We start from the raw sequence: 57,028 nt of genomic DNA, 5'->3' as shown, positions 1-57,028 counted from the left end.
CATGATGTTTCTGGGTGGTGTCCGCGCCGGACAGTTCTTCGTCACCGTGGCGGTGGCCATCATTTCCGCTGGTTTAATGGCAATAACACAGACATACCGGGTGCAACGTTTGATGTCCTTTACCAACCCATGGTCGGAAGAAAATGTGTTTGGTTCAGGTTATCAATTGACGCAAGCGCTGATCGCTTTTGGTCGCGGTGAATGGTTTGGCGTTGGTTTAGGCAACAGCCTGCAAAAATTATTTTATTTGCCGGAAGCGCACACCGATTTCATCGTTGCCATCATTGCCGAAGAATTAGGCTTGTTCGGCATTTTAGCCATGTTAGGGGCGTTGACGTGGCTGGTTGTATTGATCGTGCGTATTGGTTGGCAAGCGGACCAGCGCGGGCAGTCCTTCGGTGCGTTCATTTGTTTTGGCATTGCCATGGTGTTCGCCTTACAGATTTTCATCAACGTTGGCGTAAACAGTGGTTTATTGCCCACCAAAGGGTTGACCTTGCCGTTAGTCAGTTACGGTGGCACCAGCTTGTTGGTCAGTTTTGCCATGATCGGCCTGGTCGCACGCGTGGCGACTGAACTCGGCGACGACGCCAGCATATCCCAGGGAGGGCAGCGGCATGACTGAACCTAGGGTATTGATCATGGCCGGTGGAACCGGCGGGCATGTGTTTCCGGCCTTGGCGGTCGCCGAACGTTTGCAACAACGTCACGTTGCTGTGGCCTGGTTAGGCACGGCAAAAGGCATTGAAAATACCGTTGTACCTGCGGCCGGTCTGACCCTGCATCGTTTGACGGTAACCGGTGTGCGCGGCAAGAGCGGGATGACACGAATATTGGCACCTTGGTTCATTGTGCAGTCTATCTGGCAAGCATGGCGTCTCATTCAGCAGCTAAAACCCCAAGCCGTTTTAGGCATGGGTGGCTATGCCTCGGGGCCGGGCGGTATTGCCGCTTGGTTGTCGCGTGTCCCCTTAATTATTCATGAACAAAATGCGGTAGCGGGCACCACCAATCGTTTACTGTCGCGTTTCGCGCGCACCGTGTTGAGTGCTTTTCCACGGGCTTTTGGGCCGGATGTGGCGGCGCAGGTGGTCGGCAACCCAGTACGTGCGGAATTGTGTGATGTTGCCTCCCCTGTGCAGCGCGGTTTAGGTATGAAAAAGCCTTATCGCTTGCTGGTGTTGGGTGGTAGTCAAGGCGCGCTGGCGATCAATCAATGCGTTCCTAAGGCGCTGGCTCTGTTGGCGGAAGATGAGCGCCCGCAAGTCCTGCATCAATGCGGTGCGGTGCATTTGGCCGCTACCGAGCAAGCCTACGCAGAGGCCAATGTCGTCGCGCAGGTTACACCTTTTATCGACGATATGGGCGCAGCGCTCTTGAACGCCGATGCCGTGGTCGCGCGAGCGGGTGCATTGACCGTGGCCGAAATTGCGGCGGTCGGTTTGGGCAGTATCCTGATTCCGTTTCCACACGCCATTGATGACCACCAAACCGCCAATGCGCAAACGTTGGCGGATATTGGCGCAGCCACCTTGCTGCAGCAGGATAAGATGACCCCCGACACCTTGGCTCGTGCACTAGAAGAATTGCTGCAGCATGAAACGTTATTGAATCGTGCCGCAGCTGCGCGTGCTGCGGGCATGCCTGAAGCCACCGAGCGGGTAGTCCGCGAATTGGAAAAATATATGGGAGAGAAGGCATGACCTTCAAGAAATCCAACATCACCGTATTCGATGTGCCTGAAATGCGCCGTATTCGCCGCATTCACTTTGTTGGTATTGGCGGCGTGGGCATGTGCGGTATTGCCGAGGTATTGCTTAATCAAGGCTACGAGATTTCCGGTTCGGATATTCGCGCCAGTGCAGTGACTGCTCGCTTGGAACAGCTCGGTATGATCATCAGTATCGGCCACAAAGCAGAAAATATTTCTGCCGCTCACGTTGTGGTGACCTCTACCGCCGTAAAGAAAGATAATCCGGAAGTGTTGGCCGCCGAAGCGCAGCGCTTGCCGATTGTTCCACGCGCTGAAATGTTGGCTGAATTAATGCGTTATCGGCATGGTATCGCCATAGCGGGCACGCACGGCAAAACCACTACGACCAGTTTAGCGGCCTCAGTGTTGGCGGAAGGTGGTTTGGATCCGACGTTTGTGATCGGTGGGCGTCTAAACAGTGCTGGCACCAATGCGCGGCTCGGTACGTCCCGTTACCTGGTGGCGGAGGCCGACGAAAGCGATGCGTCGTTCTTGCACCTGCAGCCTATGGTGGCTGTGGTGACGAACATTGATGCCGATCACATGGACACCTATGGCGGTGATTTTGAACGGGTCAAGGATACCTTTGTCAGCTTTCTGCATAACCTGCCGTTTTATGGTTTGGCTATTTTGTGTGTCGATGACGAACATGTCCAAAGCATTATCCCGCGGATTGGTCGGCCCATCGTCACCTATGGCATAGCGGAAGACGCGGATTATCGAGTGTCGGATATTCGCCCCGAAGCCTACAGCACCAGCTTTCGAGTCCAACGGCCCGGTGGTCTACCGGCCTTGGATGTGCGGGTCAACATGCCTGGTCAACACAATGTTTTAAATGCTGCCGCAACCGTCGCTATGGCGACCGAAGAAGGGGTTGATGATGAGTCAATCGTGCGCGCTTTAGCGCGATTCGAAGGGGTTGGTCGCCGATTTCAAGTGCGGGGCGAGTTCGATACGCCAAAAGGCAGCATGATGCTGGTGGATGACTACGGACATCATCCGCGTGAACTGGAAGTAACCATTCAAGCGGCCCGTCAAGGTTGGCCGGATCGTCGTCTGGTGTTGGTTTTTCAACCGCACCGTTTTACTCGTACGCGTGATCTCTACGAAGATTTCGTGCGCGTGCTGTCGGAAGTAGATGTATTGGTGCTATTGGATGTCTATGCCGCGGGTGAAGAACCGATCAATGGTGCCGATGGCCGTTCACTGGCGCGCAGCATTCGCCAGCGCGGACAGGTAGAACCCATGTTTGTGGAAGACAAGGCGGAAGTTTTAGCCCTGCTGCCCAACGTGCTTCAGGGCGGTGATTTAGTGATCGCGCAGGGTGCAGGCGATATTGGCGGTTTAGCGATTCAACTGGCTGAACAGGAATTGGGTTTTAAGGTATGAGTAAGGCGATGCATTCACCATCCCCACTAACTTACGCAGCCGGGCGCATTGCTGTGCTCTACGGTGGTACATCGGCAGAACGGGTGGTGTCGCTGAACAGTGGGCGTGCCGTGATCAAGGCGTTGCAGGAAAAGGGCTATGACGTACTGCCCTTGGACACCGCCGAGCCCTTTATTGAAGCGTTAAACAGCGGCGATGTTGCGCAGGTGTTTATCGCCTTGCACGGTCGCGGCGGCGAAGACGGCAGCATTCAAGGTTTTCTCGAAACGCTCGGTTTGCCTTATACCGGCAGCGGCGTGGCGGCTTCTGCACTGGCGATGAATAAAGTCGTTACGAAACAGATTTGGGCCGCACACGGGCTACCGACAGCACCTTTTGAATTGCTGAGCGAAGACACTGATTGGACGGAAACGCTCGCGCGCCTGGGTGGTAAGGTGGTGGTTAAACCGGTTCTGGAAGGTTCGAGCATTGGCATCACCATCGCCAGCACCGCTGACACCTTGCAGGCCGGTTTTCACTTGGCACGCCAATACGATGCCGTGGTCATGGCGGAACGCTTTATTGCCGGGCCTGAGTACACCATGAGTATTTTGGGTCAGCGTGCCTTGCCTGTGATTCGTATGCAATCGGCCGGGGAGTTCTATGACTACGATGCGAAATATGAGCGTGATGACACCGCCTATCATTTGCCCAGTGGGCTGTCGGATGCCGACGAAACTGAGTTACAAAGTCTCGCCCGTCAAGCCTTTGTTGCCTTAGGTTGCACCGGTTGGGGCCGTATCGATGCCATGCGTGATGCCGATGGTCGATGGTACTTGTTAGAGGCCAATACCGTTCCCGGATTGACCAGCCATAGCCTGGTTCCGATGGCAGCTAAGGCCGCCGGGTTGGATTTTACGGCCTTGATTGAAGCGATTTTGAGCGGGGAAGGAGCGTGAAGGAATGACACGTCGGGGAGCAACCGTTCGGCGCCAGTGGCCCACGCTAAGCGTGCGTTTGCCGTCGTTCGACTGGTTACGTTTGCGTCCTTTCGTGTTGGGCGCCTGCGCCGTCTGTGCGATTGCTTTGGTGGTGTTTGCCGTGCGCGGGTTGTCGCCGGAACGGGTGCAGTGGTCTTTGGAGTCCGATCTGTTGTTTCAGGATGAAAGTGAGTTGATGGCTATGCTGCAACCGTTTCAAGACATCAGTTTTTGGCGGGTAGAGTTGCATGCGGTTGAGGCGCATCTCGCTACATTGCCATGGGTGGCGCAAGCGACGGTGACAAGACGTTGGCCGGATCAGATCGCCATCGCGGTGCGTGAGCAAACACCGCTGGCGTATTGGAATGATGAGGCGTTTATCAACAGTCGCGGTGATGTGTTTGGGCCAAGCGACTTGGTGTTTGATTTGCCTCGTCTGGCGGGGCCTGATGGGCAGTCGGTCACCGTAATGACCAACTATCTGCAATTCAGCCAAATGTTCAGTTTGATGGGGCAGCGCATAACGGCACTGGAACTGGCCGAACGCGGTGCTTGGACCGTGTATTTAGACAATGGCGTCGTGGTCTATCTAGGACGCCAGGATATTTTACAGCGCGCGCGCCGAGTGGCGCGGGTTTTAGGTGATTTAGATAACCGAGCCGAACCGGGGGCCATTGCCGTCATGGATGCGCGGTACCAATTTGGGGTAGCAGTGCAATGGAAAACGGAAGCAGGAGTGGGAGAAACAGTATGAGTTCAGCGCACAAAGGCGAGTTGATTGTCAGCCTGGACATTGGTACGTCTAAGGTGGTTGCCATTGTCGGACTGGTGACGGCGGACGGCGGTTTAGAGGTCGTCGGCTTGGGTTCACATCCGGCATATGGCATGAAGAAAGGCGTGGTGGTGAACATTGAATCCACCGTGCAATCGATTCAGCGGGCCATTGAAGAAGCGGAATTGATGTCGGGTTGTGACATTCACTCCGTGCATGTGGGAATCGCGGGCAGTCATATTCGCAGCCACAACAGCAATGGCATTGTGGCAATCCGCGACAAAGAAGTGCAGGAGGCAGACGTCGAGCGGGTGATCGATGCCGCGCAAGCCATCGCCATACCCGCAGATCAGAAAATTTTGCACATCTTGCCGCAAGAATACGTCATCGATAACCAAGAAGGCATTAAAGAGCCCTTCGGCATGTCGGGCGTGCGTTTGGAAGCCAAGGTGCACTTGGTGACCGCCGCCGAAAACGCCGTGCAGAACATCGAAAAGTGTGTGCGCCGTTGTGGTCTGGAGGTGGATCAGATCATCTTGGAACAACTGGCATCCAGCTATGCCGTGCTCACGGCCGATGAAAAAGAGTTGGGTGTGTGTATGGTCGATATCGGCGGCGGAACAACCGATATTGCCATCTTTACCGAAGGCGCTATCCGGCACACCGCCGTCATCCCGATTGCTGGTGATCAAGTGACAAATGACATCGCCATGGCGTTTGCGACGCCAACGCAGCACGCTGAAGAAATCAAAGTCAAGTATGCCTGTGCCCTGGCGCAACTGGCGGGTGCTCATGAGTCCATCAAGGTGCCCAGCGTGGGTGACCGACCACCGCGGGAACTGTCCCGCCAAGCGCTGGCCGAGGTGGTGGAGCCACGTTATGAAGAACTCTTTTCGTTGATTCAAGCAGAGCTGCGGCGCAGTGGCTACGAAGAGATGATTCCGGCGGGTATTGTGCTGACGGGCGGTACGTCTCGCATGGAAGGAGCGGTGGAGCTGGCCGAAGAGGTGTTTCATATGCCGGTTCGGTTGGCCTACCCCACCGGTGTTACAGGGTTAATTGATGTCGTACAGAGCCCCGTGTTCTCAACGGGGGTTGGATTGCTGTTGCATGGATTACAGCAATTGGAATTGCAGGGCAGTAAAAAGAAGAAACGGGCGCAAAAGCAACAAGCTGGTTGGTTTACGCGCTTTAAAGATATGGTCAAACACAATTTCTAATGGATAGAAGAGGAGCGGGGAAAATGGCTGAATATGAAAAGTCAATGACATCGGGCGATATGTTCACCTTAGTGGAATCATCACCCAATCAAGCTGTCATCAAAGTGATTGGCGTTGGCGGCGGCGGTTGCAATGCCGTGCAGCACATGCTGACCACCAATCAGGTGCCGGGCGTGCAATTCATCTGCACGAACACCGATGCGCAAGCCTTGGACGTACTTGATGGTGCCACGGTGTTGCAATTGGGCGGCGCCTTAACCAAAGGTTTGGGTGCAGGCGCTAACCCTGAAGTGGGACGGCAGTCGGCGCTGGAAGACCGCGACAAAATTGTAGAAGCCTTGCAAGGTTCTGACATGGTGTTCGTTACCGCTGGCATGGGTGGTGGTACAGGTACCGGGGCAGCACCCATAGTGGCTGAAGTCGCAAAAGAATTGGGCATTTTGACCGTTGGTGTGGTGACCAAGCCGTTCAAATTCGAAGGCCGTCGGCGCATGAAATTGGCCGACGCAGGCATTGACGCTTTGCGCCAGCACGTGGATTCATTGATTTGCATCCCGAACCAAAAATTGCTGACCGCGATGTCTGAGGATGTGAGTCTGCTTGATGCGTTTGCTGAAGCTGATAACGTCTTGTTGAATGCGGTTCAGGGTATTTCTGACCTGATCATTCGCCAAGGTAAGATCAACGTTGACTTCGCAGACGTTCGTACTGTCATGGCAGAAATGGGTATGGCGATGATGGGTGCCGGTATTGCACGCGGCGAAGGCCGTGCTTTGAAGGCCGCCGAAGCCGCGATTAAATCGCCGCTGTTGGAAGATGTTGATTTGCGCGGCGCGCGTGGTGTTCTGGTGAATATTACCGCAGGCGTTAGCTTGGGCTTACGGGAATATGAAACGGTCGGTGAAATCATTGAAGAATTTGCCGCTGAAGACGCGACGATTGTTATCGGTACGGCGATCGATCCAGAGTTGACGGATGAGATTCGGGTAACCGTGGTGGCGACGGGTATTGGTGAGCGTGATGAGAAACCGGTCATCGCGGTCGACAATACGCGTAAAAAAGTCGAAACGAATTACCAGAAACTGGACCGTCCAACGGTCATGCGTCGCCGTGATGAGACCGTAAAAAGTCAAAATACCGGCGCAAAGTCGCATGGAATGGATGATTTGCTTGACGTTCCGGCGTTCTTACGCCGTCAGGCTGATTAACACTTTGTATTTTTGGAATCCTTGACTATCTGCTATGATCTACGCACATTAGCATTTGTCACAATTTAAACTAGGATTCCAACAACATGGTGAAGCAACGTACCCTAAGAAACGCCATCAAAGCGACGGGCGTAGGGTTACATTCTGGAGAGAAGGTCTTTTTGACGCTTCGTCCCGCTCCCGTGGACACAGGGATTGTCTTTCGTCGGACAGACCTTGATCCAGAAGTAGAGATTCAAGCATTCGCACAGAATGTTGGCGACACCACATTGTCCACCACCTTGATGAAGGGCGATGTGCGTGTCGATACGGTAGAACACTTGCTGTCCGCTTTGGCTGGCCTTGGCATTGATAATGTATATGTCGATGTCAGTGCGGCTGAAGTGCCGATCATGGATGGCAGTGCAGGACCCTTTGTCTTTTTGTTGCAATCAGCCGGTATAGCCGAACAAGATGCGGCGAAGAAATACATTCGCATCATCCGGCCAATCGAAGTGCGAGACGGTGACCGCGTCGCGCGCTTCGAACCTTATGACGGATTCAAAATCAGCTTTAAGATCCAGTTTGATCATCCTGCTTTTACCACAGCCAGCCAATTTGCCAGCTTGGAATTTTCGTCGTCTACCTTTGTCAAAGAAATCAGTCGGGCCCGAACATTCGGTTTCATGCGTGATTTCGAGTACTTGCGTGCGAACAATCTGGCCTTAGGTGCTAACTTCAACAACGCTATTGCCATGGACGAGTATCGGGTATTGAATGAAGATGGATTGCGTTATGAAGACGAATTCGTTAAACATAAGATTCTGGACGCTGTGGGTGACCTCTATCTGTTGGGTCACAGCTTGATTGGGCATTTTATCGCTGAGAAATCAGGCCACGGGTTGAATAATTTACTGTTGCGGGAGTTGATCTGTCATCCCGAAACATGGGAATACATGACGTTCGATTCTCCTGAAGCAGCGCCGATTTCATACCGACCTGTTTTGGCTTAGAAGCATAAGAAAGTAACGATTATGGATATTATTCTTGTCAGCCGCCGCCATGGCAGCTCTACACACATTCCGCGTTGGTTAGGTAAGTTGGTCTTGCCTGCCTTTGTTGTGCTGTTGGGTAGTGCTTTTTACGGTGGGTATCGTGTTGGCGCGCCGATCCATGAGATGGCGTTAAGCCGCGATGCCATGAGTCAGTGGGAGAGTGAAATCCAGAGCCAGAAGGCTGAAGTAGAAAAAGTGTCCCGTCTGACGTATGAACAGCTCGATGCCCTCACCGTTCGGGTGGCAGAGTTGCAAGCTCGGTTGACCCGGGTCGATGCACTCGGTGAGCGCTTGGTTGAAGTGGCGGGGCTGCAAGATGGCGAATTCGACTTTACCATGGTTCCGGGGGTCGGCGGGCCAGAGTTGAGTTCTGAAGGCATGGCCTATCGGCCACCCTCCTTCACGGAAGCGCTTGACCAGTTAGACGATCACATCGTAAGCCGCAGTTACCAGTTGTCCATCCTTGAATCCGTTCTGCAAAATCGCAATATTGATGCGCAAACCTTTGTCGCAGGCCGACCGGTCGGTTCAGGCTCGTGGATGAGCTCTCGTTTCGGTTATCGTACGGATCCGTTTACCGGCCGCATCACATGGCATAACGGGCTCGATTTTGCGGGTCGCCAAGGTATCGATGTCATGTCGGTTGCCTCAGGTGTCGTGGTCTACAGTGGTGATCGCGGTGGTTATGGCAATACGGTCGATATCAATCATGGCGGTGGCTATGTGACCCGTTATGCGCACAATAAGGAGTTGTTGGTGAACGTAGGTGATATTGTTGAGAAAGGTCAGCCTATTGCTACGCTGGGGTCAACGGGCCGTTCGACGGCGCCGCACGTACATTTTGAAGTCTTCCTGAACGGTCGGGCTGTAGACCCGGCGCCTTACATTACCCGCCGGATGAACTAACACGCCGCTTTCGTTAAAGCGGCCTTTGTTCGAATGTGGTCGCTATTAACGGTCTTTTTTACGCTATTTCTGCACCAATTTCCCGCAACAGAACATGCCTAAATCCTTGATAACTCTGGTATAGTAACGCCAATTAATTTTTTATCAGAAAGAGTGTCATGTTTACTCAGTTAGCCAGAAAACTTGTCGGCAGTAAAAACGAGCGCGAGATCAAGCGCCTTAATAAAATCGTTCACCAGATCAATCAATTAGAAGCGGATATTGCCGCCTTGGATGATGCTGGATTGCAAGCCAAAACGGCAGACTTGAAAGCTCGCTATTCGGGTGGTGCAACCTTAGATGCCCTGTTACCGGAAGCCTTTGCGGTATGCCGTGAAGCCAGTAAGCGAGTTATGGGCATGCGCCATTTCGATGTTCAGCTCATCGGCGGAATGGTGTTGCACAGCGGCAAAGTGGCCGAGATGAAAACCGGTGAAGGTAAGACCCTGGTGGCGACCTTGGCTGCCTATTTGAATGCGCTGGCAGGCGAAGGCGTTCACATCGTGACGGTCAACGATTATCTGGCCGCGCGCGATGCCAACTGGATGCGCCCGCTGTACGAATTCCTCGGCCTGACTGTCGGTATTGTGCGCGGTCAACAACCGCCAGAGGAAAAGCGTGCTGCGTATCAGTGCGACATCACCTATGGCACCAACAACGAAATGGGCTTTGACTACTTGCGGGATAACATGGCCTTCCGCAAAGAAGACAAGTATCAGCGCGGGCATGTTTTCGCGGTGGTAGACGAAGTCGATTCGATTTTGATTGACGAAGCACGTACGCCGTTAATCATTTCTGGTCCGGCAGAAGACAGTTCCGATAAGTACATTCAACTGAATAAATTGATCCCAAAGCTCAAACGCCATATTCCCGCAGAGGAAGGTGTTGAAGAGCAGGCAGGCGATTTTAAAATAGACGAAAAAGACCGTTTGGTGGAGCTGACTGAACAGGGCCACGAGCGTCTGGAGTCCATGCTGATCGACGCAGGCCTGTTGCAAGAAGGCGAGTCGTTGTATTCACCACAAAACCTGACATTACTGCATCACGCGCATGCCGCGTTGCGGGCGCACAATCTTTTTCAACGCAACGTAGATTACATCGTCCAAGACAAAGACGTTGTCATTGTCGATGAACATACCGGCCGTACCATGCCGGGGCGGCGTTGGAGTGAAGGCCTGCACCAAGCCATTGAGGCCAAAGAAGGGTTGCCCATTCAGCGCGAGAATCAAACGCTCGCCTCCACCACCTTCCAGAACTACTTCCGTTTGTACAGTAAGCTCTCCGGTATGACGGGCACGGCAGATACCGAAGCGTTTGAGTTGAACCAAATTTACGGTTTGGATGTCGTGGTAATCCCGACGAACCGTCAGGTTACGCGTATTGACCATAACGATTTGGTCTACATGTCGGAAGCCGAAAAATACCAAGCGGTGATTAAAGACATTCAAGCCTGTGTGAAAAGCGGTCGTCCAGTGCTGGTCGGAACGGCGTCTGTTGAAGCCTCAGAGCGTATTTCTGATGCTCTGACCAAAGAAGGCATAAAACATAATGTGTTGAACGCCAAAAACCACGCCAACGAAGCACAAATCATTGCTGATGCCGGACGTGCAGGCGCGGTAACCATTGCCACCAACATGGCCGGCCGGGGAACCGACATCGTATTGGGTGGTAATTGGGAATCTGAAGTAAAGGCACTCGAAAACCCGAGCGCCGAGCAAGTAGCAGCGATCAAAGCAGCCTGGCAAGAGCGCCATGATGCGGTTTTAGCCGCTGGTGGTTTGCATATTATTGGCACCGAACGGCACGAGTCACGTCGTATTGACAATCAGTTGCGTGGTCGGTCCGGACGTCAGGGCGACCCTGGTTCTTCGCGCTTCTACTTGTCGCTGGAAGACAATTTCATGCGCATCTTTATGTCTGACCGCATGAAATCCATCATGCAAGGTTTAGGCATGGATAAGGGTGAAGCCTTAGAAGCCAAAATGGTCAGCAATGCCATTGAAAAAGCGCAACGCAAAGTTGAAAACCGCAACTTCGATATTCGTAAGCAATTACTGGAATATGATGATGTGGCTAATGATCAACGTACCGTGGTCTACCAGCAGCGCGACGAACTGATGGACGAAGAGGATCTTACCGAGATCATCGACAACATCCGCAACGATGTCGTGAACGCGGCCATTGATGAATTTATCCCGCCACAAAGCTTGTCCGAACAGTGGGACATTGCTGGCCTAACGGCCCATCTGCAGACGGCTTTTGCGGTGCAGTTGCCGATTCAGTCGTGGTTGGACAGTAACGACCATATGGATGAAAAAAGCATCCGCAAACAGGTGTTGGACGAAATCGTTACAGCCTATCGTGCTAAACAGGATGTTGCAGGTGCGGATGCGTTGCGTCAATTTGAAAAGCAGGTGATGTTGCAGGTATTGGACCAGCTGTGGAAAGAACACCTCTACGCCATGGATCAATTGCGTCAAGGTATCCATTTGCGTGGTTACGCGCAGAAGAATCCGAAGCAAGAGTACAAACGCGAAGCCTTTATTTTGTTCCAAGAGATGTTGGAGCAAGTGAAGCGTGAAGCCATCAAGTTACTCTCGCATGTGCAGGTTCGTAGCCGCGAAGAAGTGGAAGAAATGGACCGTAGACGTGCTGAGCAGCAAAAAGCCTTGCAAGTACTGCAGAAGCAACAAGCGGAAGCGTTGGCGCAAGGCAATGATTCGGCCGACGCCGATGCCGTGCCAAAGGTAGGGCGTAATGAGTCTTGTCCTTGTGGTTCGGGTAAGAAGTATAAGCACTGTCATGGCAAGCTAGCCTAAAGGGAACACCTAAAAGCCTCTTTTTCTTAAGCTGGTGTTGTTAAAAATGGCCTCAAAATGCTCATTTACGTACAGTAAACTGCGCATTCTCGGACATATTTGCCCAGCCAGCTTTTCGCCTCTGAGGCATTTAGATGCTCCTTTAAGTGCTATTGGATTTATGGGAACTATTCGAGGTAATTTATGGCTGTCGGCGTTGGCATTTCTACCCCTTTATTAGCGGTTCCCGGTGTTACCTTAGCCATCGGCTCGGCGGGTATAAAAAAACCGGGCAAACTCGACCTCACGGTGATGGCATTGGATGAGGGGTCGACTATTGCTGCAGTTTTTACACAGAATCAGTTTTGTGCCGCTCCGGTTACCTTGGCAAAGCGCCATTTAGCGCACAATTCTATACGTGCACTGGTCATTAATACGGGTAATGCGAACGCCGGTACCGGTGAGCGCGGCATGGCTGATGCGTTACAGACGTGCACAGCGGTTGCATCCACATTAGGGCTTTCTGCCGAACAAGTACTGCCTTTTTCAACGGGTGTTATTGGCGAATATCTACCGATGGACCGCTTGCTGTCTGCCATTCCGGGTACTGTGGAGCATTTGGGCGAAAGTGACTGGCACAGCGCTGCACATGCCATCATGACGACGGACACACGAGCCAAAGGGCACAGCATTGTATTGGACCTGGACGGAACCAATGTTACGTTGACCGGTATCAGCAAAGGGTCTGGCATGATCAAACCTAATATGGCGACCATGTTAGGGTTTGTCGCTACCGATGCAGCAGTGGCGCAAGCCGATCTTCAAGCCTTACTGACGCAGACCGCAGAGCAAAGTTTCAATCGGATTACCGTGGATGGTGATACCTCCACGAACGACGCCTGCGTTTTAGTCGCCACGGCAAAGTCTGGGGTGGCATTGTCGCCAGCGCATCCCCATTGGTCACGGTTTGTCGCGGCTATGGAAACCTTGATGCTAGAGCTTGCGCATCAGATCGTGCGCGATGGTGAAGGAGCAACCAAGTTCGTGGCGATTCAAGTGCATTCGGCGCGTACGCAGCAAGAAGCGCTCGATGTCGCTTACACGGTCGCACACTCGCCACTGGTAAAAACCGCCATGTCCGCCAGTGATGCCAATTGGGGGCGCATTCTAGCCGCCGTTGGGCGGGCACCCATCGAGCCCTTTGATTTGGCGGGGGTCGATATCTGGCTGGATGATGTGTTGTTGGTCAAACAGGGCCAAAAAAGCCCATCCTACGCCGAAGAGCAAGGCGCCGCCGTGTTTGCGCAAGATGCGTTCAGCATTCATATTCACATGGGGTGTGGTGTGGCCTCCGAAACGGTATGGACCACCGACCTGAGCCATGAGTATGTCTCCATCAATGCGGATTATCGTTCTTGAAGCAGATTGATGTTGCGGTAGGTGTCCTGATTGATGCCGACGGGCGCGTGTTATTGGCACGTCGCCCTGACCATTTGCATCAAGGCGGTAAGCTGGAATTTCCAGGCGGCAAGGTTGAGGCGGGTGAGGCCTTGGGGGCGGCACTAAAGCGGGAATTTCTTGAAGAGGTGAATGTTCACCTGACTGTGCCCGATAATATTAAGCCTTGGTTGTCGATCACGCATGATTATGGTGATAAACAGGTGCGCTTATTGGTGGTGAAATTAGCGGATTTTCACGGAGAACCACATGGTAATGAAGGTCAAGAGGTGTTTTGGCTTCACTTTGACGCCTTGAAGGCTGAAGAATTCCCGGCCGCCAATATTGAAATCATCGAGCGGTTACGCACCGCTTCCTAGCCGATTTACGGTTTGTCGGCCTGACGCAACAACTCGGCCGCGAGCTCTTCCGACATCATCTCATCCACGGCCCGTTCACCCGGTATCTTATGGCCTTCGGTCACCCAGTCACCTAAGTCAATCATCCGGCAACGGTGGCAGCAAAACGGACGAAATTTAGCCTCTTTGGTCCACTGCACGGGTTTGTTGCAGGTGGGACATTTTACTTCGGGTGCGGCCATAAACAGGATTTTCCTCAACGCTTTGTGGTCATCAAATCTGTGTGGTAATCAACGCTGTGCTGTTGTCAAAACTTGGCGAGTATGTGCTGGTGGAAGGCCAGCGTCGCTTTCTGCAAGGATTCTAACGAGCTGGTATTGTCTATGATGTAGTCGGCATTTTCCAGCCGACGTTGACGTGGCCATTGTTTGGCCATTATGGTGCGAATAAGCTCTTCGTCATTGCCATCACGGCGACTGGTACGCGCAATTTGCTGCTGCTCTTGGGCATCCACCACGGCGACATAGTCGCACAATAATGCCTGCCCACTTTCAAACAAAAGTGGTGAAACCAATACAGGGTAAGGCGGTGGAGCAGTCTGGAGTTGTTTTTCTATTACTTCCCGAATAGCAGGGTGCGTTACAGATTCCAACCAATGACGCGCATCGTCATCGGGCAATACATGAGCGCGTAACCAGGCGCGGTTCAATGTGCCATCAACCTTCAACGCATCCGGGAAACGTTGGACAATGGCATTAAAGGCCGGTTGTCCCGGCGCCACCACATCACGTGCGATCACGTCGGCATCGACAATGGTTACGCCAAGCGTATCACGCAAATAGTCGCTCACGGCCGTTTTGCCCGAGCCAATGCCACCCGTAAGGCCCACAACAGGTGGTTTGGTCATTAGCCCATCGCCCAAGACATGTAGGTGCTCACCAGCCAGTCTCCCCAGAAAAAGTACACCAGCGCCGCGCCACAGAGGTAAGGGCCAAAGGCGATCGGCAACTGACGATCACGGCCCAACAGCACCATCATACAGATGCCCACGACAGCGCCAACCAAGGATGACAAGAGAATAATTACCGGCAAGGCGGTCCAGCCGAACCAGGCACCAAACGCCGCAAAGAGTTTAAAGTCACCATAGCCCATACCCTCCTTACCCGTGAGGAGTCGGAAAATATGGTAGATCGACCATAACGAAAGATAACCCAGTATGGCTCCGAGCACCGCGGCGTCCAGAGGTGTCTCGGTTATGCCTGTGAGGCTGGCTAGCAGCCCCAGCCACAGCAAGGGCAACGTGATCTGATCCGGTAAAAGCTGGGTATCCAGGTCGATGCCGGTCAAGGCGATTAAGCTCCACAAGAACACCATCCAAGCCAGCACAGCCAAGGAAGGCTCAGTCGCCATGGCAAGGAAAACCGTTAAACCTGCCGTAACGACCTCGACCAGGGGGTAGCGCACGCTGATTTTGTTGGCGCACTGGCTGCAGCGTCCGCGCAATGCCAGATAGCTGAGCAGAGGAATGTTCTCGAACCAACGAATTTGGTGCCCGCAGTGCGGGCAGCTCGAAGCTGGCGTGGAGAGGTTGTAGCGGGTTGGGGTGGGCTGATCAGCCGGTAATTCCAGCACGCTTTTGGCTTCTTGACGCCAGCTTTGTTCAAGCATGATGGGCAAGCGGTAAATCACCACGTTTAAAAAGCTACCTATGCACAGACCAAATAGCAGAGCCAAGCTGTAGTAAAGCATCGGAAAAGCACTGAGAGCGTCAAAGTAGATTCCCATCACATGACCGATCCCATCATGAAAATAGGCATATACATGGCTATGAGAAGGCCGCCCACCACAATGGCTAAAAATGCCATGATGGCGGGTTCAATCAGGGCGGTTAGGGCATCAACCCGGTTATCAACCTCTTCTTCGTAGATATTGGCGGCGCGATTGAGCATGTCGTCCAGCGAACCGGCATTTTCACCAATGGCGACCATTTGCACCAACATGGGTGGAAATACTTTTTGCCGAGCCATACTTTGATTCAGTTCCGTACCGGAGGAGACTTCCTGACGAACCGCTTGAATGGCTTCGGCAAAAACGATATTGCCGGAGGCTCCCGATGCCGAGTTGAGTGCGTCCACTAGGGGGACACCGGCCGCAAAGGTCGTGGCGAGTGTACGGGCATAGCGTGCAATGGCACTGGTGCGTACTAACCCTCCCATGATGGGAGTGCGCACGAGTATGCGCTGGATACGGTGACGAAATGCCAACGAACGTTTCATCCCCAAGTAAAACGCAACGGCGCCACCGATGATGCTGAGTGACATCAGCGCTATATTACTTTGTACCCATTCCGACATCGCCACCACGGTTTGGGTTAACGCGGGAAGGTCGGCGCCAAAGCCTTGAAACATACCCGCGAATACCGGCACCACTTTCCAGAGCAATACGACCGTTACGATAACCGCAAAGATCAAGACAAAAATTGGGTAAGTGACGGCTTTTTTGATCTTTTTCTTCAGGGCTTCGGATTTCTCTTTATAGAGCGCAATGCGCGACAGCATGGTCTCCAAAGCACCGGCTTGTTCACCCGCTTCTGTTAGGTTGCAGTAGAGGTCATCAAAGTATTTCGGATTGTGGCGCAAGGCTTCGGCTAGGGTGCCACCGCTGGATACGCGAGATTTAATGTCCAGCACTAAACGCCGCATGGTTTGTTTACTCACACCGTTGGCGACGATGTCGAATGAACTCATGAGCGGCACGCCCGCACGCATCATTATTGCCATCTGGCGGGTAAATTGTGCAATGTCTTCATTGGTGATCTGGGTGTTGCCGAACGAGATCGGGTCGCGTTGCTTAGCCAGTCTTTTGACCTGAATGCCTTGCTTGCGCAACTCGGCACGGGCCATGGCAAGGCTTTCTTGCAGTATGATGCCCTTGGTGGGTTTCCCTTTGCGGTCGACCCCGCTGTATTCAAAGGTGCTGCTTTTCTTAGCCATGCATTAAACCTGAGTAGTCCATATTGATGTGAGTGGATGACCATTGCATCAGTGATCAACGGTCACTCGGTTAATTTCTTCCAAACTGGTGATACCTTCAGCCGCTTTCAATAACCCTGACTGGCGCAAGCTGGGAAAGCCTTCTTCACGCATAGCCGTATCCAGGTCGATGGCATTGCCGCCCTCCATGATCAAGCGGGCAATACGAGGTGTTACGCGCACCACTTCATAAACCCCTACGCGGCCTTTGTAGCCTTTGGTACAACTGGGGCATCCTACCGGTTGAAACAGGGTGGCACGTTGGATTAATTCGTCATCAAACCCTTGTTCACGCAAGGCTTCGGCAGGTATATCTGCGGGCTTTTTACACGCATTACACAGCTTGCGCGCCAGCCGCTGGGCAATGATCACATTAATGGTGGTGGCCAGGTTAAACGAAGGCACGCCCATATTTAACAACCGCGTTAAGGTTTCAGCTGCGCTGTTGGTGTGCAAGGTCGACATGACCATGTGGCCGGTCTGGGCTGCCTTAATGGCAATGGATGCTGTTTCCAGATCGCGCACCTCGCCTACCATGATGATGTCCGGGTCTTGGCGCAGAAACGACCGCAGGGCGGCGGCAAAGTCCAGTCCCACCTTGGGATTAACGTTCACCTGGTTAATGCCTTCCAGGTTGATTTCAACCGGGTCTTCGGCGGTGGAAATATTCACCCCGTCCTGATTCACAATGTTCAAGCCGGTGTACAGTGAGACGGTTTTTCCCGAGCCTGTCGGGCCGGTGACCAATATCATACCTTGTGGCTTGGCTAACGCCTCCAGGTAGATCGCCTTCTGGTGTTCTTCATACCCCAAGGCATCAATGCCGAGCTTTGCGCTGGAAGGATCGAGAATCCGCAACACAATTTTTTCACCGAACAAGGTCGGTAGCGTGTTCACCCGGAAGTCGATGGCTTTATTGCGCGAAATGCGTAATTTGATGCGCCCGTCTTGGGGCACGCGCCGCTCCGATATGTCCATGTTCGACAAGATCTTTAACCGGGCGGCAATACGTGGGCCAAGCTGAATCGGCGGTTTGGACATGGTTTGCAGAATGCCATCGACGCGAAAACGCACCCGGAAGCTGCGCTCGTAGGGTTCAAAATGCAGGTCGGAAGCGCCTTTTTTGATCGCGCTCAACAGCATTTGCTGAACAAAACGTACTACCGGTGCATCGTCCGTCCCGCCGGCGACCGGCTGCTCCTGGGCATCTTTTTCTGTATCAATGACGTCCAGCTCCTCGAACTCACCATCGTCGAAATCGGTGAGGTCGGTAGCCCCGGTGTCGGCCATTTTGTCGAGCAGTTCACCCAAAATATCGTCTTCAACAATCACCAGCTCGGTACTGAGCCCGGTCGCAAAACGAATTTCTTCGAGCGCCTTGAGCGATGTCGGGTCCGATACCGCGATAAACAATCGGTTGCCACGTTTTACCAAGGGGAGAGCACGGTGTTTTTGCAGTAGCGTTAGGTCCACGAGATCACGTGGTAACTGTTCTGCATCGAAAGCACGTAAATCAAATACTGGTACGCCGAGTTCGTCCGACGCTAACGTCGCCAAGTCGGTGGGGTTGGCCAGGCCGTGTTGCACCAAGTAGGTGATCACCGACACCTTATCCTGTGCGGCTGCTTTTTGTGCATCCAACAACACATCCTGGGTAACCAGATTGTGTTCGGCTAAGCGTTTGTTCATGCCGGAAAAGGTGGTGGTCATGATGCCTGAGTTCTCTGCAAAGTGGCCTTGTTATTGTCGTGGGCGGTTCATCAAACCTGCGTGCACATTATGGCATGGACGGCGCCGAGAAAAAGACCCTTATTCCGCAAAAACAGCGAATGGCTCACAGTTTTGACATTCGGTACTGGTCGTGAGGAAAAAGTTACGGTAGATTGCCAACCATGGATAGGTTAGGCGTTGCGTGTCGCGGTGTCGCCTGTCCACACACCACTTCACTGTTGGAGAAACATAAAAATGAAAAGCATGCAAAAAGGCTTTAGCTTGATCGAATTGATGATTGTGGTAGCGATCATTGGTATCTTGGCAGTCGTAGCGATCCCGCAGTATCAGAACTATACGATTAACGCGAACGCGCGCGCCTGTCTGAATGATGTGCGTAATTTTGCCGCATCGATTGGATCCGTATTAAATGACACGCTACTTGCGCCACAGCCAATTAACCAGCTTTTTCCGAACCAATATCAGGCTGATGGTACTCCCGTGGCAGGTGCTGCAACGGCTTGCAGCTCAATTGTAATTGTTGATGCAGCTGATGCTGCAGTTGCTATCGCTGATGTTGACTTTGGAGACATCGTTCGAGGAACTCCGACCAATCCTGATGCTGCAGTACAGGATGTTGTGCTGTAATTGAGATGCAACGGAGAGCGAGTCGTGTTGATGCGCTAGCTCACCCGCATAGAAAAATCCACCGCCCTTACGTGTTTGGTCAGTGCACCGACCGACACGAAGGGCGTTTTGGTTTGCTCTACCCGTGCTAAATCAAAATTTCCTGACGATTCCAACGGTATATCGTCATTCCGCGCCAGTATCTTGTGTAAGTCCTCGGACGAGACTTCATCCAGCATAATGCGGTCGGCGCCGGCTTCAATGGCTTGCAGGTATTCGGCAAAGGTCTCCACTTCCACGATAATCAACTGACTGGTGCGGAGTGCTTGCGCGCGTTCGATGGCCGCCCAGATGCCGCCTGCCGCCGTGATGTGGTTTTCTTTAATCAGGTAAGCATCGTACAGCCCTAGGCGGTGGTTCTGGCAGCCGCCGACAAATACGGCGTATTTCTGCGCCAAGCGTAGACCAGGTAACGTTTTTCGAGTATCCAGTACGGTAACCCGATGCGGTTGCGCGGCGTTGGCGTATTGGCGTGCCAGCGTGGCAGTGCCCGACAGCGTTTGCATAAAATTCAGGGCCGTGCGTTCGCCGGTTAATAAGCTGCGCGCCGGGCCTTCTAGCGTACACACCACTTGGTCGGGCGAAAGCTCGTCGCCATCCATGCAATGCCAGCGAATATCTACCCGACTGTCCAGTTGTTTGAACACGGTATCCAACCAAGCGCGACCACAAAATACGGCGGCTTCGCGGGCAATGATATTGGCGGTGACGATTTGCTCGGCGGGTACCAGCTCGGCAGTGACATCCCCAATGTCTTCCAGGTCTTCTTGTAATGCAAAAGCGACTGTGGCATCTATGTGCTTACGCAGACGGTCGGCGTAGGGTACGCTGAGCAATTTCATACAATGGGTTTCCTGAATGAACGGTACAGAGGATCTTATGTGATTGGGCTGGCGCTCGTCATCAGTACATTTTTGGTGCGCTGGCAGCCCATGAGCGGGCTAGTGTACCCCATGTCCCAAGGGCTGGTGAAGCTGCGTCAACGTTACCCGTGGTTGATGTTCATCTGGGCGGGGATTGTGTCATGGATGTTGTGGTTTGCGCAGGGCGTTGTTCAAGCGTTGGCGGTAACCTCTGTATTGCTGTTCTTGTTCGCCGGGCAGCCACTGGGGAACGAGATTGCCAACACGGTGGATGAGGGAGCAGAACGCTTGGCACGCAGTATTCGTCGCTATTTTATGCCGTTGCCTTTACTGGCGCTGTTTGGCATCAGTGGTGTGATTGTTTTGTGGTGGTTGCGTTTTGGGGTGTTGCCCTATCGGTCATCGTTGAACCGATGGTTTAATCTCACCACCGCGCAGTTGGCGGGTTTTCACTGGGGGATGATGAAAAAGTCGAAACCGGCGCTGCAGCGCAGTTTGGTGATTTATGGTACTCGTCCTGCATCGTTGTATGACTGGTGCCTGCGGTTTCTCAGTCGGGTGCAGGATGATTTTACGTGGCACGACCTCTGGCGCACCTTTGTCTGGATTCGTTGGCAATGGTGGGCAGTGGCCGTTCTTGCATTATGGTTATTTCATAGCTGATTGAGCTTTCCTATTAGCCGCATTAACGTAGAATCTTTGTCTTCCCGGTGCTTGTGTCGGTAGAATGTGCCCCCATCTATAGCAGCACATTTAATTAGGGACCTTCAAGATTATGGCAACGACCCGACACGTAAAATTATTGATTTTAGGCTCTGGCCCGGCCGGATATACCGCTGCCGTCTACGCGGCGCGCGCGAATCTTAACCCGGTTGTGATCACGGGTATGCAAATGGGCGGGCAATTGACGACCACGACTGAAGTGGACAATTGGCCAGGTGACGTTGAAGGTCTGCAAGGCCCTGCCTTGATGGAACGCATGAAGGCGCATGCCGAGCGTTTTGATACCGAGATCATCTTTGACCATATTCACACGGCGGAATTGCAACAGCGCCCCTTCAAACTGATTGGCGATCAAGCTGAATACACTTGTGATGCATTGATCATTGCCACTGGCGCCAGTGCGCAGTATTTGGGCATGCCCAGCGAAGAAGCCTTTATGGGTAAAGGGGTATCTGCCTGCGCAACCTGTGACGGTTTCTTTTATCGGAACAAGCCGGTCTGTGTGGTCGGTGGCGGCAATACGGCGGTCGAAGAAGCGCTCTATTTGTCAAACATTGCCAGCAAGGTAACGGTCATTCACCGCCGCAATAGTTTCCGATCGGAAAAGATTCTGGCCGACCGCTTAATGGAAAAGGCGCGCACGGGTAACGTCGAGATTCTTTGGGATCATGTGTTGGAAGAAGTAAAGGGTGACGCCATGGGCGTTACCGGCGTGGCGGTGAAAGGCGTTAAAACCGGCGAAGTTAAAGACTTAACTGTGGATGGCGTGTTCATTGCCATCGGCCACAAGCCCAATACGCAGTTATTTGAAGGCCAGCTTGAAATGAAAGGCGGCTATTTAACCGTGCACAGTGGCACCGAAGGCAACGCGACCCAAACGTCCATTCCCGGCGTGTTTGCGGCGGGTGATGTGAGTGATCACATCTACCGTCAAGCGATCACGTCAGCCGGTACCGGCTGTATGGCGGCGCTGGATGCCGAGCGTTATTTGGACGACCTCGCCGCTGAATAGCGGCGTAAAAAACCGTCTTCATTTTTGACGACGGTGGCGTGTTGTTGTGGCATTGCTCTATTGTGGCAAGGTCACGTTCAACTCGAGAATAGAGACCTGCCCTTCGTTCTCGATTTGAATGTTTACGTCGTCTGATTCAATGGGAATGTATTTACGAATAACCGCCAAAATCTCATTCTGCATGGCGGGCAAATAGTCCGGCTGTGTGCGCTGTTGCCGCTCATGCGCGACGATCACTTTGAGGCGCTCTTTCGCGAGCGATGCTGTCGGCGCACGCGAGGTATCTTTAAATAATCCAAATAATGACATAAATCCCCCTGTTAGCCGCCAAACATGCGTTTGAGCAAGCCTTTGCGTTCCACTTCCGTGAAGCGCATTGCTTTATCCTCACCCAGTAAGCGGGCAACCACATCGGCATAGGCTTGTCCGGCCGAACTTTCGGTATCTAGAATAACCGGTACACCCTGGTTGGAGGCGCGCAGCACGGCGTCACTTTCCGGGATAACACCAATCAATTTACTGGCCAGAATTTCTTCCACATCCGCAACGCTGAGCATATCACCACGGCCTACCCGCTCCGGGTTATAACGGGTGATCAGTAAGTATTCTTTAATAGGTGGTTCGTTTTGTTCTGCCCGTCGGCTTTTGCTTTGCAGCATGCCAATGATGCGGTCGGAATCGCGTACGGAAGATACTTCAGGGTTGGTCACCACAATGGCTTCGTCGGCAAAATACATGGCCATCATCGCGCCGCCTTCGATACCCGCTGGTGAGTCACAGACAATGAATTCAAAGTCGGCACTCAAGTCGTTCAGCACTTGCTCAACGCCAACTCGAGTCAAAGCATCTTTATCTTTGGTTTGAGACGCAGGAAGAATAAAGAGGTTGTCACAACGCTTGTCTTTGATCAGGGCCTGATTCAAGCGTGCTTCACCTTGAATAACGTTCACGAAGTCGAACACGACTCGACGCTCGCAATCCATGATAATGTCCAGGTTACGTAAGCCAATGTCAAAATCGATAACGACCGTTTTATGCCCAGCTTTGGCTAAGCCCATGCTGATGGCAGCGCTGGTGGTGGTTTTCCCCACGCCACCTTTTCCGGACGTGACCACAATAATTTTTGCCACTCGGGTGTCTCCTAAAAAGTCACTGCGTCAACGGTCGGGTGTATCCCCGGTAATCACCAGTTGATCGTCTTGAAAATGAATTTGAATATGTTGGGTGGCTTCTGGAAACTGATCTGGCAGCATATAAATACCCGCGATGGCGACCAGCTCGGCTTCCAGTGTTGTGCAGAATATCTGCGCTTTATCAAAGCCGCGCACCCCGGCCATGGCGCGGCCTCGTAATGGCCCGTATACGTGAATGTTGTAGTCGGCCATGACTTCCGCGCCAGCACTGACCGGCGCCATGATAATCAAGTCCGCATCCCGCGCATAGATTTGTTGGCCTGAACGCACCTGCTGTCGGACCACCACGCTGCGCCGCGTATTGGCCGAAATGCGCTTTTGTGGCCGCACGGAGGCATCCGGCGCGGGCAGATCGGCCAGCCCCAGTTCATGAATCACCGGGCGCCATACATCGGTTTGAAATTGCACCGCAAAAGGCACCAACTGCGCTGCACGCACAGCCTGCAACCATTCAGGCAACCAGTCAGGCGGTTGGTCCCAGCCGGGAAAAGCCAAAACGCAGGGCGCGTAGGCCATTGAGCTGTCATCTTTAACCAGTTCATCCAAAGCCGAACACGCGTCGGCAAAACTGCACAGCGGTGCAAGCTGCAACAACGCGTAGGCCGTCATACTGCCTTTCAGCGTTAGGACAGAACGTTGTGGAACAGAAAAAGCTGAAGTGGTCATGCCGCATCCTTTTGATTTGCACCAGTGTAGCGAAAGTCTTTGAGCCTTGTATAGTTCAGTGTCGTGCTTTGCGCCGCGCCATGCTTCGTACTATCCTCAATGCACCTGAACTTTATGCTGGATGTTATGCACAGTACAGAGCGTCATCTACCTATTTTTCCGTTGTCTCAACCCATGTTTCCCGGTTGTCGGCTGCCGTTGCGTATTTTCGAACCGCGTTATTTGCGCATGGTGTCGGAGTCGAGCCGCGATGGCACGGGCTTTGTTATCACTTTGTTGCAAGAAGGGCAGGAGGTAATCCGCTCCGGTCGCCGAGCGGTGGCCTTTCATGATTTAGGGTGCCATTGTCATATTGTTGATTTTGAACAACTGCCGGGGGGGCTGCTGGGGATTACCATAGAAGGGGCTGCCGAAGTGTGGATTGAATCGGCGCATCAGGAAGATGACGGGCTGTGGGTGGGCATAGCTCATCAAGCCGACGTGCTCAGCCTGCCCGCCGATGAACCCTTGGATGACCTGATGGCGGTTATGGCGGAATTGAAGACACACCCGCTGTTGGATAGCTTGGTGCCGGATGTGGCGCTTGAACAGATGTCACCTGAACATATTCTCAATACTCTATGTTGTTGGTTGCCTATGTCGGAGGTGCAGAAACAGGCGTTGTTGCAAGAGTTGGACTTAGCGCAACGATTACGAGGCCTACGGCGCGTTTTGGATGAATGGATGCGCAGCTGATTTTCGGCGGAATTTGCCCTTTATGCTCTTATCTCACGCAGAGGCGGTGTATACTGGGCGCATTCTCAAACCGACAAGATTGGAAACTGCATGAGCGTTGAAAACTACACCCGTTTGGTGGGTCAACAAGCCCGTCAAGCGTCCTCGGTGATGATGACCGCCACAACCGCGCAAAAAAATGCTGCCTTAGAGCACATTGCGCAAGCCCTGATGGCGAACCAAGCCACCTTGCAGGCGGAAAACCAGAAAGACCTCGTAGCGGGGCGTGATAACGGCTTAACCGATGCCATGTTAGACCGTTTGGCACTGAACCCGGAGCGCATTGCCGGAATGGTCGAGGGCCTGCGCCAAGTCGCGGCACTGCAAGACCCGGTCGGAGCCATCAACGGTATGGATTATCGCCCGTCTGGCATACAGGTCGGCAAGATGCGGGTGCCGCTCGGGGTGATCGGCATCATTTATGAGTCGCGGCCTAATGTCACCATTGAAGCGGCAGCCCTATGCATGAAATCGGGTAACGCGGCGATTTTGCGTGGCGGCAGTGAAGCCATTCATTCCAATCAAGCTCTGGCTGCCTGTGTGCAAGCCGGTCTCGCCGCCGCTGGACTACCTGAGCACGCGGTGCAGGTCATTGATAAAACGGATCGATCCATTGTTGGTGAATTGATCCGTATGCCTGAATACGTCGATGTGCTGGTGCCCCGAGGTGGTAAGGGGTTAATCGAGCGAATCGCTAATGACGCTCGCGTCCCTGTGATCAAACACTTGGATGGCATTTGCCATGTGTATGTTGATGTTGAAGCCGATTTAGCCAAAGCGCAAAGTATTGCTGTGAATGCCAAAACCCATCGTTACGGCGTGTGCAATGCGATGGAAACCCTGTTGGTGCACTCGGCTGTCGCAGTGCAGCTGTTGCCATTGTTGGCCCAAGACTATGCCGAGAAAGGCGTTGAATTGCGTGGTTGTGCTGCCACCCAAGCCATTATTGACTGTCTGCCTGCAAGCCCTGAAGATTGGGACACGGAGTACTTGGCTCCCATCCTCGCTATTCGCGTCGTAAATTCCATGACGGAGGCGATGGCCCACATCAACACCCATGGCTCGCATCATACCGATGCCATCGTGACCGAAAACTATACCCGGGCACGGCGTTTTCTGGCGGCAGTCGATTCCAGCTCTGTGATGGTCAATGCTTCAACGCGCTTCGCTGATGGCTTTGAATACGGCCTAGGCGCGGAGATTGGTATATCGACCGATAAAATCCATGCCCGTGGTCCCGTGGGTCTGTTGGGTTTGACCAGCGAAAAGTACGTGGTATTTGGTGATGGTCATATTCGCCAATAGGATAGGTGCGTGCTGAACATTTGGTACGGCGGCACCTTCGATCCGCCCCATCTGGCCCATGAAGCCATCATTGATGCCGCATTGGCGCAGTGCCCGGTGGCTACCGTTTGGTTGTTGCCATGCTTCTTGCCGGTGCACAAGGCGAACCCACAGGTGTCTTCGGAGCACCGTGTCGGCATGCTGCAGGCGATGGTCGATGCGCACCCGGATTGGCGTGACCGGGTGCGCATTGACGACCGCGAATTGCAGTCCGGCGAGGGTGTCTACACAGTGCAGACGCTGCGTGCCTTGCGTGCAGAGTATGGGCCTGATACACCACTGGCCTTTTTGTTGGGTGGCGATTCCCTATGTACCCTCGCGCAATGGCAGGCTTGGCAAGAGCTGACCGCGTTGTGCCATCTGTTGATCTATCCACGGCCAGGTTATGACTTACCCGAAAGCAGCCCTGTGGCAGCATTTCTGGCCGATAAATGGCTGGCCGAGGACAATATCAATACACTGTATACAACGTCTGCTGGCAAAGCCTGGTTGCTGTCAGGCAGACGTTACGATATCGCCAGCCGAAACTTGCGCGCACAAGCCTTGGCGATGCAAACCTCCGTTCCGCAGTCTGTGTTAAACTATCTGCACCAACACTCCTTATATTTTAAACAGTAGAGACCTCATGAATACCGAGCAAAAACAAGCCATCATTACCCAAGCCTTGGACGATGTGAAAGCCCAGAATCTCATTGCCCTCGATGTGCGGGATAAAACCAGCGTCACGGATATTATGTTGGTGGCTTCGGGAACGTCTACACGGCACTTACAGGCGTTGGTCTCGAACGTTGATGAAGAAATGTCGAAATTGGGCATCGAACCCTTAGGGCGTGAAGGCGAAGGTGGCTCTGATTGGGTCTTGATCGACTACGGTGATGTGGTGGTGCACGTTATGTTGCCGGAAACGCGTGCGTTATACGATTTGGAGCAATTGTGGTCCGGGGCTTCACCGACCAAGAATGATTCCACCGCTGATCAGGCCTGATTATGCGGTTACGGGTGCATTCGGTTGCCGGAAAAATGCCCGCCTGGGTGCAGGCCGGTGTGGATGAATACGGTAAACGATTGCCCCGTGAATGGGCGGTTGAATGGGTCGATTTGCCCCTCGCGAAACGCAGCAAGAATGTAAAAACCCTTGATGTTATTGCCCAAGAAACAGATCGTTTGCTGAAGAGTGTCCGTAACGATCATTTGGTACTGCTCGATATATCGGGAAAGAACTGGTCAACGGAAGAGCTGGCCGAGTCGATGGCGGCCTGGCAACACGCAGCGCGAGACGTCAGTCTGGTGATTGGCGGGCCGGACGGGGTTGATGATAGGCTGCGTCAGCGTGCGGATCAGCGTTGGTCGTTGTCACGCCTTACCCTGCCACACCCGCTGGTTCGTGTGTTATTGGCAGAGCAGATCTATCGTGGGTTTACGGTGTTGCAAGGGCATCCTTATCACAAATAATCGCCTGCATAGGCGCGGCACACAGACATGAAGGTATGGTAAAACAACGCTTTAAAGATCATGGCCGGGAACAGATGTTGGTTTTTCGCCGCATGATCGTGGCGTTCGCATTCATTGGGTTGTTGTCCACCATCTTGGCTGCGCGGTTGTTTTACTTGCAAGTGGTTAACCATGATGTTCACGTAGCCCGCTCCAATAACAACCGTATTTCCTTGCAAGCCCTGCCGCCTAATCGCGGCTTGATCTATGATACCCGCGGTCGCTTGCTGGCCGAAAACCTCCCCAACCACCGGCTGAGCATCATTCGTGAGCGGGTAACAGACTTGGATGCCACGCTGGCCCAGGTACGCTCGTTGGTGGAGTTGACCGACGAGGATATAGAGCGCTTCCGGCGACAGCTCGAACGTTCGCGGCGACCGTTTTCGCCGGTACCGTTAAAAGAGGGACTGTCAGAAGAAGAAATCGCCCGCCTCGCCGCCAATCGATATTTTCTCGATGGTGTTACGGTAGAAGCCAGTTTGATGCGCCATTACCCCTACGGCAGAATTTTTTCGCATGCTCTCGGATATGTTGGGCGGATTAATGTCGATGAGCGACGGGTGCTAGATGAAGGACTCTACGGCTCTACAGAATACATTGGTAAAGCGGGCATCGAACGGGTTTATGAATCTGCACTATTAGGGGTGTCAGGCTCGCAAACGGTAGAAATCAATGCACGCGGGCGAATCCTGCAAGTATTAGATCGCACCTTGCCAACCCCAGGGGCTGATGTGCAATTATTTCTCGACATAGAACTGCAACAGGCGGCTTACCGAGCGTTGGATGGAAGGCGCGGTGCGGCGGTTGTCATAGACGTGGAAACGGGTGGCATTATGGCCATGGTAAGCACACCCAGCTTTGATCCCAATTCATTCGTGCGAGGGTTCAGTAATGAAGAGTTCTCGTTATTGAATAACAGCCCGGACAAGCCTTTTCTTGATCGTGCGGCGCGCGGTCAGTACGCCCCGGCATCGACCATAAAACCATTTCTTGGACTGGCCGGGTTGGAAGCAGGTACGACCACGTGGGACACCACCATCAACGATCCCGGTTGGTTTCGGCTGCCTAACGATGACCGCCTTTATTACGACTGGACTTGGCGAACCCGCCGTGACGGTCATGGCGAACGTGTAGGCATGGTGCAGGCCATTGAAGAGAGCAGTAACACATTTTTTTACGACTTAGCGTATCGCACCCAATTAGAAGCGTTGCATGACATGTTGGACGATTTCGGGTTTGGCAAGATCACGACCGCGGATGTCCATAACCCCGCCAGTGGGTTAAATCCCTCGCGTGATTGGAAACGTGAACGCCATGGTTTGCCTTGGTTCGCTGGCGACACGGTAAATTTAGGGATTGGCCAAGGGTTCTTGCTAACCACTCCCCTGCAAATGAGCATTGCTACGGCCGTCTTGGCGCGCGACGGTGAGTGGTTCACACCCCGTTTGATTAAGGACAGCTCGGACCCTGAATTATTGGCGGCTCTGCCTGAACCACCACCGGATGTGGCACTGCGCGATAGCAACCATTGGGCCAGAATGACCGAGGCCATGCGCCGGGTTATCCACGGGCCACGCGGCACGGCACGCCGTCTGGCCTTGGGTATTGACTATGAAATTGCCGGTAAAACCGGCACGGCCCAAGTATTCAGTATTGAAAATTTTGAAGAGTTCGACTCTGAACAAACGGCAGAGCGGTTACGCGACCATGCGTGGTTTATGGGTTTTGCTCCGGCTGATGACCCGAAATTAGCGGTGGCGGTGATCGTTGAAAATGGTGCCAGTGGTGGCGGAATTGCGGGTCCGGTCGCCCGCGAAATTTTCGATCACTACTTGAGTCGTCCGGTGGAAGAGGTGATCGCGTTTGAACATTAAGGGCTACGTCCACCAAATCCCGACCCTTAATCTGTCTAAGCAAGCGTCGTTTGCGTATCGCATGCATTTAGATTTGCCCCTGTTGCTCCTCCTAACCGCAATGATATTGATGGGACTGGTGGTGTTGTACAGCGCAACCGGCGGGGACTGGACCTATATTCAGCGTCAAGGTGTTCGCATATTGGTGGCTTATGGCGTCATGATCTTGGTCGCGCAGTTTGACCCCAGAACGATTCAGCGTTGGGGTGGGGCGGGTTATCTGTTTGGGGTGCTGTGCTTGGTCGGAGTCATTTTTGTCGGGGTCACGGTGAACGGTGCGCAACGCTGGTTGCGAATCCCGGGCGTGATGACGTTCCAGCCCTCTGAAATTATGAAGTTAGCTGTACCGGCCATGGTTGCTTGGTATTTAGCCCGGCACGATCTGCCACCAAAGTTCCAGCATATTGTGCTCGCCCTCGTCATTGTTATGGTGCCCACTCTGCTGATCCTTCAGCAGCCTGATCTTGGCACGTCGCTCTTGATCATCAGCAGTGGAGTGTTTGTGATCTTCCTGGCCGGAATGAGCTGGTGGCTCATTCTCTCCGGGGCCATTGCTGCCGCCGCCTCCTTTCCATTGCTTTGGTTGTTTGTGCTGCGTGATTACCAAAAGCGGCGCATCTTAACGATGTTTAATCCCGAACAAGACCGTTTAGGTGCAGGCTGGAACATCATTCAGTCGAAAACCGCGATCGGCTCCGGGGGATGGGATGGTAAGGGCTTCATGGCTGGTACGCAGTCACAATTAGACTTTTTGCCAGAGAGTCACACCGATTTCATTGTCGCCGTTTTCGCAGAAGAATTTGGGTTACTCGGCATGCTGACGCTGTTGGCCCTGTATCTTGCGATTGCCGGCCGATGCCTGATCATTGCCATCGGCGGGCGTGATACCTACGGTCGGCTACTCGCCGGTGGCTTGACGCTGGTGTTTTTCATCTATGTTTTTGTAAATGTAGGTATGGTTTCTGGCATTTTGCCCGTGGTCGGTGTGCCATTACCGCTGGTCAGTTACGGTGGAACCTCCATCGTAACCTTGATGGCGGGGTTCGGAATCATTATGTCCGTCGCAACTCACAAAAAATTATAAGAGGCAGGTATGCGAAAGTGGATTATTGGGGTAATGGCGATGCTTCCCCTGGCGGTTAATACACAAGCGAACACCGGGTTTCTCAATGACCCGCGGGCGGAAACACTCATAGATGAGTTGGTTGAATACGGGTTAGACCCGGAACAAGTCCGGTATTGGCTGAGCCAAGGCAATTACTTAGAATCCACCACCACGCGAATAGCTGCGCCGCGTGAACAAACATCGACGTACCGTGAATACCGGCCGTTATTTGTGGCCGAGTCTACCATTCGTCAAGGTCGTGAATTTATGGCCGAGCATGCGGATACGTTAGCGCGTGTAGAGTCTGAACTAGGGGTAGATCCACGCGTCGTTGTGGCGATCATCGGCATTGAAACGCGCTATGGTCGCATAACCGGCCGCGACCGGGTGGTGGATGCGCTTGGCACGTTGGCGTTCAGTGATGACCGTCGCAACGACTACTTTTATCGCGAGTTGCGGGCATTATTCCGCATCGCTTATGAAGAGCAAATTGATCCATTGGTTCTGCGCGGCTCCTATGCCGGTGCGATGGGTGTGCCGCAGTTTATGCCGTCCAGTTATCTGGCCTACGCGATTGATTTCAGCCAAGACGGTAAACGTGACATTTGGGATAACCCCGTCGATGCCATCGGCAGTGTGGCAAACTATCTGGCGGAGCATCGGTGGGAACCGAATGGCCCGGTTGCCATGCGGGCCCGTGTGGTGGGCGATTCCTTTGAATCCATTGTTGCCAATACACGTTTGCAGCCTCACTCAACCATTGCGGAAACCGCCGACCACGGTTGGTCTCCCATCCATCCTGTGGCCGATGATCGCGCCGTGTCGACGTTTCGTTTGGACGGTGAACAGGGAGCTGAATTCTGGTATGGCTTTAATAATTTATATGTGATCAGCCGTTACAATCGCAGTCTCAGTTATGCGATGGCCGTACATCAATTAAGTTTGGAGTTCTGATTCTATGCGTGCGCTGGCTTGGGGTATCAGCAGTATTACGGCTTTTTTGCTGGTCGGCTGTGCCGGGCAATACTCCTCCATCGATCAGCAGTATCGTCAACCTACCCAAACACAAAGGATTGGTGGCGATACGGCGGGGGGACGGTATTCTATTGCACAGGACAGGCGCCCCTCGCGAACCTTGACCGAAGCCGATGTGCCGGATGTGGTGCCCGTGTATGAACCACCGTCACGCGGCGGCAATTCGGACTATACCATCGGCGGCGTGCGTTATCGGGTGATGCCGTCAGCAGAAGGGTATCGCGAAGAAGGCGAAGCCTCCTGGTACGGTGAAAAATTTCACGGGCATACCACGTCCAACGGTGAAATTTATGACATGTACCAGCTCTCAGCGGCCCATACGCGCTTGCCGCTGCCGACCTATGTTCGGGTAACCAATTTAGCCAACGGACGACAAACCATCGTGCGGGTGAATGATCGTGGGCCTTTCCATGGTGATCGAATTATTGATTTGTCCTATGCGGCTGCCGTTCGGTTAGGATTTGCAGACCAAGGGGTAGCACGAGTGCGCGTGGAAGCGTTAGCACGCAGCGAGCATGCGTCCGTGCAAGAGAATCCCGGCCGCTACTGGTTGCAGTTTGGTGCTTTCCAGCAAGAACGGGGTGCCACGGCTCTCAGTCGGCAGATTCAGGCTGAATTGGGTCAAAATGCCCGTGTCGAGCAGGAAAGCGGTGTTTTCCGCGTCCGCATGGGACCACTCACCATGGCACAGGCTGAGCAGCTTCAACGCGACTGGCAAAGTAAAGGAAACGATAAGCCGCTATTATTCCAACGCTAACAGCGTTCGGCCTGCTGTAATCTCTGTTCAGGCTGTTAAAATACGTCACCATTTCGTGCTCCGGCACAGGATCAATCAGGTCAAAATTCATAGTTATGATGAAACAAATTTTTTCTGCATTATTGGTGTTATGTCTGTCCGGCGCGGGTTTTGTGCATGCCCAAACCAGTCCTTTGATCGTTCCTGCGCCGCCCATGGTGGCCGCCAGCTCCTACATTATGATTGATGCATTCAGTGGCCGGGTGTTGGTAGAACATAATGCCGATGAACGTTTACCGCCTGCGAGCTTAACCAAAATGATGACGGCCTACATCGCTGAAACCGAACTGGCCGCCGGTCGTTTGCAGCTCACCGACCAAGTGCGTATCAGCGAAAAAGCCTGGCGTACCGGTGGATCTAAAACCTTTGTTTTGGTGGATACCGATGTCGCGGTTGAAGACCTGATGCGGGGCATTGTCATTCAGTCGGGCAATGATGCTTCTATCGCCTTGGCCGAACACTTGGCGGGCAGTGAAGATAATTTTGCCACCGTGATGAACCAATACGCGCAACGCATGGGTTTAAGCAATACTAATTTTGTCAATGCCACAGGCCTGCCTGCAAACAACCATTACTCGACGGCGCGCGATATGGCCATATTGGCCACGCATAAGGCGTTGGATCATCCACAGTATTATCAGTGGTACAGTGAGCGTGAATTTACCTTCTCTGGGATTACCCAACCGAACCGCAATACGCTGCTGTGGCAGAATCCGTCCGTCGACGGTTTAAAAACGGGACATACCGAAGAAGCCGGATATTGTTTGGTGGCGTCCGCTGTTGAAGAAGGTATGCGTCTGATTACGGTGGTGATGGGTACATCGAGCAACGCGGCGCGTATTCAGGAAACCCAAAAGCTGCTGTCCTATGGGTTCCGCTATTTTGAATCGAGCAAGGTTCAGGATGCGGCAACCTCTCTGCACGCCGGGAGAATTTGGGGTGGCGAGGTCGATGAAGTCGCCTTGGGTATTGCTGAAGACCTTTACGTCACCGTGCCGAAGGGCTCAGCAAACTCGGTCCGTACCGTATTGGAAGTCGATTCCCAGTTGGAAGCGCCGGTACGTACTGGCCAAGTGCTGGGCGAATTGCGCGTTCTGCAAGGTGAAGAGGTGTTAGCCGTCCGTGAGCTGATAGCGTTGCAAGATGTGGAACGTGGTGGTTTCTTCAAGCGTATTTGGGATTACATCACTCTGTTTTTCATTGGTATTTTTAGTTGAGTGACGTTATGAGCCAACCTGAAGCCCCAAAAATCGTATTTCCGTGCGCCAACTACCCGGTCAAGGTCGTTGGCGACCAAGGTGAATCCTTCAAAAACGATGTTTTTTCCGTATTAGCCGGTTTAGGCATCGAGCATTCCACCACGCGCATTCGTGAAATGCCCAGCAAGAATGACCGGTTCGTCGCGTTAACGATACCGATTACCGCAGAAAGCGAACAACAACTGAGTGACTTGAACGTAGCATTGCGCAAGTTGCCCTCGGTAAAAATGGTCATCTAATGACAGTAGCGCTGCCAGTGCCTGTAGTGCAACGATTAGGTCAGGTGGATTACCCGACCACGTTAGAGCGCATGCGTGATTTTACTTTGCAGCGTGATGAAAGCACGCCAGATGAACTCTGGCTGCTCGAACACGCGCCTGTATTCACGCAAGGTCAGGCGGGAAAGGCGGAGCACTTACTCGCGCCGGGCGATATTCCAGTAGTGCAGGTTGACCGGGGTGGGCAGGTGACCTACCACGGGCCAGGGCAATTCGTGGCCTATACCTTGATTGACGTTAAGCGGCGAGGCATGGGTGTCCGTGATCTCGTTAACCACCTCGAAAACTCCATCATTGAGGTGCTCGCGTCCTATGACATTGAAGCCTACGCGAAACCGGATGCGCCGGGTGTCTATGTGCAAGGCGACAAAATAGCGTCGCTCGGCCTACGCATTAAGAAAGGGCGGGCTTATCATGGCTTGGCGTTGAATGTGGATATGGATTTGTCACCCTTCTTGCGCATTAATCCATGCGGATATGCGGGTATGCGGATGACGCAGATAAAAGATTTAACCACCACGCCCGTGTCCGTCGATGACGTTGCAGAGCGCTGGCTGTCAGTTTTCTTGCGTCGATTGGGCTAGGTATCGGCGGCCGTTGTGCTTTCGGGGTGTGCCACCGGCGCTCCACGGCAGGCCGGGAGTCGCGCCTTGAGGCACACGCCCTACGCCCATCGGCGCGACAGGGCAGCCGCTAATAGAGTAGGGGCCAAGCATGATCGGACCGTTAAGCGTCATGTATCAGTAGAACTATAACACCTGAACCGTTGGGATCAGACTTGGATCAACAGTTACCGGCACATCAGCTGGAGTTGCCAAGCCCAAGTTGTTCTTCTCGAATACCCGATCTGCCCGGTAGCTCGAACGTACCATCGGGCCAGACGGCACTTCCATAAAACCCTTCGCTAAACCGACTTCACGATAGTAGGCAAACTCTTCCGGCGTTACCCAACGCTGTACCGCCAAATGGTTTTTCGTGGGACGTAAATACTGACCCAAGGTGACAATATCAACACCGATGGCTCGCAAATCATCGAAGGTCTGAAAGATCTCCTCGTCGGTTTCACCCAAGCCCACCATGATGCTGGTTTTGGTGATGATGTCCGGTCGATGCTTTTTCGCATGCGCCAAGACCTTCAGCGTTTTATCGTAACCCGCCCGGATATCGCGCACTGGATGCGTCAACCGGCGTACCGTTTCCACGTTTTGGGCAAACACTTCTAAGCCGGAATCTACCACGCGTTCAATGTGCGCTTCTACGCCGTCAAAGTCCGGCGTCAGGGCTTCTACCACCACCTCTGGCGTGCGTGCTTTGATGGCAGACACGCAGGCTGCGTAATGGCTTGCACCACCGTCGGGCAAATCGTCACGGTCTACCGACGTTAACACGATATAACGCAGGCCCATTAACTCGACAGATTTCGCTGTGTTCTCGGGCTCATCGTGGTCGAGCCAACCCTTAGGATTACCGGTATCGACCGCACAAAATTTGCACGCCCGTGTACAAACGGACCCCATGACCATAATGGTTGCGGTGCCATTGCTCCAGCATTCACCCATGTTCGGGCAATGCGATTCCTGGCATACGGTGCTCAGTTTGTGTTCTTTCACGTTACGCCGCACGGCTTCAAAACGCTCGCCACCGGGCATTTTGGCGCGCAGCCAAGAAGGTTTCCGGCCCAGCGTATCGGCTTCGGCTGAATGCGACTTTTTAACGCCGTCTTTAATGGCTGCAATGCCTTGGGCGTTACGAAATTTGTGACCACTGGAGATGCGCTGTTTACCGTCACTCATCAAAAGACATGCTCGCTACTGTCGGTGGGGTGGGGGAGTGTAACATATTCATTGGGGCGGTTGCTCTGGTGTATCCATCAACCAGCGGACGTTGCGTATCAATTCAGCGTCCAATAAAGATTCCGCTGCGATAACCGCTTCAGGCACTCGCTCATCAAATCCTATACGCTGTTGTTCATCGGTTTTGATCACAGCTTTTTGTTTTAAAGTTGATAAAAATCGCTTGAACAAGGTTTTATCAAAAAACTCCGGGGCGTTTAGGCCGTTGAGAATCGACATGCGTTGCGCCAATTGCTGCGCCTTGGTTTCAAGCTCTGACACGGTCAGGTCGTGCTGTCCCGCTGCTTGTAAGACAGAGAGCGTTAGATAATAACGTTCAAGCGTGGGCTGCATCAGACGCGCCAGGGCAATAAATTGCACCGCTTCGTTCGGCTTCGAACTGGGTGTCAGTTTGTCGCCCTGCGCAACGATTAGGCCGTTTTCGATCAGTACATCCAGATAGCGCTCTGCCATAGCAACCGCTTGTTCCGTATCCCAATGAATAAACAGCTCATTGCGCACATAGCTGTATATCAACACCAGGTGGCGCATTAAACTTTCGCGTGTTTTTGCCGTGCCATGAATTTGCAGACCACAGCAGAGCAATGCGGGCAGTGCTAATAGGTGAATAATGTTGTTGCGATAATAGGTCATCAATACCGCTTGATGATCGTTCAGATTGTATAGGTCACCCATGGGGTGCTCTATGCGCTGCACCATTTTCATTTTTACGGCGTGTGCTAACCAATCGCTGGGTTTGCCATCTGGGTAGGTCATGGTGGTACTGTAGGGTGCCGAGTGCAACAAGTTGATATAGAACTGCGCTTGTTGGGCAATGGCGTGTTCGTCTAGGGCGCGGTTGGAGCTGGCCAACAACACCGTGCCGATCAAATTAATGGGGTTGATCGCGGCGGCTTGGTTTATCCGGAAGGCCACTTCATCACTCAGGGTTTGAATAACCGGCCCGAGCCAATTCGGTCGGGTATCTTTGGTTATGTCGTGTGTCCGCCAATCGGGTTCTTGTGCGTCAAGCACTTCATGCAATGCAATGGGCGAACCAAAATTGAGGCTGACTTCGCCATAGTTCTTTAAACGCCGCAACGTACCCAGTACATCCAACACCGATTCACTTTTCTTTTCCTTGCCGCGCAGTTCTTTCAAATAGCTGTTGGCTTCAAACACCTTCTCGTAACCAATATAAACAGGAATGAAGGTCATCGGTAGGCTAGGATCACGCAAGTAGCTTTTAACTGTCATCCCCAACATGCCTGCTTTGGGTTCGAGGGTGCGACCTGTACGGGAGCGTCCGCCTTCCACAAAATATTCCACTGCGTTGCCGCGCGTGAACATCAAATGCAGATATTCGTTAAATACAGCGGTATAGAGCTTGTCGCCACCAAAAGTACGGCGCATAAAAAATGCACCGCCCCTGCGGAGAATAGGCCCGACGATGGGCATGTTGAGGTTTTTCCCGGCGGCAATATGGGGAATCGGCACCCCCTGTGAATGCAGACTGTATGACAGCAACAAGTAATCGATGTGCGAGCGATGGCAAGGTACATAAATAACCGAACTGTGTTGGGCAGCCTCTTTCACCACGGCAATGTTATTGATGCGAATGCCGTTATAGATTTTGTTCCAGAGCCGCGATAAGAAAATATCCAGAATGCGGACGGTGGAATAGGAGATATCCGCCATGATTTCTTCCAGGTATTGCGTAGCCACCTGACGCGATTTATCGGGTGTGGTTTTCTGTGTCCGGGTATGGTGCGCCACGGCTTCGCGCACCGGTGCCGAGTTAAGGATTTGCGTCATCATGGTACGACGGTGCGACAAGTCCGGGCCCAAGACACCCAAGCGCACGCGGTTAAAGTGGACGCGTAATACGCGCTGCACTTTGCGGGTAAAGCGGGGGGCATCTTGGGTGTCGTCTAACAAGGCACGCAGTGAAACCGGTGCGTTAACTTCCACAAAGGTGCTGCGGCCATTCACCAATACGGTAAAGAATTTGCGCACCGGGCCAGGAATAGACCAGCGGTCGGAAAAGAGAATCTTGAAGAAGGATTTTTCTTTGGTGGGTGCGCGGCCCCAAAATACGCTGATGGGTACAACATGAGTATGATGGTCAGAAGATTCAAAAACGGCCCGGCATTGTTGTGCTAACGCTGAGGTCTCACCCTGTGCTTTTAAGCGGCGCAGATGACGCGGTTTTAGTTCCAGAAAAACGATAGGTGAGGTGGAATTGTTGACCGGATATAAACCCATTCGCTCGATAAACAAGTCGGCGGCTATGCGGTCAGTGAGGCTTTCCCGGCGTAATACAAAAAGGGTGGTTGCAGGGTCTTCCAGTTCCGGTAACGCGACGGACATGGAGTGATCAAAGCGAATCCAAGCCCCTACGAGTCGTTTTAACAGGGTATACCACATGCCGAAAATCCTAGCACAAACAAAGTGCCGACAGTGTAGCAAAGGCGAAAGATCTACACCTCATTTTGGCTGTTTAATCGTTCACAATTGCCTTTAACTGAAGGCCAGTGTCTTACCAGAAATCGGCGCGGGGATTATGAGCGCTTCAGTAATGTGGCGGTGGCTCGTTGGTGATCTCTGGTGAAAGTTGCTCGGTGATGGACTGCACGCGAGAGTCGAACTGCGTTAAGAGTTTGGTCAATTGGCGAATTTCTTGATCTTGGCGGCTGATCACCGTATTGAGTTGTTCCAAGGTGTCTTCTAAAAAAGACAGGCGAATTTCTAATTCTGCGATGCGATTGTCGTTTTCCACAAACACTGTCCCGTTTTGGGTTGTTTAAATAGGCCATTGTTTGGCATTATGCCTGCACGACTCAATAAGGTTGGTTTTCCTGTTGAGTTCGTTTTGGTCATGTTCGGCGTTAGAATACCATGCAGAGGGTTTCGCGTCGTGACGATTGTGGTGTCCATCGTGTCTGCCCAAAAACACCGTGCAGGCGCGAGTTTGGATTTAGGTATGGGAAATATAGGTTAATAGGGTCGTTATGAAAGCAGTAAATGTAATTGCAGCATTGGTACTCAGTTTGTGTGCTGCGGTATTGGTTCCTTTTGTGGTGAGTTTTTGGCAAGCCGACGGCGCCGCCGTGAGTTTCAATCAAGGGGCATATTGGGGTGCCGTGCTCAGTGCATGGGCATTGATTTTAGCGGTGCTTTTGCTACTGCAAGTGTTGCCCCTGGAAGGCGGTATCGATAACCGTGAAGAAGGGGTGGTCAAATGGTTCAACGGATCCAAAGGGTTCGGATTTATCACCCGGGAAAATGACGAAGATGTATTCGTCCACTTTCGTTCCATTCGTGGCCGTGGGCATCGCACGCTGCATGAAGGGCAACGTGTGCGCTTTGGCGTGGTCGAGAGCGACAAAGGTTTGCAAGCGGAAGATGTCAGCGTGGTACGGCACCAATAACGTGCGCTTCTAGCGCATAGACCAACGTAAGAGCACTTGGCCCATAAGCAACCATGGGTCGAGTGCATCAACGCCTTTCACCGCGGCGTCGGTGCGTTGCAGCAACTGCATGATGGCACTCCAACGTGCCGGTTTAACACGCTGCACCGCCTGCTTCATCGGGGCTTGCCGTGGCCCCATAATGCGCATAGACATGCAAGCTTGGTCTAGCGATTCGCCATCTTTCAATCGTGTCTGGATTTGCATCGCAAGGCGGGCTTCTCGTGTCAGCGCCCATTGCACCATCAAGGGCTCTACCCCTTCGCTGCGCAAGCTGTCGAGAATACGCTGGGCACGGCCCAAGTCACCACTGTGCGCCGCATCGGTAAGATCAAACACGGTAAAGCGGGCGTGATCAACGACTGACTCCAACACCAGTTCGGCGCTAACTTCTCCCTCTGCCAACAGAGCTAGTTTGTCCAGTTCCTGGCGCGCGGCCAACAAATTGCCATCCACCCGTTCCGCCAGCAATTCCGCTGCATCTGTAGTGAGTGATAATTTCAGGGCGCGGGCGCGTTGTTCCAGCCAACGTGGTAATTCGTGGCGCTTGACCGGCCACACATTGATCACCCCGGCGTTGGCCGTGAAAGACTTGAACCACTTAGTTTTCAGGCTGGCGCGGTCTAAACCTTCGCCATTCACTAAGAGAATATTGTCGGGGTTCGGTGACGTGGCGTACTCCACCAGAACATCCTGGCCCGCTTTATCGGGCTTGCGTTCCAGGTTCAGTTCCAACAATAAACGATCGCTGAATAAAGACAGTGATTGATTGGCTTCGATCAATTCAGCCCAATTAAACTGTGCATCCACGTGCATGACCCGGCGCTCACCGATACCCGCTTGGCGGGCGTGTTGGCGCAGCTTATCCAAGGCTTCCATAACCAGCAGAGGTTCCTGACCCATGACCACATAAATGGGCAGCATGGGCTTTTTCAGGTGTTGGGCCAGTTGCTCTGCTTTGATGTCCATAACTAGGCGACGACGATGTTGACCAGTTTGCCCGGCACCACAATCACCCGCTTCGTTTCTTTCCCTTCAATGAACTTCACCACGTTACTTTCGGCACGTGCCAAGGCTTCAATGGTGGCTTTGTCGGTGTCGGCGGCGACATCAATTCGGCCACGAACTTTGCCATTCACCTGCACCACGTAGGTAATTTCATTGCGTACCAGGGCGGACTCGTCCACCTTAGGCCAGACTTCATTCACCACGGCCGTATCATGACCCAAGGCGGCCCAAAGGCTGTGCGCAATATGCGGCGTGATGGGCGATAGCATGAGTACCGCAGCCTCCAAGGCTTCGCGCACCACGGCCGCGGTTTGCCCACTCTTCAGGCTAACCTTGTTGACCGCGTTCAACAGTTCCATGGTCGCGGCTATAGCGGTGTTAAAGGTTTGGCGACGGTCGAAATCATCACTGACTTTCTGGATGGTTTCATGGGTTTTACGCCGCAGATCCTGCTGTTCGTTATCCAGTGTGCCGGTATCCAATACCGTGGCGTCGTTCAATTCCAGCAAGGCGTGGACACTGCGCCATAAGCGCTGTAAGAAACGGTGGGCACCTTGAACACCGGTTTCAATCCATTCCAGAGTCTGGTCTGGTGGCGCCGCAAACATGGCAAACAAGCGCACTGTATCGGCACCGTAGGTCGCCAACGTTTCTTTGGGGTTTACGCCGTTGTTTTTCGATTTTGACATCTTGCTCATACCGGCGTGCATGACGTCATCACCGGTGGCCGTTTCATAGGCCCGCACGGTATGCCCTTTGTCGTCTTTTTCCAAGGTCACGTCTTTCGGGGAAATCCAAACCTGACCGCCATTGACGGTTTTGTAATAGGTATCCGCCAAGACCATGCCTTGACACAGTAAGCGCTCAAAGGGTTCGTCGCTGTTGACCAAACCTTCATCCCGCATCAACTTGTGAAAGAAGCGGGAGTACAGCAAGTGCAAGATGGCGTGTTCAATACCGCCGACATATTGATCAACCGGCAGCCAATAATTGGCTTCTTCCGGGTCTACCATGCCTTCCTTATAGTGCGGGCTGGTGTAGCGGGCGTAATACCAACTGGACTCCATAAAGGTATCGAAGGTATCGGTTTCGCGCTCCACCGCTTCGCCGTTCAGCTCATCTTTGCGCCATTCTGGGTCGGCTTTAATGGGCGATTGCACACCATCCATGACCACGTCTTCCGGCAACAACACCGGCAGTTTGTGCATGGGAACCGGTACTTCGCCACCGGTAGGCAGGTTAAACATAGGGATAGGTGCACCCCAATAACGCTGCCGGGAAACGCCCCAGTCACGCAACCGGTAATTGGTGGTTTTTTCGCCCTTGCCTTGTGCCGTTAACTCGGCAGCAATGGCTTGAAACGCCTCTTCCGATGTCATGCCATCGAAACGGCCTGAATTGACCAATACACCTTTGGTGGTATAGGCCGCTTGGCTCAGGTCTACCACATCATCGGAGCCGTCCAGCGGGCGAATGACTTGTTTGATGGGAATGCCGTATTTGTGGGCGAACTCCCAGTCGCGCTCATCATGGCCGGGTACGGCCATAACCGCGCCGCTGCCGTAATCCATCAACACGAAGTTGGCGGTCCACACCGGCACTTCGTCGCCGGTGAGCGGGTGAATGGCGGTTAAGCCAATCGACATGCCCAGCTTTTCCATGGTCGCCATGTCGGCTTCCGAGGTGGTCATCTGCTGGCATTTCGCCATGAAAGCTTGCAGCTCGGGGTGTTTCGCTGCCGCTTGCTGGGTTAACGGGTGCTGCGCGGCCACCGCTACATAGCTTACGCCAAACAGTGTATCGGGGCGGGTGGTGTAAACGTCGATGGTGTCGGCGCTGTCTTTCACCGCAAAGGTCAGGTTTACGCCTTCCGAGCGTCCAATCCAGTTGCGCTGCATGGTTTTAACCTGTTCCGGCCAATGTGGCAGCTTGTCGAGGTCGTTCAACAGTTCTTCGGCGTAGTCGGTGATTTTAATAAACCATTGGGGAATTTCCCGGCGCTCTACCAAGGCGCCGGAGCGCCAGCCACGTCCGTCGATTACCTGTTCATTGGCTAATACGGTTTGGTCGACCGGATCCCAATTGACTGTCGCCATTTTTTTGTAGACTAAGCCTTTTTCATACAACCGAGTGAAGAACCACTGTTCCCACTTGTAATAGTCGGGCTTGCAGGTGGTGACCTCGCGTGACCAATCGAAGCCGAAGCCTAATGCTTTCAGCTGTTCACGCATTTGGTCGGTATTGGCGTAGGTCCACTTCGCGGGCGCGGTTTTGTTCTGAATCGCCGCATTTTCTGCGGGCAGACCAAAGGCATCCCAACCCATGGGGTGCAATACATTTTTGCCCAGCATGCGCTGATAGCGCGCAATGACGTCGGAAATGGTGTAGTTGCGTACGTGCCCCATGTGCAGTTGGCCGCTGGGATAGGGGAACATCGACATGCAGTAATATTTTTCGCGGCTGCTGTCTTTTACCGCACGAAAGATCTGCTTTTCTTCCCAAAAGTGTTGGGCCTGAGCTTCAATGACACTGGGGTTATACGTGGCGTCCATCATTAGGCGTTCCGGCTTGTCGGTCTAGTCAAAAAAAAGAATGGTGAAATAGGGCGCAAGGATACCCGATGCGCCGTGGTTTTTCGATAGGGGTCAGTGTTTGCTGCGTCGTGTCCGCAGTTTCATGCTTCCAGCAAGTAAAACAACCAATACCAGCACCGGCCAGCTGCCCCAACGCTGATAGGGCGTTAACCCATGGCGCGGCAAGATGTCGGCTTCAATGGATGCTTGCACAAATTGCGGTGCGCGGGCCATTACAAAGCCAAATTCATCCATGATTACAGTGATGCCGTTTTGCGTCGCGCGTACCATCGGGCGCTGGTTTTCAATGGCGCGCGCGCGGGTAATTTGCAAATGTTGTTCGGGTGCCAAACTGCCACCAAACCACGCGTCATTACTCACGACAATTAGCAGGTCACTGCCCAGTGCTTGTTGCCGCGATAAGCCGGGGTAGGCGGCTTCATAGCATATCAACGGAGCTAAACGCAGCGTTTGTCCGGCATGTTGCAGGGTCATTGCCGGCTGGTCTTTCGGACCGGGTGCAAAGCCGGACATCGGTAGGTCGAAGAACGCGATCAGGCCCTGTAAAACGCTTTGCAAAGGCAGATATTCGCCAAAAGGGACTAGGTGTTGCTTGCGGTACTCGCCTTCTCCTGTGCCCCACGCTTTGATGCCGTTGTAGTAGGTGCGACCTTCGCCACGCAGCGGTAAACCGCTGATGATCGCTTGATCGCGGCTGTTGGCGCGTGATTCGAGGGCTCGGATAAAGCCGGGGACGGCATCCGGAAACGTAGGGATGGCGGTTTCGGCCCACAGAACTAAAGCCGCATCGCGGTGCTGATCCGCCAAACCGACATGAATGTTGAGAATGTTATTGAGGATGGCATTGTCCCACTTGATGGACTGATCGGTATTGCCCTGAATAGCCGCCACCGGCATGGGTTGCGCCAGACTGGGCGCCGTATAGTGGCGGTCGGTTATGGCGGCACCTACACCCCAAGTCAGGGTAAGAAAGGCGATTGCGGGCATAACCGAACGCCAGTCCTTCAAACGACATTGCCACAACAGGCCAGCACCCAGCAGCAGCAAGAGACTTACCCCAAAAACGCCGGTCACCGGCAGCCAGCCGCGTAGCCAATTATCCGTGCCCAAGGTGCCCCACAACAGCCAAGGCATACCGGTAAAAAGTGTGGTTCTGATGCCTTCAAACACCAGCCAGAGCAATGGAAAAGTTAGCCAAGGCAGTGGACGCTTAAGTTGCTGAGTCAGTCGCGCAGGCGCCCACGCCTGCACGGCAAACAGCAAGCCGAGCGCGATACAAAAAGCGCCAGTCAGAATGAGCGAAATGGCCACCGGCGTATCGACCGTACGCATAGAAAAATAGACCCAACTGACACCGCTGCCAAAAAAGCCACCGCCGAACCACCAACCACGCCAGAATGCCTCTTTGGGCGGTTGTGCTGTGGTTAGCCACCAGAACACCACAGGCAAGGCATAGGCTAAAGGCCACCAATAAAAGGGGGCGAAAATTAGGGGTACGGCGGCACCGGTAAACAAGAGAATCAGGCGCGCTGGCCAATGCTTTTCCTTCAAGCCGTATATCTGAGCAGTAAAGTTCATTAAACTGGGCGTCCGTTACTGAGTGGCACGGGGAACGGCGCCAAGCATGGCCTGTCAATCGCCACAAATCAACCAATGAGATCCTGTTGTTATGTCACACGCGTTGCCCGAATTCCGTGGTTTTCGATTTCCTCACATTAAGCGTCTCTGGACGGCCTTGTGTCAGGAACCGGAACTGCCCCAGCTTGATCGTTGGTTGAGTAAAACCTTGCGTGATGAAAAAGCCTTTGGGCGGCGCGACCGGCTGTACTACGCCGATGTGCTGTTTGCGGCGATGCGCTATTTACAGCCCATTGTACTGTTGGAGGCCGGTTTCAAAGCCGGTGATGTAAAACAGTTCCCGGCGCTGTATCAGGCTGAAGATGCGGCCATGACTTCGGTAACGCTTTGGCAAAGTGTTCAAGCGTTGCCAGTCGAGGTGGTGCTTTTTTGGTTGGCAAAACTCACCGACACCGGGGGTGACTGGCCGCGGGAAATCACCGACCTGGCGGAACGGCACCAGTTCTGGACCAACGTAAAACAGGTGTTGAATAAAGCCAACATGAACGATGTGTTACAGGGTTGGCGGCCACGCTGGCAGCCCTTGCTGGCCGCGCGTGGTCTGCGCTCTGGTTGGTCACAAGAACTATTGCACCCCTTTGTGCAAGGGCAAAATACACGACCGCCTTTGTGGTTGCGGGTGCAGCGTCCGGAAGATGTGGCGCCGGTCGCTGCCCAAATCATTGGGCAGGGTTATGACCTCGAACAAGACGGCGATGCCTTAAAGGTCATCGGCGAGCGCGGCATTTATCAATTGCCGGCGTGGCAAGAGGGCAAACTGGAGATTCAAGATTGGGCCAGCCAGCAAATCAGCCGGGCGGTGGATGCGCAACCGGGTGAGCAAGTGTGGGACGCCTGTGCCGGAGGCGGTGGCAAGACCCTAGCCATGGCCAGCGCAATGAACAACAAAGGCGCGGTGACGGCTACCGATATTCGGGAGTATAAACTCGAAGAAATAAAAAAACGTGCGAAACGGGCCGGTTGGTTTAACGTTCGGCGCTTTCCGTGGGATGCCGAAGCGCCCCTGCGTTTACCCAAAGAAGTGGCGCGCCAGGGCGGGTTTGATCGTGTCCTGGTGGATGCTCCCTGCACGTCATCCGGAACCTGGCGCCGTAACCCAGACGCGCGCTGGCGTTTGGATGAAACCCAATTAACCGAGTTGCTAGCCTTGCAAGATAAAATTCTGCACAACGCCGCACCCGCGGTCAAAGTCGGTGGACGTTTGGTGTATGCCACCTGCAGTTGGTTGGAAGCAGAAAACGAACAGCGCGTAGAAGCGTTTTTAGCGAATAACGCTGGATTCACCCTCGAACAACAGCAGGTCGTCGGTTTTCCGCATCAAAATGCAGATACCATGTTTTATGCAGTGTTAACCCGTGTTGCCTAGCGGGTTAAGCGCGGTGCGGAATTAACGTCAATAGATGTTGCGTAGCTTGTCGTTTGGTTGAAGACCGCGTGTGAATGGCGAAACAGGGGACTTTGCCAATTAGGCAGTGCGCCCCTTCGCTGAGCGGTAAATCCAATAAACCTTCGGGTAATATCTTCCTGGCTTTCGTGCCGACAATGGGTGTGTGTGCGCCTAACCATTGCGTAGCTAAGGCATTGGCCTCAAGTACCACACCCTCTTCGCTGATCTGCAATACCCCCACCGGTAAGGCATCCAACAATGCATTCGCTGCCAGTATCGGCGGCAGTTGAGTGGCCTGCGCATGCTGTGCATGGTGCGTCAACAAGGTATGTTCCACGTGCAGAAGTTCATCGGAAAGGCGGTGATGACGCGCCTGCAAGTCGTAATAAGCCATGGCACCTTCCAGTGCCGAGAGTAAATAGTCGCCTGCTATCGGCGAGGTAAGTGCGGCATAAACAGGGAGTGTCTCGGGTACTGTTTTTTGGTCACTTTCATTTATCACCACATGGCTAAGCCAGGGGGCCTGTTGTCGAACAGTATGAAAAAATTCTTGAGACAACTGGGGTTTTTGCGGATGTCCAGTGACCAGCACACCCACGGTTTGGCGTTCGATGATGTTCAGTGCCACAGATTCTTGCAGCGCAGTAAACACAGGGCAGGACAGCGCCGTTAAATGCCTCGCCAAAGGCTCGGTCGCGGCTGACGGTTGGAGCATCCATAACACACTGGCGGTCGACATGGCTTAGTACCTCATCAGGCACGCATCCGCTTGAGCGGATGGCACCTATGAAGTATAGACGAGAAATTTAACCGTACAGGTTAAGGTTCCTCCCTAGGCGAATATTAAAGCGGGGACTAAAACAACAACGTCATCAGCTTGCGTTGGTATTTTGCCACCCAGCCTTTGTTCGGGCAGGTGGCAAAGAGTGCTTGGATGTCCTGTCGTGCTTGGTTATTGTTCCAGCCGATGTCCTGGCGCAGAATGCTCAACAGTAATTCGAACGCCCGCTCATAGTCCTCATGCGCGGCAAGCGCCATGGCGAGGGCATGTGCGCTGGCCGGGCTAGGGTCGGCTGCATAACTGGCTTCAAGCACTGGCAAGTCGCCGTATTCTGCCGCCTTTACTTGCACCGCAATGGCCTGAAGGGCTGCTTTGACCGGCGCTTGGTTCTTTTGTTCGTCGGTTAATTGCGCGATAACCGCTTGCGCATCGTCCAAGGCTCCGGATTTACCCAGCGTCAGCACCAACAAGGCAATCGCTTCAGCGTTTTCCGGGTCGGCGTTCAAATGCTGTTGTAGAAGATTCAATGCGTCATCATAAGCGCCGGCTGCCCAGAGCGCTTCAATGGTCAGGTTTAAGGGTTCTTCGGCAGCACCCAAGTGTTCATCCAGAAACGCCGCCACTTCGGATTCCGGTTTCGCGCCCATAAAATGTCCGGCGACCGCACCGTCTTTGATCAAGGCGACGGTTGGCAAACTGCGTACACCAAACTGCGCGGTGATGCCGGGTTGTTCATCGGCATTCACCTTCGCCAGAATGAATCGACCCTTTCCGGCAACCGCCAGCTTTTCCAAAATTGGCATTAAGTTCTTGCACGGAGCGCACCAGTCGGCCCAAAAGTCGACCAATACCGGCACGCGCTGTGACTGTTCAATAATGTCGGCAACAAAACTTTGCTCGGTGACATGAATAATGTACGGCGAATCCGTCATGATGTAGAACTCTTAAAGAAGGCTGTAATGGCGCACATGATAAACCGAAACCAGGGACAGCGGGAGTCTAAATCCATGTGCCCGTGAGGGGGCGAACTTGCGCTAGCCGAACCACGAGCGCATACTCTTTGCGTAACAAAAACTCCGAGCCTGTTGCGCCTTCCCCATACTTTGTCTGGGTTGGACGGCAGGCCTGGTCGGATGAAGCGCGGCTTTTTGGCCGTGTTAACCATCACGACCCATCGGGTTCGATGAGGAAACTCTCGGGCCTCCCGTGTTTGGAAAGGGGTTAACCACCATGTTCAGCGACAACTACGGTCGCCGTTTTAGCTATTTGCGCCTGTCCGTAACGGAAATGTGTAATTTTCGTTGCACCTACTGTTTGCCCAATGGTTACAGCGGTCCTAAAGCCTCGGCGTTTTTGCGCCGGGATGAATTGCAGCGTGTGATGCGGGTGTTTGCCGCTTCCGGCACGCAAAAAATTCGCCTCACCGGCGGCGAACCCTCGCTGCGTGCCGATTTAGCAGCCCTGATTGAAGACGCTAGCACGACGCCCGGCATTCAGCGGGTGGCGCTCACCACCAATGGCTACAAACTCCGGCAAAGTATCGACGATTGGCAGGCCGCCGGGTTATCGCAACTCAACCTCAGTATTGACTCCCTCGACCCTCAGCAATTTCATGCCATCACCGGGCACGACCGATTGGCCGATATTTTACGCGGCGTTGATCGCGCGCTGGGTTTGCAATTGCCGGTGAAGATAAACGCCGTATATATGCGTGATGTGAATGATCAGCTCGGGGCTTTTCTGCATTGGTTGAAAGTCAATCCAGTGACGCTGCGCTTCATTGAGGTGATGGAAACCGGCGCGCAACCGGGATTTTTCGAGCAGCATCACGTACCGTTAAGCAACGTAAAGCAGCAGCTTTTGTTGGAAGGCTGGCAGCCTGTGGTGCGTCGGCAAGACGCTGGCCCGGCACAGGAATTCTGGCACCCGGACTACGCCGGGCGCATCGGTTTGATCATGCCCTATAGCCGAGATTTTTGTACCACTTGTAACCGCCTGCGCGTTTCTGCACAGGGCAAATTGCACCTGTGCTTGTTTGGTGAACAGGGCTATGACTTGCGGCCATGGCTACAAAATGATGCCCAAATAGAAGAACTTGTGCAGGTCATTCAAGATGCCCTCACCCATAAAACCGCCACACATGGGTTGCATGAGCGCAATACCGGCATAACCCGTGATTTGTCGATGTTGGGTGGTTAGAAGGTATGGCGGCGGAAGTAAACACGGTGGGTATTGTCCTTGCCGGTGGTACGTCATCCCGCATGGGGCAGGACAAAGCCCGCATACGGACCGCACAAGGGTTAACCTGGGCTGAACACGCCATGGCCGTGCTGCAGGCGCACTGCGCGACCGTGGTGTTGAACAATGCCGATGGCCTAGCCGACCACCGCGTCGGTTTCGCTGGCCCCTTGGCTGGAATTGAAGCCGCGCTGTTGGCCTACCCCGATTATAGTTTGTTGATCCTGCCGGTCGACATGCCCCTTCTGACCCCGGCCGATGTGCAGCTGGTGGTGCAGCATGCCGAGCAGAATGTGGCGCATGAAGACAGTCTATTTCCGCTTAAAGTTCAGGCCAGTGCGGGCAATCTGGCGGCGCTCCAACATTGTTTGAACCACCCGGACAAGCGTCAGCGTTCTATTCGGGCTTGGTTGCGCACGATAACGCCGCAGGTGGTGTGGTTGCCCGTTTGGGCACCAGAACGGATGAAGAATTTTAATTACCTAGATGAATGGCTAAACGAACAGCAGAGGAGTGAGTCATGAGCAATCATGCAGCGGCGCATTTTGTGTCTCTGAACATCGCCGTGTTAACCGTATCCGATTCACGTACAGCCGCCAATGACACCTCCGGAGATGCCTTGGTTGAACGCTTGCGCAGCGCGGGGCATCGTTTGGCCGCACGAGCGTTGGTGCCGGACGATGTGTACCAACTGCGGGCTGTGGTGTCGCAGTGGATCGCGGATGCGGGTGTTAACGCCGTGCTGGTGACCGGTGGCACCGGATTAACCGCCCGTGATTCAACACCCGAAGCCTTGCAGGTGTTGTTTGATCGAACGGTAGAAGGTTTCGGCGAATTGTTTCGCCATTTGTCATTGCAAGACGTAGGGTCGTCCACCATCCAAAGCCGTGCCATGGCGGGTTTAGCCAACGGTACGATGATCTTCTGTTTGCCGGGTTCCACCAACGCCTGTCGTACCGCGTGGGATGGTATTCTGGCCGAACAATTGAACAGCACCCACAAGCCCTGCAATTTCGTTCCGCATATGCATTTGAGTGTGGAGCAATGCGCCACCCGTGATGGCGTTGAGGTGTCTGCATGACGGCGTTAACCCATCTGAACGCGGCGGGTGAAGCCAGCATGGTGGATGTCTCGGCCAAAGCGGTGACGGTGCGTGAGGCTTGGGCCGAAGGCTTTGTGCGCATGTCGGCATACACCCTACGCCTGATTGCTGACGGCGGGCACAAAAAAGGTGATGTACTGTCGGTGGCCCGCATAGCGGGGATTCAGGCCGCGAAACGCACCGCCGATTTGATTCCACTTTGTCATCCTTTGATGCTCAGCAAGATTCAGGTGGATTTCACCTTAGACGACGCACGCAGCGGCGTGTCGATTCGTGCGCTCTGTAAGCTCAGTGGGCAAACCGGTGTTGAGATGGAAGCCTTAACGGCGGTGTCCGTAGCGGCACTGACCTTGTTTGATATGTGTAAAGCGGTAGACCCCGGTATGGTGATTGAGGGCATTCGTGTGTTGGAAAAGCGCGGCGGTAAAACCGGCCATTGGCAGGCCGACGTTGCGGGCAACCCGGCGGATGCAGATGAGGCGGGAGAGAACGACGCATGAATTCCGTTCGAATCCTATTCTTTGCCCGTTTGCGGGAAACCTTGCCACAGGCCGAGCTTGAATGGCCGTGGGCATCGCCGGGCTCGGTAGGCGACCTCAAGGCGCAACTGCGTGCCCAGGGCGACGCGTGGGCAGCCTTAGACGGCAATATTCTGTGTGCCGTAAATCAGACCATGGTAAAGCTCGATGCCATAGTCCAACCGGGCGACGAAGTGGCGTTTTTCCCACCGGTCACGGGAGGCTGATATGGCTGTGCGGGTGCAAACAAACGATTTTTCCGTATCCGATGAATACGCTGCGTTGGTGCACAACAATACGGCGGACGGTGCGGTGGTCAGTTTCGTGGGCCGGATGCGGGATATGAATTTAGGCTCCACAGTGCACGGTTTGCTGTTGGAGCACTACCCCGGTATGACCGAAAAAGCGCTTGCCGACTTGGAAGATCATGCACGCCAGCGCTGGGCCTTAGGGCATGTGAGTATCATTCATCGGGTGGGAGAATTTCGCGCGGCGGATCAGATTGTGTGGGTGGGCGTCACCAGCCCGCACCGTGGCGATGCCTTTGCGGCCTGTGAGTACATCATGGATACCTTGAAAACCACGGCACCGTTTTGGAAGAAAGAGCTAACCAAAGACGGTGCGCGCTGGGTGGACGCACGAGACGAAGACACCCAACGCGCGGAGCGTTGGCAGTAGGAGCCGAATCTTCGCACAGGGGGCTACGCTCCTACGGTAAATGGTTCGCGCAGGGGGCTGCGCTCCTACATACCCCATTCGCGCGGAGGGCTGCGCTCCTACGGACAGCCTTCGCTCAGGGCTAAGCCGTTACGGCTGCTCTTTCGCCAAATACAACCAGGTATCCAACACCGAATCCGGGTTCAGCGATACGCTATCAATGCCTTGCTCCATCAGCCAGCGCGCAAAATCGGGATGGTCAGATGGCCCCTGGCCGCAGATGCCCACGTATTTTCCGGCTTTTTTACAGGCTTGAATCGCCATCGCCAGCAAGGCTTTTACGGCGTCGTTCCGTTCATCGAACAGGTGCGCAATGATGCCGGAATCACGATCCAAGCCCAGCGTAAGCTGCGTCATGTCGTTGGAGCCAATGGAGAACCCGTCGAAGTGCTGTAAGAACTGGTCGGCCAGCAATGCATTCGATGGAATTTCACACATCATGATCACCCGCAGGCCGTTTTCGCCACGACGTAAGCCATGTTCGCCCAGCAAAGCTACCACACGTTCGGCTTCCGCCGGGGTGCGCACGAAGGGCACCATAATTTCCACGTTGCTCAGTTTCATTTCGTCGCGTACGCGCTTCAAAGCCCGGCATTCCAGGGCAAAGCAATCGCGGAAATCTTCTGAAATGTAGCGTGAAGCCCCGCGGAAACCGAGCATCGGGTTTTCTTCTTCCGGCTCGTACGCTTTACCGCCGATCAAGTGCGCATACTCGTTCGATTTGAAATCGGACATCCGTACAATCACTTTTTTCGGATAAAAAGCGGCCGCCAAGGTAGCGATACCTTCACTTAAACGGTCAACGTAGAAATCCACAGGCGATGCATAACCGGCGATGTGGTTGCGAATGGTGGCCTGCAGTTCGGCGGGTTGGTCGTCGAAATTGATCAGCGCTTTCGGGTGTACACCAATCATCCGGTTGATGATGAACTCCAAGCGCGCCAAACCCACACCTGCATTGGGCAGGAATTGGAAATCAAACGCGCGGTCGGGGTTACCCACGTTCATCATGATGTTAAACGGCAGGTCAGGCAGGGTTTGAATGTCATCGTTCTGATGTTCAAACGGCAGCTTGCCGTGATACACCGTGCCCGTGTCGCCCTCGGCGCAAGACACCGTCACCATCTGGTCGTCGTTCAGTTTTTCGGTGGCGTCGCCGCAACCCACAATGGCGGGAATGCCCAATTCACGCGCAATAATTGCGGCGTGGCAGGTACGACCGCCCCGGTTGGTCACAATGGCAGATGCACGCTTCATCACCGGCTCCCAATCGGGGTCGGTCATATCCGTCACCAGCACATCGCCGGGCTTCACGTCATGCATGTTTTCCAGCCCAGCCACCACGCGCACCGGGCCAGCACCAATGCGGTGCCCAATCGCACGGCCTTCCGCCAGCACTTTGCTTTTTTCTTTCAGGACATAGCGCTCAATGGAGTTTGAACCGGCGGTTTGGCTTTTCACCGTTTCTGGGCGCGCTTGCACGATGTAGAGCTGCTGATCGTCGCCGTCTTTGGCCCACTCAATGTCCATCGGACGGCCATAGTGGTTTTCAATGGTAATGGCGATACGTGCCAGTTCCTCGGCGTCGGCGTCGCTGATGCAGAAACGCTGCCGGTCGGCCATGGCAACATCCACGGTTTCCACGGCATGGCCTGCACTGCCTTGGCCGGTGCAGATCATCTTGATCGCTTTCGAGCCCAGAGTACGGCGCAGGATAGCGGGTGCGCCCATTTTAACGGTGGGTTTGAAGACATAAAATTCGTCGGGGTTTACTGCCCCTTGTACCACGGTTTCACCCAAACCGTAGGCCGCAGTAATGAACACCGCATGCGGGAAGCCGGATTCGGTATCCAAGGTGAACATCACGCCCGAAGCACCGGTTTCACTGCGCACCATGCGCTGAATGCCGGCCGATAACGCCACTTCACTGTGGGTAAAGCCCTGGTGTACGCGGTAAGAAATAGCACGGTCGTTATACAAGGAGGCAAACACTTCTTTAATGGCGTGTTTGATGTTGTCCAGCCCGGAAATGTTCAGGAAGGTTTCCTGTTGCCCGGCAAACGAGGCATCCGGTAAGTCTTCCGCGGTGGCTGATGAGCGCACGGCGACTTTCAAGTTAGTATCGTCACCCGCCATTTCCGCGTAGGCCGCATCAATCGCGGTATTTAATTCGTCTTGGAAGTTGGCTTGCATGATCCAACTGCGGATGTTTTTGCCGGTTTCCATTAACGCACGCGTGTCGTCAACGTTTAACGCATCCAATGCGGCGTTGATGCGGTCGGCCAAGCCATCATGGGCCAGAAAATCACGATAGGCTTGTGCCGTGGTGGCAAAGCCGCCGGGAACACGGACGCCCGCGTCGCTGAGTTGATGAATCATCTCCCCAAGGGAGGCGTTCTTGCCGCCCACCTTGTCCACATCGTTCATTCTCGCTTGGTCTAGGCGAATCACGTAATTAGGCACAGCGGTGTCTCCGTGTTTATTGCCGTTGGTATAGGTAGTGGTCCCGTGGGTTAGCGGGTTCTTTTCATTAAAATAATACCCGTGGTTGATAATAGTGGCTTGATGATGAAAAATCGACCTCCAGATATGCCTTTCATCATCGGAGAACAAAACATGGGCAGAACGGCGTTTTTTGTGTCAGATGGCACCGGAATCACAGCGGAAACGCTTGGAAACAGCCTATTGTCCCAATTTGAAGGCATTCCTTTCCGCCGTGTGACCATCCCGTACATCGATACGGCGGAAAAAGCAGCCGCAGCCGTAGCACGCATCAACACCGCAACACAAGAAGACGGTGCCTCCGCCATTGTGTTCGACACCATCGTAAACGTCGACATTCGGGATGCCATCTCGCGCGCCCAAGGCTATATGGTGGATGTGTTCGCCACCTTCTTAAAACCGCTGGAGCAGCAGCTCGGAGTCGAGTCTTCATATACCGTGGGTAAATGCCACTCCATCAATGAATTCAGCCGCTATCACCGGCGAATCGAGTCGGTCAATTACGCGCTGGACAACGACGACGGTGGCCGCCAACAGCAGTACGACAAGGCTGACATCATCCTCGTCGGTGTGTCACGCTGCGGCAAAACCCCCACCTGTTTGTACATGGCGTTGCAGTTCGGGGTGCATGCAGCCAATTATCCACTGACCATGGATGACCTGGTAAACCCCGGCCTGCCCGACATTCTGATGCAGCATAAAAAGAAGATTTATGGCCTCACCATAGATCCCTTTCAATTGTCGGCCATTCGCCACGAACGCCGCGCCAATAGCCAGTATTCCTCTTTAAGCCAGTGTGAGTTAGAAGTGCGCGAAGCGGAGAAGCGCTTTAAAGCGGAAGGGATAACGTTCATCAATACCACGACGTTTTCGATCGAGGAGATTGCGACGAGGATTATGGATGATGTTGGACTGGATCGACGCCAACTCTAACGAACCACTGAAACATTACCTGCGTTGCCAGCACTGCGTTAAAAACAGGCTCAAAATGCTCACCTACATTGAGTAGGCTGCGCTTCTTCGCCTGTTTTTGCCTTGTGCTGCCTGCCTCGCTAACATGTTTCAGAAGCTTCGTTGCGGGTGTCCAGCCTCTGAGGTTTTTCGGGCAATATCACCACGGCAACTCACTGCCATCCCAATGCCAAAACTGGCCGGTAGTTTCGGGGGTTAAACGTTCGCTAAGTACCGACCACAAACACTCGGCGGCTTTCTCCGGCGTCTTTAACTGCCCGGGCGGTAAGGTGGCTTGGAAGGGTTGTGACAAGGTGCTGTCGGTCGTGCCGGGGTGGTAGGCCGCCAACGCGGCCTTTGGAAAACGCCGTTGCCATTCAATCGCGGTGTTCTTGATCAGCATGTTCGCCGCAGCCTTGCTGGCCCGGTAGGCATACCAGCCACCCAAGTGGTTATCGGCAATGCTGCCGACTTTGGCGGTGACGATCAACGCCTGCAATGGGTCTTGTCGGGTCAGCCGCGCCGACACCGCCTGCAGAACGCTCATCGGCAACAAGGTATTCGCCAAAAAGGCATTCTGTAAGGCTTCCGCGGAAAGGTCTTCCAACCGTTTTTCGGGCTTTTGATCATCGTTCCACAGCATCCCCGTTGCCACCACCAGGCGCGTGGGTTTCGGCCAATCCGTCAGGGCTCGCTGCACATCGTCCCACGCCCATGAGGCAACCGGGTGAATGGTTATGTTCTCATCTTCGATGTCCAAACGCCGACGACTCAATAGGTGCACCGGGCCAGTTTGCGCGGCAAGTTGAGCGGTTGCTGCGGCAATGGCACCGCCGCCAATAATCCAGGTTGTCATGTGCTGTACCTCAGGTGTCAGTTGAAAGCCTATACGCAAGAACGCAGTCTTTGGCTTGAACAGTGCACAAAATTTTTATCGAGACTGAGCCTATCGGCGGGAATCAGCGTACAATTACGGCAGGTTTTACACAGCGGACAACAGCGCCGCACCGAATTGACGTAAAAGGTAGGACATCATGATTGATTTAGCGGCCTTACGCCGTGAATACAGTATGAACGGCTTGGACAGAGACGAATTAGACAACAACCCTTTTATTCAGTTTGAGCGTTGGTTTCAGCAAGCCATGGACGCCGGGTTCAGTAATGACCCCTCGGCGATGACCGTAGCCACCGTCAGCCCGGACGGTCAACCTAGCCAGCGCATGGTGTTGCTCAAGCATGTAGACGACAAAGGTTTTGTGTTTTACACCAACCTCGAAAGCCGTAAAGCTCGCGAGTTGAAAGGTAACCCGAAAGTCAGTTTGCACTTTCCCTGGCACCCCATTGAACGTCAAGTCATTGTGTATGGTGAAGCCACACAAATGTCCGTAGCTGAAACCACGCGGTATTTCCTGTCGCGGCCAAAAGATTCTCAACTGGCGGCCTGGGCCTCGCATCAAAGCCAGCGCATTGGTTCGCGGCAATTACTGGAACAAGCCTTCGAGCAAATGAAAAATAAATTCAAAGTCGGCGAAGTGCCCTTGCCCTCTTTTTGGGGCGGTTTTCGCGTTGTTCCTAATCACATCGAATTCTGGCAGGGACGGCGCAATCGGTTGCATGATCGTTTTATGTATAGCCGTCGTGGCGCGAAGCAGTGGGAGATTGAACGGTTGCAGCCGTAGTTAAAACAAGGCTTCGGCCAAGGTATCAAACACCAAATTAACGGCCGGGTTGGTGCGCAACTCTCGATGACACACCAACCAAATAGGTACTTCCATTACGGGCACAGATTCTGGCAATACAGAGGTCAGCTCCGGTATCTTTCGGCCTATGTCCATGGGTAAGAAAATTAAACCTTGATCCAGCTTCGCCATTTCGACGTGCAGCAGTTGAAAAGCACTGATGATGGGAAAACGGTAGGTATCGCTCGCAGCCCCTAAGTCGCGCAAACGGTCTTTGACATTGCTGGTGGTGTCGTAACCGATGACGTCGACATGGCGAAGGTCTTTAAGTTGTCGAACACCCGGAAACCGCTCGGCATAGTGGGGCGTGCAGTATAGACCGATAGCCTCTTGGGCAATTTTGCGGGTGATCAAGTCTCCCTGCTCTGGCCGGAAGCTACGCACGGCAATATCGGCTTCCCGGCGTTTTAGGTCGGCGACATCGTTGGACACATCAATCCGCAGTTCAATGTCGGGCGCCAGTTCCCGAATTCTACGGACAACAGGCGGGAGCCGATACATGGCGTCCAACTGATTAACGGATACCGTCACCAGCCCCGACAGTTCGGTACGTTGTGCCAACGCCATGAGCGACAGTTGATTTGCAGCGTCCGCCATTTGCTTCACATAACCCACCAGTTTTTGACCACTCTGGGTCAATACCTGGCGCTTGCCCACCTGCTCAAACAGCGTGACATTCAACTCCTGTTCCAAGGCCGCAATTTGTCGGCCTAGTGTGGGTTGGGTCATGTTCAGTGAACGGGCTGCCGCCGACAAAGAGCCTTCCTCGGCCACCACCAAAAAGGCCCGTGTTCTG

56 protein-coding genes, 1 pseudogene and 1 riboswitch (2 of these 58 only partly in view) are annotated in these 57,028 nt (G+C 53.6%); of the genes and pseudogenes, 37 read left to right on the top strand and 20 right to left on the bottom strand.

The genetic code is table 11. The features are described 5' to 3' along the window. The 12 genes from ftsW to mutT all read left to right on the top strand — a co-directional run. Window positions 1–625, top strand: the 3' portion of a protein-coding gene (ftsW, locus tag ACFOSD_RS01160; RefSeq protein WP_380694482.1) for a putative lipid II flippase FtsW. The gene continues 587 nt to the left of window position 1, outside the view; 625 of the gene's 1,212 nt are visible here — the last part of the coding sequence; its start codon lies off the left edge, out of view; its stop codon occupies window positions 623–625. Next, the gene (gene murG / locus ACFOSD_RS01155; protein ID WP_380694484.1) at window positions 618–1,703 is read left to right on the top strand and encodes an undecaprenyldiphospho-muramoylpentapeptide beta-N-acetylglucosaminyltransferase; all 1,086 of its coding nucleotides are present in this window, start codon (window positions 618–620) and stop codon (window positions 1,701–1,703) included. The genes ftsW and murG overlap by 8 nt, the downstream gene beginning before the upstream one ends. Further along, window positions 1,700–3,142 carry a UDP-N-acetylmuramate--L-alanine ligase gene (murC, locus tag ACFOSD_RS01150; protein ID WP_380694486.1) on the top strand — a complete coding sequence of 481 codons (1,443 nt, stop codon included), beginning with the start codon at window positions 1,700–1,702 and terminating at the stop codon, window positions 3,140–3,142. The genes murG and murC overlap by 4 nt, the downstream gene beginning before the upstream one ends. 8 nt (window positions 3,143–3,150) lie before the next feature. Continuing rightward, window positions 3,151–4,080 (top strand): D-alanine--D-alanine ligase, encoded by a 930-nt coding sequence (locus ACFOSD_RS01145; protein ID WP_380694488.1) that lies wholly within the window; start codon window positions 3,151–3,153, stop codon window positions 4,078–4,080. Window positions 4,081–4,084: 4 nt separating this feature from the next. Then, on the top strand, window positions 4,085–4,855 hold the full coding sequence (locus ACFOSD_RS01140) for a cell division protein FtsQ/DivIB (RefSeq protein ID WP_380694491.1): 771 nt from the start codon (window positions 4,085–4,087) through the stop codon (window positions 4,853–4,855). Next, entirely contained in the window at window positions 4,852–6,093 is a 1,242-nt protein-coding gene (gene ftsA / locus ACFOSD_RS01135; RefSeq protein ID WP_380694493.1) for a cell division protein FtsA, read from the top strand. The genes ACFOSD_RS01140 and ftsA overlap by 4 nt, the downstream gene beginning before the upstream one ends. A 59-nt stretch (window positions 6,094–6,152) precedes the next feature. Further along, window positions 6,153–7,301, top strand: coding sequence for a cell division protein FtsZ (gene ftsZ / locus ACFOSD_RS01130; protein ID WP_380694974.1), 1,149 nt, complete (start codon window positions 6,153–6,155; stop codon window positions 7,299–7,301). 86 nt (window positions 7,302–7,387) lie between these two features. Continuing rightward, window positions 7,388–8,293, top strand: coding sequence for a UDP-3-O-acyl-N-acetylglucosamine deacetylase (gene lpxC, locus ACFOSD_RS01125; RefSeq protein WP_380694495.1), 906 nt, complete (start codon window positions 7,388–7,390; stop codon window positions 8,291–8,293). A 21-nt stretch (window positions 8,294–8,314) separates the two neighbouring features. After that, entirely contained in the window at window positions 8,315–9,241 is a 927-nt protein-coding gene (locus tag ACFOSD_RS01120; RefSeq protein WP_380694496.1) for a M23 family metallopeptidase, read from the top strand. A 158-nt stretch (window positions 9,242–9,399) separates the two neighbouring features. Next, a complete protein-coding gene (secA, locus tag ACFOSD_RS01115) occupies window positions 9,400–12,099 on the top strand; it encodes a preprotein translocase subunit SecA (RefSeq protein WP_380694497.1) in 2,700 nt (899 codons plus the stop codon). Window positions 12,100–12,282: 183 nt separating this feature from the next. Continuing rightward, window positions 12,283–13,497 (top strand): bifunctional glutamate N-acetyltransferase/amino-acid acetyltransferase ArgJ, encoded by a 1,215-nt coding sequence (gene argJ / locus ACFOSD_RS01110; RefSeq protein ID WP_380694499.1) that lies wholly within the window; start codon window positions 12,283–12,285, stop codon window positions 13,495–13,497. After that, window positions 13,494–13,895, top strand: a complete 402-nt coding sequence (gene mutT, locus ACFOSD_RS01105) for an 8-oxo-dGTP diphosphatase MutT (RefSeq protein WP_380694501.1) — start codon at window positions 13,494–13,496, stop codon at window positions 13,893–13,895. Before argJ ends, mutT begins: the two co-directional genes overlap by 4 nt. A gap of 5 nt (window positions 13,896–13,900) precedes the next feature. Here the strand turns inward: mutT and yacG are convergent, their stop codons facing one another. From yacG to pilB, 5 genes are all read right to left on the bottom strand, one after another. Continuing rightward, a complete protein-coding gene (gene yacG, locus ACFOSD_RS01100; RefSeq protein ID WP_380694503.1) occupies window positions 13,901–14,116 on the bottom strand; it encodes a DNA gyrase inhibitor YacG in 216 nt (71 codons plus the stop codon). 65 nt (window positions 14,117–14,181) lie between these two features. Continuing rightward, window positions 14,182–14,781 carry a dephospho-CoA kinase gene (coaE, locus tag ACFOSD_RS01095; protein WP_380694505.1) on the bottom strand — a complete coding sequence of 200 codons (600 nt, stop codon included), beginning with the start codon at window positions 14,779–14,781 and terminating at the stop codon, window positions 14,182–14,184. Beyond that, window positions 14,781–15,659: a prepilin peptidase gene (locus ACFOSD_RS01090; RefSeq protein ID WP_380694507.1), complete on the bottom strand. Its 879-nt coding sequence runs from the start codon at window positions 15,657–15,659 to the stop codon at window positions 14,781–14,783. Before ACFOSD_RS01090 ends, coaE begins: the two co-directional genes overlap by 1 nt. Further along, the gene (locus ACFOSD_RS01085) at window positions 15,659–16,867 is read right to left on the bottom strand and encodes a type II secretion system F family protein (protein WP_380694509.1); all 1,209 of its coding nucleotides are present in this window, start codon (window positions 16,865–16,867) and stop codon (window positions 15,659–15,661) included. Before ACFOSD_RS01085 ends, ACFOSD_RS01090 begins: the two co-directional genes overlap by 1 nt. A gap of 48 nt (window positions 16,868–16,915) precedes the next feature. Further along, window positions 16,916–18,616, bottom strand: a complete 1,701-nt coding sequence (pilB, locus tag ACFOSD_RS01080; RefSeq protein ID WP_380694511.1) for a type IV-A pilus assembly ATPase PilB — start codon at window positions 18,614–18,616, stop codon at window positions 16,916–16,918. A gap of 255 nt (window positions 18,617–18,871) precedes the next feature. Here pilB and ACFOSD_RS01075 point away from each other — a divergent pair. Continuing rightward, a pseudogene (locus tag ACFOSD_RS01075) lies at window positions 18,872–18,977 on the top strand (pilin); the annotation flags it as partial. A 322-nt stretch (window positions 18,978–19,299) separates the two neighbouring features. Here the strand turns inward: ACFOSD_RS01075 and nadC are convergent. Continuing rightward, window positions 19,300–20,145, bottom strand: coding sequence for a carboxylating nicotinate-nucleotide diphosphorylase (gene nadC / locus ACFOSD_RS01070; RefSeq protein ID WP_380694513.1), 846 nt, complete (start codon window positions 20,143–20,145; stop codon window positions 19,300–19,302). Window positions 20,146–20,148: 3 nt separating this feature from the next. Here nadC and ACFOSD_RS01065 point away from each other — a divergent pair, with 3 nt between their 5' ends. After that, the gene (locus ACFOSD_RS01065; protein WP_380694515.1) at window positions 20,149–20,829 is read left to right on the top strand and encodes a hypothetical protein; all 681 of its coding nucleotides are present in this window, start codon (window positions 20,149–20,151) and stop codon (window positions 20,827–20,829) included. A gap of 112 nt (window positions 20,830–20,941) precedes the next feature. After that, window positions 20,942–21,901, top strand: coding sequence for a thioredoxin-disulfide reductase (gene trxB, locus ACFOSD_RS01060; RefSeq protein ID WP_380694517.1), 960 nt, complete (start codon window positions 20,942–20,944; stop codon window positions 21,899–21,901). A gap of 57 nt (window positions 21,902–21,958) precedes the next feature. Here the strand turns inward: trxB and minE are convergent, their stop codons facing one another. The 3 genes from minE to minC are packed head-to-tail and all read right to left on the bottom strand — an operon-like array spanning window position 21,959 to window position 23,760. Then, a complete protein-coding gene (gene minE / locus ACFOSD_RS01055) occupies window positions 21,959–22,210 on the bottom strand; it encodes a cell division topological specificity factor MinE (protein ID WP_380694519.1) in 252 nt (83 codons plus the stop codon). 11 nt (window positions 22,211–22,221) lie between these two features. Next, window positions 22,222–23,031, bottom strand: a complete 810-nt coding sequence (gene minD / locus ACFOSD_RS01050; protein WP_380694521.1) for a septum site-determining protein MinD — start codon at window positions 23,029–23,031, stop codon at window positions 22,222–22,224. Window positions 23,032–23,058: 27 nt separating this feature from the next. Then, window positions 23,059–23,760: a septum site-determining protein MinC gene (gene minC, locus ACFOSD_RS01045; protein ID WP_380694523.1), complete on the bottom strand. Its 702-nt coding sequence runs from the start codon at window positions 23,758–23,760 to the stop codon at window positions 23,059–23,061. 99 nt (window positions 23,761–23,859) lie between these two features. Here minC and ACFOSD_RS01040 point away from each other — a divergent pair, with 99 nt between their 5' ends. The 12 genes from ACFOSD_RS01040 to lipB all read left to right on the top strand — a co-directional run bounded on the left by ACFOSD_RS01040 (window position 23,860) and on the right by lipB (window position 34,339). Next, window positions 23,860–24,495 (top strand): LON peptidase substrate-binding domain-containing protein, encoded by a 636-nt coding sequence (locus ACFOSD_RS01040; RefSeq protein WP_380694525.1) that lies wholly within the window; start codon window positions 23,860–23,862, stop codon window positions 24,493–24,495. Between the two features lie 90 nt (window positions 24,496–24,585). Continuing rightward, window positions 24,586–25,839, top strand: a complete 1,254-nt coding sequence (locus tag ACFOSD_RS01035; protein WP_380694527.1) for a glutamate-5-semialdehyde dehydrogenase — start codon at window positions 24,586–24,588, stop codon at window positions 25,837–25,839. Window positions 25,840–25,848: 9 nt separating this feature from the next. Next, the gene (nadD, locus tag ACFOSD_RS01030; protein WP_380694529.1) at window positions 25,849–26,496 is read left to right on the top strand and encodes a nicotinate (nicotinamide) nucleotide adenylyltransferase; all 648 of its coding nucleotides are present in this window, start codon (window positions 25,849–25,851) and stop codon (window positions 26,494–26,496) included. Between the two features lie 7 nt (window positions 26,497–26,503). Further along, window positions 26,504–26,863, top strand: coding sequence for a ribosome silencing factor (gene rsfS / locus ACFOSD_RS01025; protein ID WP_380694531.1), 360 nt, complete (start codon window positions 26,504–26,506; stop codon window positions 26,861–26,863). Window positions 26,864–26,865: 2 nt separating this feature from the next. Continuing rightward, complete coding sequence (rlmH, locus tag ACFOSD_RS01020) at window positions 26,866–27,330, top strand: 23S rRNA (pseudouridine(1915)-N(3))-methyltransferase RlmH (RefSeq protein ID WP_380694533.1); 465 nt, start codon at window positions 26,866–26,868, stop codon at window positions 27,328–27,330. A gap of 35 nt (window positions 27,331–27,365) precedes the next feature. Further along, complete coding sequence (gene mrdA / locus ACFOSD_RS01015) at window positions 27,366–29,243, top strand: penicillin-binding protein 2 (RefSeq protein WP_380694535.1); 1,878 nt, start codon at window positions 27,366–27,368, stop codon at window positions 29,241–29,243. 61 nt (window positions 29,244–29,304) lie between these two features. Then, entirely contained in the window at window positions 29,305–30,366 is a 1,062-nt protein-coding gene (rodA, locus tag ACFOSD_RS01010) for a rod shape-determining protein RodA (RefSeq protein WP_380694537.1), read from the top strand. 9 nt (window positions 30,367–30,375) lie between these two features. Beyond that, window positions 30,376–31,341, top strand: coding sequence for a lytic murein transglycosylase B (gene mltB, locus ACFOSD_RS01005; protein WP_380694539.1), 966 nt, complete (start codon window positions 30,376–30,378; stop codon window positions 31,339–31,341). A 4-nt stretch (window positions 31,342–31,345) separates the two neighbouring features. Next, window positions 31,346–32,179, top strand: coding sequence for a septal ring lytic transglycosylase RlpA family protein (locus tag ACFOSD_RS01000; protein WP_380694541.1), 834 nt, complete (start codon window positions 31,346–31,348; stop codon window positions 32,177–32,179). Between the two features lie 95 nt (window positions 32,180–32,274). Beyond that, window positions 32,275–33,435: a D-alanyl-D-alanine carboxypeptidase family protein gene (locus tag ACFOSD_RS00995; protein ID WP_380694543.1), complete on the top strand. Its 1,161-nt coding sequence runs from the start codon at window positions 32,275–32,277 to the stop codon at window positions 33,433–33,435. An 8-nt stretch (window positions 33,436–33,443) separates the two neighbouring features. Beyond that, window positions 33,444–33,716: a YbeD family protein gene (locus tag ACFOSD_RS00990; protein ID WP_380694545.1), complete on the top strand. Its 273-nt coding sequence runs from the start codon at window positions 33,444–33,446 to the stop codon at window positions 33,714–33,716. Continuing rightward, the gene (gene lipB, locus ACFOSD_RS00985) at window positions 33,716–34,339 is read left to right on the top strand and encodes a lipoyl(octanoyl) transferase LipB (protein ID WP_380694547.1); all 624 of its coding nucleotides are present in this window, start codon (window positions 33,716–33,718) and stop codon (window positions 34,337–34,339) included. Before ACFOSD_RS00990 ends, lipB begins: the two co-directional genes overlap by 1 nt. A gap of 165 nt (window positions 34,340–34,504) precedes the next feature. Here the strand turns inward: lipB and lipA are convergent, their stop codons facing one another. The 3 genes from lipA to ACFOSD_RS00970 form a co-directional block, all read right to left on the bottom strand. Further along, complete coding sequence (lipA, locus tag ACFOSD_RS00980; RefSeq protein WP_380694549.1) at window positions 34,505–35,548, bottom strand: lipoyl synthase; 1,044 nt, start codon at window positions 35,546–35,548, stop codon at window positions 34,505–34,507. A 48-nt stretch (window positions 35,549–35,596) separates the two neighbouring features. Beyond that, window positions 35,597–38,014, bottom strand: a complete 2,418-nt coding sequence (gene plsB / locus ACFOSD_RS00975) for a glycerol-3-phosphate 1-O-acyltransferase PlsB (RefSeq protein WP_380694551.1) — start codon at window positions 38,012–38,014, stop codon at window positions 35,597–35,599. Window positions 38,015–38,159: 145 nt separating this feature from the next. Further along, window positions 38,160–38,366, bottom strand: coding sequence for a SlyX family protein (locus ACFOSD_RS00970; RefSeq protein ID WP_380694553.1), 207 nt, complete (start codon window positions 38,364–38,366; stop codon window positions 38,160–38,162). 232 nt (window positions 38,367–38,598) lie between these two features. Here ACFOSD_RS00970 and ACFOSD_RS00965 point away from each other — a divergent pair, with 232 nt between their 5' ends. Beyond that, on the top strand, window positions 38,599–39,018 hold the full coding sequence (locus tag ACFOSD_RS00965; RefSeq protein WP_380694555.1) for a cold-shock protein: 420 nt from the start codon (window positions 38,599–38,601) through the stop codon (window positions 39,016–39,018). A 9-nt stretch (window positions 39,019–39,027) separates the two neighbouring features. On the opposite strand, the gene holA is transcribed toward ACFOSD_RS00965, so the two are convergent. The 3 genes from holA to lnt form a co-directional block, all read right to left on the bottom strand. Then, the gene (holA, locus tag ACFOSD_RS00960) at window positions 39,028–40,026 is read right to left on the bottom strand and encodes a DNA polymerase III subunit delta (protein WP_380694557.1); all 999 of its coding nucleotides are present in this window, start codon (window positions 40,024–40,026) and stop codon (window positions 39,028–39,030) included. A 2-nt stretch (window positions 40,027–40,028) separates the two neighbouring features. Next, window positions 40,029–42,617: a leucine--tRNA ligase gene (gene leuS / locus ACFOSD_RS00955; RefSeq protein WP_380694976.1), complete on the bottom strand. Its 2,589-nt coding sequence runs from the start codon at window positions 42,615–42,617 to the stop codon at window positions 40,029–40,031. A 93-nt stretch (window positions 42,618–42,710) separates the two neighbouring features. Then, complete coding sequence (gene lnt / locus ACFOSD_RS00950) at window positions 42,711–44,237, bottom strand: apolipoprotein N-acyltransferase (RefSeq protein ID WP_380694559.1); 1,527 nt, start codon at window positions 44,235–44,237, stop codon at window positions 42,711–42,713. 91 nt (window positions 44,238–44,328) lie between these two features. On the opposite strand from lnt, the gene ACFOSD_RS00945 reads away from it, so the two are divergent. Beyond that, window positions 44,329–45,663: an RsmB/NOP family class I SAM-dependent RNA methyltransferase gene (locus ACFOSD_RS00945; protein WP_380694561.1), complete on the top strand. Its 1,335-nt coding sequence runs from the start codon at window positions 44,329–44,331 to the stop codon at window positions 45,661–45,663. Between the two features lie 4 nt (window positions 45,664–45,667). On the opposite strand, the gene ACFOSD_RS00940 is transcribed toward ACFOSD_RS00945, so the two are convergent. Both ACFOSD_RS00940 and ACFOSD_RS00935 read right to left on the bottom strand, forming a co-directional pair. Next, window positions 45,668–46,423 (bottom strand): hypothetical protein, encoded by a 756-nt coding sequence (locus tag ACFOSD_RS00940; protein WP_380694563.1) that lies wholly within the window; start codon window positions 46,421–46,423, stop codon window positions 45,668–45,670. Between the two features lie 116 nt (window positions 46,424–46,539). After that, complete coding sequence (locus ACFOSD_RS00935) at window positions 46,540–47,397, bottom strand: tetratricopeptide repeat protein (protein WP_380694565.1); 858 nt, start codon at window positions 47,395–47,397, stop codon at window positions 46,540–46,542. A 130-nt stretch (window positions 47,398–47,527) separates the two neighbouring features. Next, a riboswitch (molybdenum cofactor riboswitch) is annotated at window positions 47,528–47,702 on the top strand. Here ACFOSD_RS00935 and moaA point away from each other — a divergent pair. From moaA to moaE, 6 genes are all read left to right on the top strand, one after another. Continuing rightward, window positions 47,696–48,664, top strand: coding sequence for a GTP 3',8-cyclase MoaA (gene moaA, locus ACFOSD_RS00930; protein WP_380694567.1), 969 nt, complete (start codon window positions 47,696–47,698; stop codon window positions 48,662–48,664). Its footprint overlaps the riboswitch before it by 7 nt. 5 nt (window positions 48,665–48,669) lie before the next feature. Beyond that, window positions 48,670–49,227 (top strand): molybdenum cofactor guanylyltransferase, encoded by a 558-nt coding sequence (locus ACFOSD_RS00925; protein ID WP_380694569.1) that lies wholly within the window; start codon window positions 48,670–48,672, stop codon window positions 49,225–49,227. Further along, complete coding sequence (gene moaB, locus ACFOSD_RS00920) at window positions 49,224–49,784, top strand: molybdenum cofactor biosynthesis protein B (RefSeq protein WP_380694571.1); 561 nt, start codon at window positions 49,224–49,226, stop codon at window positions 49,782–49,784. The genes ACFOSD_RS00925 and moaB overlap by 4 nt, the downstream gene beginning before the upstream one ends. Beyond that, window positions 49,781–50,305: a cyclic pyranopterin monophosphate synthase MoaC gene (gene moaC / locus ACFOSD_RS00915; RefSeq protein WP_380694573.1), complete on the top strand. Its 525-nt coding sequence runs from the start codon at window positions 49,781–49,783 to the stop codon at window positions 50,303–50,305. The genes moaB and moaC overlap by 4 nt, the downstream gene beginning before the upstream one ends. After that, window positions 50,302–50,550, top strand: coding sequence for a molybdopterin converting factor subunit 1 (moaD, locus tag ACFOSD_RS00910; RefSeq protein WP_380694575.1), 249 nt, complete (start codon window positions 50,302–50,304; stop codon window positions 50,548–50,550). Before moaC ends, moaD begins: the two co-directional genes overlap by 4 nt. 1 nt (window position 50,551) lies before the next feature. Beyond that, window positions 50,552–51,001 carry a molybdopterin synthase catalytic subunit MoaE gene (gene moaE / locus ACFOSD_RS00905; protein WP_380694577.1) on the top strand — a complete coding sequence of 150 codons (450 nt, stop codon included), beginning with the start codon at window positions 50,552–50,554 and terminating at the stop codon, window positions 50,999–51,001. A gap of 129 nt (window positions 51,002–51,130) precedes the next feature. Here the strand turns inward: moaE and ppsA are convergent, their stop codons facing one another. Then, a complete protein-coding gene (ppsA, locus tag ACFOSD_RS00900) occupies window positions 51,131–53,503 on the bottom strand; it encodes a phosphoenolpyruvate synthase (RefSeq protein WP_380694579.1) in 2,373 nt (790 codons plus the stop codon). 153 nt (window positions 53,504–53,656) lie between these two features. On the opposite strand from ppsA, the gene ppsR reads away from it, so the two are divergent. Next, window positions 53,657–54,475 (top strand): posphoenolpyruvate synthetase regulatory kinase/phosphorylase PpsR, encoded by an 819-nt coding sequence (gene ppsR, locus ACFOSD_RS00895; RefSeq protein WP_380694978.1) that lies wholly within the window; start codon window positions 53,657–53,659, stop codon window positions 54,473–54,475. Between the two features lie 178 nt (window positions 54,476–54,653). On the opposite strand, the gene ACFOSD_RS00890 is transcribed toward ppsR, so the two are convergent. Next, window positions 54,654–55,349 (bottom strand): SDR family NAD(P)-dependent oxidoreductase, encoded by a 696-nt coding sequence (locus tag ACFOSD_RS00890; RefSeq protein WP_380694581.1) that lies wholly within the window; start codon window positions 55,347–55,349, stop codon window positions 54,654–54,656. Window positions 55,350–55,527: 178 nt separating this feature from the next. On the opposite strand from ACFOSD_RS00890, the gene pdxH reads away from it, so the two are divergent. Then, entirely contained in the window at window positions 55,528–56,172 is a 645-nt protein-coding gene (gene pdxH / locus ACFOSD_RS00885; protein WP_380694583.1) for a pyridoxamine 5'-phosphate oxidase, read from the top strand. On the opposite strand, the gene ACFOSD_RS00880 is transcribed toward pdxH, so the two are convergent. Next, on the bottom strand, window positions 56,173–57,028 hold the 3' portion of the coding sequence (locus ACFOSD_RS00880) for a LysR family transcriptional regulator (protein WP_380694585.1). It continues 32 nt past the right edge of the window; 856 of the gene's 888 nt are visible here — the last part of the coding sequence; the start codon falls outside the window, past its right edge; it ends in the stop codon at window positions 56,173–56,175.

This window comes from Salinispirillum marinum (genome assembly GCF_042650105.1).
Lineage (GTDB): Bacteria > Pseudomonadota > Gammaproteobacteria > Pseudomonadales > Natronospirillaceae > Salinispirillum > Salinispirillum marinum.
Note: the sequence above shows the minus strand (reverse complement) of the source record. Positions and strands in the feature narration are given on the sequence as shown.

Coding starts and splice junctions, on each gene's coding strand:
- murG (WP_380694484.1), top strand. CDS start 618: ATGACTGAACCTAGGGTATTGATCATGGCCGGTGGAACCGGCGGGCAT.
- murC (WP_380694486.1), top strand. CDS start 1,700: ATGACCTTCAAGAAATCCAACATCACCGTATTCGATGTGCCTGAAATG.
- ACFOSD_RS01145 (WP_380694488.1), top strand. CDS start 3,151: ATGCATTCACCATCCCCACTAACTTACGCAGCCGGGCGCATTGCTGTG.
- ACFOSD_RS01140 (WP_380694491.1), top strand. CDS start 4,085: ATGACACGTCGGGGAGCAACCGTTCGGCGCCAGTGGCCCACGCTAAGC.
- ftsA (WP_380694493.1), top strand. CDS start 4,852: ATGAGTTCAGCGCACAAAGGCGAGTTGATTGTCAGCCTGGACATTGGT.
- ftsZ (WP_380694974.1), top strand. CDS start 6,153: ATGTTCACCTTAGTGGAATCATCACCCAATCAAGCTGTCATCAAAGTG.
- lpxC (WP_380694495.1), top strand. CDS start 7,388: ATGGTGAAGCAACGTACCCTAAGAAACGCCATCAAAGCGACGGGCGTA.
- ACFOSD_RS01120 (WP_380694496.1), top strand. CDS start 8,315: ATGGATATTATTCTTGTCAGCCGCCGCCATGGCAGCTCTACACACATT.
- secA (WP_380694497.1), top strand. CDS start 9,400: ATGTTTACTCAGTTAGCCAGAAAACTTGTCGGCAGTAAAAACGAGCGC.
- argJ (WP_380694499.1), top strand. CDS start 12,283: ATGGCTGTCGGCGTTGGCATTTCTACCCCTTTATTAGCGGTTCCCGGT.
- yacG (WP_380694503.1), bottom strand. CDS start 14,116: ATGGCCGCACCCGAAGTAAAATGTCCCACCTGCAACAAACCCGTGCAG.
- coaE (WP_380694505.1), bottom strand. CDS start 14,781: ATGACCAAACCACCTGTTGTGGGCCTTACGGGTGGCATTGGCTCGGGC.
- ACFOSD_RS01090 (WP_380694507.1), bottom strand. CDS start 15,659: ATGGGAATCTACTTTGACGCTCTCAGTGCTTTTCCGATGCTTTACTAC.
- ACFOSD_RS01085 (WP_380694509.1), bottom strand. CDS start 16,867: ATGGCTAAGAAAAGCAGCACCTTTGAATACAGCGGGGTCGACCGCAAA.
- pilB (WP_380694511.1), bottom strand. CDS start 18,616: ATGACCACCACCTTTTCCGGCATGAACAAACGCTTAGCCGAACACAAT.
- nadC (WP_380694513.1), bottom strand. CDS start 20,145: ATGAAATTGCTCAGCGTACCCTACGCCGACCGTCTGCGTAAGCACATA.
- ACFOSD_RS01065 (WP_380694515.1), top strand. CDS start 20,149: ATGGGTTTCCTGAATGAACGGTACAGAGGATCTTATGTGATTGGGCTG.
- trxB (WP_380694517.1), top strand. CDS start 20,942: ATGGCAACGACCCGACACGTAAAATTATTGATTTTAGGCTCTGGCCCG.
- minE (WP_380694519.1), bottom strand. CDS start 22,210: ATGTCATTATTTGGATTATTTAAAGATACCTCGCGTGCGCCGACAGCA.
- minC (WP_380694523.1), bottom strand. CDS start 23,760: ATGACCACTTCAGCTTTTTCTGTTCCACAACGTTCTGTCCTAACGCTG.
- ACFOSD_RS01040 (WP_380694525.1), top strand. CDS start 23,860: ATGCACCTGAACTTTATGCTGGATGTTATGCACAGTACAGAGCGTCAT.
- ACFOSD_RS01035 (WP_380694527.1), top strand. CDS start 24,586: ATGAGCGTTGAAAACTACACCCGTTTGGTGGGTCAACAAGCCCGTCAA.
- rsfS (WP_380694531.1), top strand. CDS start 26,504: ATGAATACCGAGCAAAAACAAGCCATCATTACCCAAGCCTTGGACGAT.
- rlmH (WP_380694533.1), top strand. CDS start 26,866: ATGCGGTTACGGGTGCATTCGGTTGCCGGAAAAATGCCCGCCTGGGTG.
- mrdA (WP_380694535.1), top strand. CDS start 27,366: ATGGTAAAACAACGCTTTAAAGATCATGGCCGGGAACAGATGTTGGTT.
- rodA (WP_380694537.1), top strand. CDS start 29,305: ATGCATTTAGATTTGCCCCTGTTGCTCCTCCTAACCGCAATGATATTG.
- mltB (WP_380694539.1), top strand. CDS start 30,376: ATGCGAAAGTGGATTATTGGGGTAATGGCGATGCTTCCCCTGGCGGTT.
- ACFOSD_RS01000 (WP_380694541.1), top strand. CDS start 31,346: ATGCGTGCGCTGGCTTGGGGTATCAGCAGTATTACGGCTTTTTTGCTG.
- ACFOSD_RS00995 (WP_380694543.1), top strand. CDS start 32,275: ATGATGAAACAAATTTTTTCTGCATTATTGGTGTTATGTCTGTCCGGC.
- ACFOSD_RS00990 (WP_380694545.1), top strand. CDS start 33,444: ATGAGCCAACCTGAAGCCCCAAAAATCGTATTTCCGTGCGCCAACTAC.
- lipB (WP_380694547.1), top strand. CDS start 33,716: ATGACAGTAGCGCTGCCAGTGCCTGTAGTGCAACGATTAGGTCAGGTG.
- lipA (WP_380694549.1), bottom strand. CDS start 35,548: ATGAGTGACGGTAAACAGCGCATCTCCAGTGGTCACAAATTTCGTAAC.
- plsB (WP_380694551.1), bottom strand. CDS start 38,014: ATGTGGTATACCCTGTTAAAACGACTCGTAGGGGCTTGGATTCGCTTT.
- ACFOSD_RS00965 (WP_380694555.1), top strand. CDS start 38,599: ATGAAAGCAGTAAATGTAATTGCAGCATTGGTACTCAGTTTGTGTGCT.
- holA (WP_380694557.1), bottom strand. CDS start 40,026: ATGGACATCAAAGCAGAGCAACTGGCCCAACACCTGAAAAAGCCCATG.
- leuS (WP_380694976.1), bottom strand. CDS start 42,617: ATGGACGCCACGTATAACCCCAGTGTCATTGAAGCTCAGGCCCAACAC.
- lnt (WP_380694559.1), bottom strand. CDS start 44,237: ATGAACTTTACTGCTCAGATATACGGCTTGAAGGAAAAGCATTGGCCA.
- ACFOSD_RS00945 (WP_380694561.1), top strand. CDS start 44,329: ATGTCACACGCGTTGCCCGAATTCCGTGGTTTTCGATTTCCTCACATT.
- ACFOSD_RS00940 (WP_380694563.1), bottom strand. CDS start 46,423: ATGTCGACCGCCAGTGTGTTATGGATGCTCCAACCGTCAGCCGCGACC.
- ACFOSD_RS00935 (WP_380694565.1), bottom strand. CDS start 47,397: ATGACGGATTCGCCGTACATTATTCATGTCACCGAGCAAAGTTTTGTT.
- moaA (WP_380694567.1), top strand. CDS start 47,696: ATGTTCAGCGACAACTACGGTCGCCGTTTTAGCTATTTGCGCCTGTCC.
- ACFOSD_RS00925 (WP_380694569.1), top strand. CDS start 48,670: ATGGCGGCGGAAGTAAACACGGTGGGTATTGTCCTTGCCGGTGGTACG.
- moaB (WP_380694571.1), top strand. CDS start 49,224: ATGAGCAATCATGCAGCGGCGCATTTTGTGTCTCTGAACATCGCCGTG.
- moaC (WP_380694573.1), top strand. CDS start 49,781: ATGACGGCGTTAACCCATCTGAACGCGGCGGGTGAAGCCAGCATGGTG.
- moaD (WP_380694575.1), top strand. CDS start 50,302: ATGAATTCCGTTCGAATCCTATTCTTTGCCCGTTTGCGGGAAACCTTG.
- moaE (WP_380694577.1), top strand. CDS start 50,552: ATGGCTGTGCGGGTGCAAACAAACGATTTTTCCGTATCCGATGAATAC.
- ppsR (WP_380694978.1), top strand. CDS start 53,657: ATGGGCAGAACGGCGTTTTTTGTGTCAGATGGCACCGGAATCACAGCG.
- ACFOSD_RS00890 (WP_380694581.1), bottom strand. CDS start 55,349: ATGACAACCTGGATTATTGGCGGCGGTGCCATTGCCGCAGCAACCGCT.
- pdxH (WP_380694583.1), top strand. CDS start 55,528: ATGATTGATTTAGCGGCCTTACGCCGTGAATACAGTATGAACGGCTTG.